The sequence below is a fragment of the Mycobacterium simulans genome (genome assembly GCF_900232995.1).
GTDB classification, from domain to species: domain Bacteria; phylum Actinomycetota; class Actinomycetes; order Mycobacteriales; family Mycobacteriaceae; genus Mycobacterium; species Mycobacterium simulans.
Genome location: NZ_OCVX01000003.1, coordinates 216,624 through 274,294, shown reverse-complemented (window position 1 = coordinate 274,294; position 57,671 = coordinate 216,624). Strand labels below are relative to the sequence as shown.

The following is a 57,671-nucleotide window of genomic DNA, read 5'->3' as shown; positions in this document are numbered from 1 at the left end:
CCTGCGTGAATTGGGAAACGTCGAGCGGGTCGTAGTTGGAGGTCACACCGCCGCCGGCCATCAGCTTGAGCTGCGAGGCGCCCCGGCGCAGCATCTCGCGCGCGCCGCGCAGCACCTCGGCTTCGCCGTCGGCGATCACGGCGGTGCCGATGATCTCGGTGTAGCTCAGGTGGCCGCATATGCCGCGCGGCACCTCGTGGGGCAGCCTGAAGTCGCCGTGTCCGCCGGTCTGGGAAATGAAGCCACCTGCCGGGTAGATCCGCGGCCCCGGGATCACGCCCTCGTCGATGGCTTGCTTCATGCCAAACACTGGTCCGCCGAGGTCGCGGACCGTCGTGAAGCCCCGCAACAACGTCTCCCGGGCGCTGACCATCGCGCGGGCATATACATAGCCGATGTCGCTGGTCTGGGCTACCGGGGCGGCGATGGTGGTGAACATGGCGTGCCAGTGCGCGTCGATCAACCCGGGTATCAATGTCTTGCCGGTCCCGTCGATCGTTAGGCCCGCCGAGCTGGGTGATCCCGTCGGGGTGAGCGATGCGATCCGGTTGTCCCGGACGGTGACGTCCATCGGTCCGGTGATCCGGGCGTTGACGCTGTCGAACACCTTCACGTTCGAGATAACCAGCTGGTGTGTTTCCATCACGGGCACCTCGCTCAGACTGTAGGAACGTAATGTCGGCGGGTTCGCCGAAGTCCAGTTTCGTCCAGGCTAGAGATCCTCGCTGTTACAGCGGCAGCTGCACGGTCATCCGAATGATGATCCCTAGCGCTGTATTGGTGCGAAGGAGCGGAAGTTAGGAACACAGATCGTCGCTGTACGCGAGCGGCATCGGTAAAACCCGTGCAGCACAGCTGCCTTAGCGGCGGGCGAGGATGTCGATAATTTCGTCGCGAATGAGCCGATTGCCCGAAGGCGAGCGAACTACGTTGTACGCCAACGATTGTCGGCGATTCTTGGTTGCATGCGAGGCATTGTCGGCGGTGGAACTGGGCCACCCCGCCTGGCTCTGGTCGAGGCCGCTCGTTTCGGTCTAGAGGTTTGTTATGGCATGGCTTTCACACCTTTTGTTTCCCTGACCAGGAGCAGAGGGCGCTGTCGCGCGCGAACAAGTAGCACGACGAGAACAAGGTCGTACCTCTCGCCGCAGCAGATCAGTCGAAGAGGTTGAGGGCGTCAGAGCGGCGTAGCTTGCCCGACGGGGTCTTTGGAATCGTTCCGGGTTTGACCACGAAGACCCGACGGGGTCGGACGTCGACTTCGCCGACGACCTCGTGAGCGACGTCATGCCGGATCCGGCGCACCTCTGCTGTGTCGTCATGTGCGGCTGACTCGACGACAACGATGAATGCCTCGCGAGTATCGACGCGGGTTCGGACGGCAACCGCGCACCCGGGCCGGACACCGCGCACCCGTCCAGCGGCGCGTTCGATGTCGGTGGGATAGATGTTGCGGCCGGCCATGATGATGACGTCTTTGGCCCGCCCGCACACCACCACCTGACCGGATTCGGTGAGATAGCCCAAATCGCCCGTGTTGTACCAGCCTTGATCGTCTTGGGCTGCAACGAAACCGGCCATTGTGGTGTACCCGCGGGTCACGGGTTCGCCCCGCACCTGAATCGCACCCACCCCGCGAACCGGCAACACGGTGCCGTCTTCGCCGGTGATTCGAATCTGTATGCCTCGCAACGGAGGACCAAGCGTTGCCAGCCGACGTGTCTTGCCCCTGGTGGTAGGCACCGCTTGATCCAAGGCCGCCAGCAGATCGGGGTCGACTTCGTCGACAACAAGTCCTGCGCCGCACTCGCTGAACGAGACGGCTACGGTGCTCTCGGCCATGCCGTACGCCGGCACTATGGCCTCGTGACGCAACCCGAATGGCGCGGCCGCCTCGCAGAAGTCCTCGACATCGGCGGGTTCGACCTGCTCGCCGCCAGATAGCGCCCAACGCAGCGTTGACAAGTCGAACTGGCCGGGGTCGGCTTGTTGGCGAAGGCGTCGAGCGAGCAGCGTGTAGGCGAAATTGGGTGCGGCCGTCAAAGTGCCCTTGTACTTGTCAATTAGCTTGGCCCACAAAAGCGTATCCCGCAGGAAATCGATCGGGGTGACCTTGACCAGTTCAGCGCCGACGTACATCGGGACAGTCAAGTAGCCGGTCATCCCCATGTCATGGAAAAGTGGCAGCCAGCTTACGATCACGTCGGTCTCGATGTCGAACTGAGCACCGATGAGCATCGACTCGGCGTTGGCCACGAAGTTGCGGTGACTGATCTGCACCGCCTTGGGCGATCCGGTGGAACCCGACGTCAGTTGCAGCAACGCAACATCATCTTCGCCGGTGTCGACTGGGTCGATCCCGTTGGCTTCGAATAGCTGCGCGACTGTCAAGACCCGGATCCCGAGCTCACCGAGTGGTGCGGCCGCTGCCATGAACGGATCGGAGACGACGACCACCGTGGCCTCGATCATCTTCACGACCGCCGCAGTCTCCTCGACCCAGCGTCGGATGTCGGTTCGCGGCGTGGGTTGATGCACCATGGTCACACTGGCGCCACGCATCCAAATTGCCTGGGCGGTCGGAGCGATTTCCACCGGGGCGCCGGCAAGCACCGCCACGGCATCGCCGCGTGCGACGCCGGCGGCGCACAGACCGCCTGCGATCCGACGGGCGCGCTGGTGCACCTCACCCCAGGTATGGCGCACCGGAGCAGCTGGCTCGCCGGTGACCATTCCCTTGAGACTTGACTGGGCTGTGGCGTACATCGTCTCGGTAAATCTGCTCACGGGCGGCCTCCGCCGGAATATTTTGTGTGGTCCGTAATCGACATGCGCCCGTGCTGTATGAAACACCGTTTAGCGGAGTACATTCGGTAATCAACGTCATAAAGACAGTTGCAATTTACCTTGATCGCAATATCAATCGCTAGTCGATCTCAATGCACTTTAATGGTCGCTCTTCACCAACTTCGGATTGGAATGCGTTTAGTGTGTCCGTTTCAGCGTCGAATACCAAGGGGAGAAATGCCCACAATTACCGGAGCCGATGGTGCACTATGTGCCGTTTACACCCATTGGACCGCCAAGCCGAACAATTTGCATCACTCTTGAGGATCCGCGGATGCGCCAATGTGCACCATCACGGCGGTGCTCGTCACCGGCGCTGCCGATTGACGCCGGATCAACTCAGCTCAAGAGTTTTTCGCAGGTGCGCGGACCGCAGGTGCTGCACGCTAGTGCAGGTCAACGCCGGGAGCTGGCCCCAGCATCTCTTGCCATCCGTCGTCTCCCGTTTTGGCCGAGTTTTCGACGGAATATTTCACTCCGTCAGGTCCGACGAGCTCACCGGTTTGGGGACTGTAGACCGCGGTGGGAGGCCCGCCCGGAGTGTAGACACAGGGGTTGGGCTGTTGTCCGCTGCACTGAACGCTGCCCGAACTCGGTCGTTGCAGCGGGTCGCTGACAGGTGGTGGCGTCCCACCGGTTGGCAGCCTGTCGGCCGGTGTCGGGTTCATGCCGTTATTCACAGACGGCGCCGGGATCACCTGGCCGGGCTTCACTGGCTGGTCGCAACGCGCTCCAGGCGCAGGGCACGTGAGGATCTGGTTCGGGTCGCCGAACCAGGGGTTGTTGCCGGCCGGAACGTACGGCTTGGGATCGCGGCATTCCCGCGGGCTGGCCGCCCGCTTGCCTGGGACATCGACGCATGGGATGTTCCGCGAACCGCGTACGTTGTTGGCGGGCGTCTCCGCCGGAATCTTGCAATAGTGTCCGCTCGGTACCGGCTGAAGGCTGGTGTCCGCCGGGGAGCGCCACTCTGATGGCGGGATGAAGCCAGTCAGACACGGCGGCGGCTGGTTGATGGATAAGGCCAGGTCTAGCGCGGCTTGGCCGGGAGACGGCACGGCGATTGTCTGGTCGATCGAGGCGCCCTGCGGCATGTACACCAGATACTGCTCGATGCCTTTGTGATAGCGCTTGAACAGCTCGAATACGACCTCAAGGTTGGCCAGCGTCTGTGGCAGTGAATCGCCCACCTGAGTGAAGACCGAGTTCACCTGATCGGCAGTCGGAGCAGCGCGGGAGAGAATGCTTTTCAGGTTCTGGTCCCGTTGTGCGGCTTGCGCAGCCAACAGGTCTAGGTTGTGCGCCCACCGCTCGATTGCGCTCGCCGATCCGACCTGACTATCCAGGATCGGTCCGGAATGCTGGATGATGTCGTTGATGTCATCGATCTGGGCGTGAAAGTCGCCGACGGTTTCCTGGGTCGAGTCGACCAGCCGTTGTAGGGCCGGGCCCAAACCTCCGACTGACTGTGCTGTCTCGTCGAGCAGCGAGCTGATCTTGTCTTTGGGCAACGCGGAAAGGCCGCGGTTGGCGGCGTCCAACGCGGGCCCGATCTCACTAGGCACCGTGCCCTTGGTGATCGTCTGCCCGGGCAAGAAGAACTTCCCCACGTTTGCGGTCGAGACCAGGTCCAGGTACTGCTCTCCGACCGCAGACACCGAGTGGACGTTGGCCACTGCGTCGATGGGGATCTGGTAGCGGTTGTCAATGCTCAACGTCGCTCGGACGCCCCCCTCGGTCGGCTCCACCTCGGTGACAGTGCCGATCGTGCTACCGCGATAAGTCACGTTGGCCGTTGGGTACAGACCGCCCGATGCGGGCAGCTCCGCGATGAGTGTGTAGCGACCGACACCCATCTTGCTTGGAATCTGGAGGTAATACACGCCCAGTACCAGCAGCGCGACCACGGTCAGGATGCCAAACACCACTAACTGGCGAATTTCAAACCGGGTTATCACCATTGCCGGCTCAATCCCCTTCCCCCGATACACTTGCTGATGGTCGCCGTATTGTCGGCGAATGCCACGAAATTGAACCGGTGTTAAGAAGCAATATCAAGTCCGAGAGCGATTAGCCCGGCTCCTTTCGGCGAGCAAGTGGCGGCGTCGCGTCGGTGGAACAACGCGCGCACAAATACGATTCTCGGTGAGCATCTCGGTGTCTTTTGCCGCTTTAACTCGCCGCGGCACCTCGGCTGCGCGGTTTAAAGCGGGGGCAGGGATCGTCGCACTCGTGCCGCAAATGTGGCGAAAATCACTGCGCTGATGCCCGCGAGAAACAGGCGACGCCATACGGCGACCGAACGGGCACGCAGGTTGGCGGCGTCACCGCTGCAACCGCATTCGCAACCCCGTCGCCCGCACCGCGCGTCGCTCGACGGCAGCGCGAACTTCGGCTTCGGAGCCGATCACGCGAACTTTGTCCTTCGCCCGGGTGACGGCGGTGTAGAACAGCTCCCGCGTCAGCAACCGCGAATCCTCCGGTGGCACAAGCACTGTCACCTCGGCGGCCTGGCTGCCCTGGCTTTTGTGGATCGTCATGGCGTGCATTGTCTCAACGTCGGCCAGCCGGCCGGTCGCGAAGTCAAGCAGCCCGGTTGCCCCGGCGATGACGGCGCGCAGACCGTCCGGGCCTGCCACCGCAACACCGGTGTCGCCGTTGTAGACCCGCAGACCGTAACCGTTCGCAGTCACCAGCAACGGCCGACCGGCGTACCACGGCGACCACGGCGGCTGTCCCGTCTCCTCGGCGAGCCAGGACTCCACCTGCCGGTTCCAGTGTTGGACACCAAAAGGCCCGCGCCGGTGCGCGCATAGCAGCCGGTGTTCGTCAAGTAGTCCCAACGCAATGTCCACGGCTCCCAGCAGCGCTGCTTCGCGTAGCCGCAACGCGTGCGGCACCAGGATCGCGCGCATCCGAGCCGTCGGGTCGTCGTCAGCCTTCCCGCGTTCGAGGTACTCGATATGGTCGTCGCCCGACCGCAACAGCGCGAGCGCGTCATCCGCGTTACCGACCCGGATCGCCTCCGCCAGGGCCGCGATCGATTTGCCGAACCGATGCGAGGTGCGCAGCGCCGCAACTCGTACGTCGCTACGCGCCGCCAAGCCGTCCACCAGATCCGCCAACACCGCACCGGCTTCCACCGATGCGAGCTGATCGGCATCGCCGACCAGAATCAGCCGCGCGCCCGGACGGACCGCTTCCAGCAGTCGGGCCATCAGCGTCAGAGACACCATCGACGTCTCGTCGACTACGATCACGTCGTGCGGCAACCGGTTTGCGCGATCGTGCCGAAACCGGGCCGAGGTGTCCGGCTTACGGCCGAGCAGACGATGCAGCGTCACCGCCTGCAGCGGTCCTAGCCGCGCGCGATCCGTGGCATCGAGTGCGGCCACTTCGTGCTGAACCGCCTCGGCCAGACGTGCCGCGGCCTTACCGGTCGGCGCTGCCAGCGCGATACGAGGCCGCGCCTTCCCGGCGAGCTCCGCCTGCTCGGCCACCAACGCCAGCAGCCGCGCGACCGTTGTCGTCTTTCCGGTCCCGGGCCCACCTGTCAGAACCGTGACGCCTTGCGAGAGAGCGATTTCCGCGGCCTCCCGCTGTTCTTCAAAGCCGAGCGGGAATAGTCGCTCGAACGCGGGCACTTCGACTGTCGGTCTGGACGACAGCAGGGCCAGCAAGTCGTCGCACACCTGCTTTTCCTCACGCCAGTACCGATCGAGGTAGAGCAGACGTTGGTCATCCAGATGCAGCACCGGCGGAGCGCCGCATAGCGGGCTTGCTCGTACGGCCGCCAGCCACTGCTCGGGATCTGGCCACGGCAGGCCGGGGGCAACCCCGGCGACCGTCGACAGATCTACACAGACCGACCCGGCCCGAAGCGCGCGCACCGCCAGCGCTGCCGCGAGCGCGACGCGGTCATCGGTCTCCCTGCCCAGTGCGCAGAGTCGTTGTGCTACATGCACATCCGAGAGATCCAGGATTTCGGCTTGATTGAATAGCTGCAACAAACCGGTTGCGACGATGGCGACCTCAACGTCTACCGTCATGCTGCCCCCGCATCGAGCAGATCCGACACGGCCGCGACCAGTGCCGATGGCGGGCCCCAACTGAACACGCCGGACGGATTGCCGTCCAGGACGGGGGTGTCGACTCCGCACATGCCCCGAACGAACAGGTACAGCACCCCGCCGAGATGCTGTTGCGGATCGTAGCCGGGCTGCCGCCATCGCAGAAATCGGTGCAGCACAACGGTATACAACAAGGCCTGTAGGGGATAGTCAGAATGCAGCATCGCCTCGGTCAAGCGCGGGAAGTTATAGTCGGCCGCGGTGGCGCCCAGATGGTTGGTCTTGTAGTCCACCACCAGGTATCGCTGAGTCGGTAGCCGCAGCACCACGTCGATCGATCCCGACAGATATCCCCGCAGCGACTGACCACCCAGGCTAGGAGAGGTAAGCCGATCGGCATATGGGGCCAGCGGGTCGTTTCCGGGCAGGTGCGACCGTAGCAGCTCACCCACGGCGGATAGTGATGCCTTCGGCGCACTGCCACGCAGATCGCCTCCGGCAAGCGGTATTTCGAAATCCAGCTCATGCAGGCGATCCCGCGGACCGATCTCCCGCAGCGTCAAGCCACGGGCCAACGGTCCCAGCGGCGTATCGTGCATAGGCAGCAGCGCTGAGGCCAGCCCTGTGGCTGGTTCTGGGGCGCCGATGTCGACCGGCCACCACGGTAGGTGCCTACGCACCTGTTCCTCGAGTTCGACGGCGAGATCAGGAGCATGAGGGTCGGTGGTCTCCAGCACCGCGTGTACCAGTGACCCGAACGTCGCACCCGAAGGCATGGCCGCCAGTGGCGACTCAACATCGGCTCCCGCACCTGACGGTGCGACCACGATTGCCTCTACCTCGTCATCGCGCAATCCGACCTCTGGTTCGCTGGCAACGCCCTTGCTTTGCGCCTCGCGCACCAGCGCCGAATACGACGTCCGTCGCCACGCCGTATCGATTCGGCGATGAAAGTGCCGCACCGCCAAGTCTTTTGGCGGCAAAGCCGGCTCGGGAGCGGCGGCGGGGGCTATCTCCGATTTCTCCACCGACGGCCCGCCCGCGGCTTCCCACCGTGCGAACAACGCCCAGGCCTCTTCATCGCTGACGCGCGGCGCACAACGGTCCGGCACCTGCGGATCGCCGACGCCGCGGCCGCGCAGCAGTCGCGACAATCCGCCATTGACTTCATCCTTGGTCGGAGCCCACCAGGTGACCACCTGTGACTGTGCTCGGGTGAGCGCGACATAGGTGAGCCGGATGTTATCGCGCGCCACCTCGACGCGGTTCAACTCCTCGATCGATTGGCGGTGCGGGCCGCGTCTTTCGCCCCCGATGTACAGACAGCGGGTGTCAGCCTCGTCGTGATACAGCAGAATGTCGTCGCTGCGGACGTGGCGGTTGAACATGAACGGCAAGTACACAATCGGAAACTGCAGGCCTTTGGCCACGAATACCGTCATGATCTGCACGGCCGCGGCGTCGCTGTCCAGGCGGCGATTGTGCTCCGTCGTGCCATTGCGGTTGTGGCACTGTCCGCGCAGCCAATCGCGCAGCGCCGGAAGACCGTAGCGCTGCCGATGCGCGGTCTCGTGCAACAGCTGCGCGATGTGCGCCAGGTCGGTCATATGTCGCTCACCGCCCCGCTGCCGCAAGACCCGACGTCCCATGCCGGCGAGCTGCGCGGCCTCGAACACCGCTGCCACCCCGCGATGCCGGGCTTGGTCGGCCCATTCCCGCAACCGGCCGGCCACCCGATCAGTGAGCGCATCACCCTCGGCGGCAAGGGTTTCCGCTGTCTCACCGAAGAACATGGTGCACGCGGCCGCGCGAACCAGCCCACTGCGCTGCGGCGCATCGAACGCCTCCAATAGGCACAGCCAGTCCTTTGCCGCCGCCGAAGCGAACACATCGGTGTCGCCGGTGTAGATCGCCGCGATGCCGGCCTCTGCCAGGGCGTCCCGACACGCTCGCGCGTCTCGGTGGTGCTCGACGATCACGGCAATGTGGCCCGCGGCAAGGGGCGCACCGTCAAATGTGGCGCCGCTGGCCAACAGCTCTGCAATATCGGCAGCCAGGTCGCGCGGGATGTGGCGCCGCAGTGCATCGATCGGCACGTTGGCGGTGCCGCTATAACCGATGGCAGGCCGCGACACGACGCGCAGCCGAAATGGTGCCTGGTGCGGCGCTGAAGCCAACCGGTGACCACCGTGATGTGCGTCGATGTCGTGAACGACGATCTCGGAGTGTCCCAGCGTGGCCCCGCGCAGCACGGTCTGCAAGCTCTCGACGAGCACGCGGTCGCTACGCCAGTTGACACCCAACGTGTAGCGGGCGTCGGCGGAGCGGGCCGCCTGCAGATAGGTGTGGATGTCGCCGCCGCGGAAACCGTAGATGGCCTGCTTCGGATCGCCGATCAGGATCAGCGTCGAACGGCGGTGGAACGCACACTGGAGCACTCGCCACTGGATCGGGTCGGTGTCCTGGAATTCGTCGACCAACACGATCCGCCAGCGTCGGCGCATCCGCTCACGGGCCGGTGAATCTTCTGCTTCAAGGGCTTTCGCCAGTCGGGTGAGCAGGTCATCGTAGCCGAGGATGCGCAGCCGCCGCTTGCGGTGTTCGAGCTCGTTGAGCAGTTCGTCGGCGAAGCGCAACCGGATCGCTGCTTCGCTGTCCGGTTCCGGATCAACCGGTCGCAGCTGTGCGCACGGGTCGCCCACGACCTCACAAGCCAGGGTGAGTGCCTGTGCATGCGTGAGCGGCGGATCGTCTTCTTGACGCCCGAAGTGCGCGAGATACAGGTCGTCCACGATCTCGGCGACCAGGTCGTCTAGGTTCTCCTGCAGGGTGAGACCGGTGTCGGTATCACCGGCCACACCAAGGGATTTGAGCACCGACCCGCAGAATTCATGCGTGGTGGCGATGGTGGCCGCGTCGAAATTCGCCAGGGCGTCGCGCAGCCGGGCGCGCCTTTCGGTGAGGTTGGCTTCGTCGCCGTGCACCACATGCTCGACGAGGTCGCTGCCGGGCCGCTCTCGACCATCCAGGGCCGCGAGCGCCTGGACGATCTGGTCGCGGACGCGTTCCCGAAGCTCGCGGCTGGCCGCACGGTTGAAGGTAATCAACAGCATCTCGTCGAGGGCGACGCCGGTCTCGGCGAGATAACGGGTCACCAGCCCGGCCAGTGCGAAAGTCTTGCCGGTGCCGGCGCTGGCTTCCAGCACCGTGGTGGTGCCTTCTTCGGGCAACGGGCCCAGTAGGTCGAAACGCTGCATCAGCCCACGGCACCGCTCGCGGCGCGTTCCGAGGCCAGTAACGGCAGCCACAACCGTCGAGCCAGCGCGCCCAGCCGCGTGTTTTCACCCGGCGTTTCTTCGTCAGCACGCGGTGGGCCCAGCAGCACATCGAATGCCGGCTTTTCGCCCCAGACCCGCACATGTGCGGGTTCGCGATCGTCGCCGTCGCGAAAGCTGTTGGACTCCCACCTATCCCGCGCGGCTTCGTATGGGTCCTCGTCGTCGCGGCGGGCTTCGGCCCACGCGCAGGACGTTTTCAGCGGCAGCGGCAGTGGCTCTAGCCGACCCGCGTCATACAGCAGCACCAGGTCGCGCAGTACGGCCACCGGGTCGGACGGCGGTGCGAATAGCCGCTCGGCGACCCGGTTTCGGCTCTTGCCCCGGCCGATGCACAGTGCCGTCCAATCACGGTCCGGCGATTGCGCCGCCAAAGCAACCAGCTCGATCCACGACGCCAGTACATGTTTGGGAGCCAGCTTCGAGTACGTCACAGACACCAGGTGTTCGCCGAACACCGGCGAGACGGTTCCGGTGAGATGGCGCCCAGCGCCGAGATCGATGTCGATATCGTGCGCCTCGCGATCAACCGCCGCCTGCTGCCGCAGCGCTGCTATTGCCAGTTCGCGCGCGCGATCGCGGATCTCCTTGGCTTGGCGAACGCCAAGGCGCCCGGGCGGGAGCGTGCCGCGACGCCACTCGGCGTTGGCGGCGGTGTCTGGATGCATGCCGCGCAACATGTCGCGCAGCATGCGGTCGCCGACGGTCCAGGCCTGCAGGGCGTCGATCTCGACGGGCATCGCGTCCGCGACGGTGTCGACGTCCCAAGGCAGGGTGAAGTCGAGTGCCCGGAAGAATCCCCTGACGGGGTCTTTGAAGAAGTCGAGCAGATCCGCCAGGGTCGCGTCGGCGGCGGGCGCCGCAGGCAGCCGATCGGTAATGAAAGCCATTGGCGTGCAGCGCGTCCCATTGGCCGATTCGGCGGCGGCAAGCGCTGCGGGGTCGAACGTGAACGGTTTTCCGGGCAACAGTTCACCGGGTGCGACGTTCCTGCGGTCGAACGGCTGCAGCGGATGTCGGGTGACGATGTGCTCGCGGATCGGCGCTGGCGTCGTCCGATCCAGCGCGTCGAGCAGCTCGGCGAGCGGTACGGCCGGCGGATGCGGGTGACCGGTGTGCTCGTCGGCGCCGCTGTAGGTGATCACCAGCGTCTCGGTGGCAGCGCCGATGGCGTCGAGCAGCAGTTGGCGGTCCTCGGCACGGATGTCACGCTCGCCGGTCATCGGTTCGCGCGCCAGCGCGTCGTCACCGTCGGGGACGTTGTGCCGTGGGAACGATCCGTCGTCCAGTCCGACCAGGCAGACCACCCGGTGGGGGACCGAGCGCATCGGCACCATCGTGCAGACCGTCAGCGTTCCGGTGCGGAAGTTGGCCCGCGTCGGGCGCCCGGCGAGATACCCGTCGAGCAGGCAAGAGACATCCGAAAGACGCAGCTGCGTCGATGCACGGGAGCCGGCCTGCCCGAGGATGTCTGCGAACTCGCGCCGCAGCTGCGCTTCCTGCCAAGCTTCGTCCGACCGGGTGAGCAGGAGCACTCCCTCGGCCAGGGCATCGAGCCAGTCGGTCAACGGCTTTGCGCCGCTGAGCCTTTCGGTCACGTGATGCAACCGCTCGACGTATTCGGCGAGGCGCCCCGCCAGCTCCACCCGGTTGCTGCCGACATCGTCGAGTGGCAGTGCGGTGTCCAGCCATGCCTGCGAATCGTCGGACATCGCCACCCCGGTCAGGATGCGGTCGAGGCCAAATCGCCAAGTGTTGTGCACGAAATGATCGAGGCCGTACGGCCGGCGGTGTTGTGGGTCAAAACCCCAGCGGATGTTGGACTGACGCACCCAGTCGGTGATCGCGTCGAGATCGTCGTCGGTGAAACCAAAGCGGGCGCGCACCGGCGCGGTCTCGGCGAGGTTGAGCACCTGGCTGGCGGTGGCGCGGGTTCCCGCAATGGCGAGCAGTTCCGCTGCGAGCCCGAGCAGCGGGTTGGTCTGGGTCAGCGCGCGGTCGGCAAGCTTGACCCGCAATCGGTGGGCGGGGTGAGTGTCACCGGCTACCTCGCCAAGCCCGAAACCGGCGACGATCAACGGCGCATAAGTCTCGATGTCAGGGCACATCACCACGATGTCGCGCGGTTCCAGCGTCGGGTCGTCCTCCAACAACCCGAGCAGAACCTCGCGGAGCACGTCGACCTGCCGGGCCGGCCCGTGACAGGCGTGGACCTGGATCGACCGGTCGCCGACGGCCAGCGCCCGGCCGGCGGATTGCACGGCATTGGCGGCGATGTCGGCCTGTAGCCAGCCGAGCAAGGTGTCGGGTTTGGTTGTGCCACCGATGAATTCATCGGTTACCCGGTCAGTCGGCAGCGCGCGCTGCAACTCACGCAGGTCGCGGCCCAGGGTTTCCAACAGCGGATGCTTGGCGGCGTGCCGGCTGGTGTCCGCACGGCGCGGGGCTGTGCCGGTAAGGCCGGCAAGCGCCCGCCACAATTCGTCGCTGGGATGTGGCAACCACAGGTGCAGGTCGTGGTGGGTGGCAAGCGCGTCCAGCAGCTCGATATCGGTGATCGGCAGCCGAGTGTGGCCAAACAGAGACAGTCGCGGAGGCAGGTCGGTGGGCGACTCGCGCAGCCTCGCGACGGTCTTCTCATGCCGGACATGCGGCGGTTCGGCGGGCACCCGCGCGACTAGCAGCCGCCACAGCGGTGGTTGCCAGGCTAGGTCGCTGTCGAGGCCACCGAGGTCGCCGTCCAACCACCCGGCGAGCAACCCCGGCCGCTGTCTGGCGTAGGAGGCGAACAATCCCGCAAGCCGGCGGGCCACCGCGTAGCGGCGACCGCTGCGCAACTGTGCCTCAGCTCCGATATCGAAGTGGCCCAAGTGTTTTGCCAGTGTCCGGCACCACGGCTCGTCGAGGCTGGCGTCGATCACCTCCAGCAGCGGCCATGTCATGGCCTCGGGAGACCAGGGGTCGTCGTCGATAGTGCCGGCGATCTCGGCGATCAGCGACCCCGGACTCCGGAACGAGATGCCCGCGCACACGCCGTCGCCACCCCCGGGCCGACACCCCAGCACGTGGGATAGCCGCTGACTTAACCAGCGTTCTACGCCGCGGGCCGGCACCAGTACTAGCTCCTCGGCGAACGGGTCGGCCAGCGGGGCGACAAGCAGCGCGCCGAGCCCATCGGCTAGTAGATCGGTGCGTTCGGCACGGTGGAGATGAAGCGCCATCGGCCGCAACCATAGACCGCCGCGCCGACGGCGGTGGCACGATGGTCGAGATGAGGGAGGGACCATGAACCGAAACGAGATCACCGAACAGATCATCGTCGCCCGCCTGGCGCGAGGCCTGAGTTGGCAGGACCTGGCCGACGCCATCGGCAGACCGCCCGTGTGGACCACGTCGGCGTTACTTGGCCAGCACCCAATTCCCGCCGAGCTCGGCAAGGTCTTGGTCGAGATGCTGGGTCTCGATGAATCGGCCGTGCCGGTGCTGGCGGCGCCGCCAATGCGCGGAGGCCTGCCCACAGCCGTCCCGACCGACCCCACCATCTACCGCTTCTACGAAGCGCTTCAGGTCTACGGCGGCGCCATCAAGGAACTGATCCACGAGCAGTTCGGCGACGGCATCATGAGCGCGATCAATTTCAGCGTCGACATGCAGAAGAAAGCGCACCCGTCCGGCGACCGTGTCGTGGTGACGTTCGACGGGAAATTCCTTCCTTATCAATGGGTTTCGGCAGACGACTGAGGGGGCGACATGGCAGACCAGCGTTCCAGTGTTCGGCGGCCCAAGCCGGTGGACCTCGTTCTCTCGGGTGGGGGTGTCAAGGGCGTCGGGCTGGTGGGAGCCGTTGTCGCCGTAATGGAAGCCGGATACTCGGTCAAGCGGGTGTCCGGCGTCTCGGCCGGATCGCTGGTCGGGTCGATCCTGGCGGCGGCATCCAACGGCAACCAATTGACCACCGCCGAGATCAAAGAACTCGCACTCACGTTGCCATATGACAAATTCCGCGATGCCGGACCCATCGGTCATGTGCCGGTCCTCGGTCAAACGTGGGGGTTGTTGCACGACAACGGAATCTACCGCGGCGACTTCGCTCACGAATGGGTCCGCAGCGAGCTGAAAAACCTGGGCGTGACCACCTTCGGCGATCTGGCCCTCAGCGACAGGCAAATTCGCGAAGAGCGCCGTTACCGATTGGCGGTCACCGTCACGGACGTAACGACCGGACAGCTGGTGCGGCTGCCCTGGGACTACCGGCGGGTCTACGGACTTGATCCTGACGAGCAATTGGTCGCCGACGCGGTGCGCGCCTCCATGTCGATCCCGTTCTACTTCCGGCCGGTCACCTTGACCAGCGCCGACGGACTCACTTCGACTCTGGTGGACGGTGGCGTGTTGTCCAACTTCCCGATCGACTCGTTCGATCGGTTCGACGGAAAACCGCCGCGCTGGCCAACTTTCGGCGTCACCGTGCTGCCGAACCTGCCCGAAGGCAATGACCAGGTCATTCCCGGGGTGGGCGCGCTGCGTCTGTTGGGCCCGCCGTCGGTGCTGCTCGAACAGCTGATCACCACCATGTTCGTCGGCCGTGACCAGACCTATCTGAACCAGCCGTGGGTGAGTGCCCGCGCGATCCGCGTCGACTCGACCGCCGTGAACTTCCTCGACTTCGGTATCTCCCGAAAGGAAGCCGAAGCGCTCTATAACAATGGCTACGAGGCGGCCGAAGCCTTCCTTTCGACCTGGAATTGGGTGAAATACCTGGAACGATTCCGGCAGTACCAGTAGCGGTTTCTACAGGCCGAACTCGGCTTCTATGCCATCGATCCCGGCACGAATGGCTTTGAGCGCCGCTTCCCGAGCCCGCAATTTGGTGGCCGCATGCGCATGCTGATGCAGACCGGCGAATTCGTGGGCCGCTTCCTCGGCACGGCTGACCACCACCTCGGGCAGCGCGATCTCGTCGATAAAGCCTGCAGCGATGGCGGTTTCGCCGAAGAACGTCTTGGCCAGCCCGGTAGCTTGCTGGTACGCAGAGCGTGTCAGCCGCAGCTTCATGATCTCTAGGGCGGCATACGGAATGGTCATGCCGATCGCGACTTCGTTTGCCTGAATGTTGTATGCGTGGGCGGCGATGCGGTGGTCGCCGGACGACAACAGGAATGCACCCATTGCGATGGCCGGACCGGTGCACGCCATCACCACCGGCTTGGGGTAGGACAGCAGTCGATATGCCAGCTCGAAGCCGCCTCGGAGCATGTCGATGGCGGGCTGTACCTCGCCGGAGGTCAGGATCTTCAGGTCGAAGCCGCCGCTGAACACCCGCTCGTTCCCGGTGATCACCAGCGCGCCGACATTGTCGCGGTCGGCGTTGTCGATCGCATCGTTGAGGGCCTGCTGCATGGTCGGGCCCAGCGCGTTGACCTTCCCGTCGTCCATCCTGATGACCGCGATGGAATCCTTGTGGCTGTAGATGACCGGACCGCTCATGGTTACTCCCCTTCGACTCCGATAGCGGAGTCGATTGAATCAGACAGGCTGACTGTGATGCTTGCCGAGTTCGGATTCGGCGTCATCCCAGCGCAGGCTGACGTCGGTGGGTTGATCGAGCTGCCGGGTGCGCCACCTGTCCTGTGTTTCGGCGATAGCTCGGTTGATTCGTTCGATCTCGCTGCGGAAAACGTCGGGTCGGGTTTCCTTGCTGGCGTAGTGGAAGTAGGTCAGCAGGCTGCGCAGCAGCTCCAGCTTCTGCTTTTCCCTTTTTGCCAGGTCATGGGTGGTCATTAGCTCGATGCGTTGAACCGGCGGCAGAGCATCCCAGTCCAGCACCACTTTGGTCTCCAGCGGACGACGACCCCGCTGCCAGAACCGCCACCCGCGCGGCTGCTCGGGGCGGTCGTAATAGGTCACCGTCCCTTCGAAGCGCGACTCGACGCCGGAACCGATCTCGGCGCGATCTATCGCCGAGTCCCACACCATCCGCCACTCCTGACCGGGCGCGAGTGTCGGCAACTCGCGAGGAAGCTGCAGTTCGACGACATCGGCGTAGCCGTCGGAGGCATTCTCGTATTCGGCGACGGTCGGGGGATTCGGGAATGAGAACCGGACGTCGTAGGCCGCGGTCCGACCGAAATTTCGAACGACAAGTTCGATCACATGCCAGTCCGCGACATGGGGTTCCATCAGCATGGCCACATAGGGCCTGGTTTCCTCTGTGGCCAGTCGACGGTTGCGCTGGATCTGGCGATTGGTGACGACGAATGCGACGACACCGAGCGCAACCGCCGCCCATACCGCCCACGCCAACCAAGTGCTGGACTCGACATCGGTGACTCCATGCCACCCCCCTTGGACCCACCCCATGGCATCCACCCTCCGCTCATACCACAGTGATCTCGGTGATCTTGCACCAAAATTTAGCTGAGTTCGTCGTGAAGGGGTTACTCGGCATATTGCTGACCGGCAAATCGCCAGCGCTCGCTGACCCTTTAGCCGCCCATCAACATTCGCCACTGATCGAGGTTGGCGGCACGATACACATAGTTGGAACGCTTGACCTCTGATAGCGATGCGCTTGGTTCGGCCGAATACCAGTGCCCCGGAAACACCGTCGGGTCACCCGGAAGTGCAGCGAGCTGCTGCAGGCTCCGGTAAATCTCGTCGGAATCGCCGCCTGGAAAGTCGGTTCGTCCGCACCCTTCCAAGAACAGCGTGTCACCGGCGACCAGCCGGCCATCGAGCAGAAAACACTGACTGCCAGGCGTGTGACCCGGGGTGTGGAGCAGCTCGATTTCGATATCGCCAACGCTGACCTTGTCGCGGTGCTCATGGGTGGTCAGGTCGCCGACGGGGATGCCGGTCACGCGCGAAACCCACAGGACCTCATGGATATTCACGTGTACCGGCACAGTTGCCCGCTCCAACAACTCGGCCAGCCCCTTGAGCTCGAATCCCATCATCGAGCCGCCGACATGGTCGGGATGGTGGTGGGTTACTAGGACCCCGGACAGATGCATGCCGTCGGCTTCAAGCGTGTCGACCAAATCCCCGGCGGCGTACGCCGGATCGACGATCACGCAGTCCCCGGTTTTGCGGTCGCCGATCAGGTAGGCGAAATTGCGCATTTGCGCCGCGATCATGTCGCCGATGGCGAAATCGCGACCGGAGAGCAGTTGGCGGAAGTACAGCCGGTCCGAATCTGACACGTCACCAGACTATGGCTCGGCCAGGAACCGTCCAACCTACCTGGCGCGCGGCACAACTGGGGGACACAACATCGCGTATCCTCGGCGCCTGTTTTTGGGCCGGTGTAGGTATTGTTGGCCCATGCTGAAGAGGGTCGAGATCCTCGTCGACGACGACCTGGTCCAAGAGGTCATACGTCGGTACCACTTGGCTGACGCGCGAGAGGCCATCCATCTCGCGCTGCGAACCCTGCTTGGCGAAGCGGACGATGCCGAGCATGACCCGCAGGATGACGAGTACGACGAGTTCAGCGATCCGAGTGCCTGGCAGCTACGCCGGAGCAGCGACACTGGCTGAGCGAGTGGCGCGCATCTGATGGCGGACGTGGTTTGGTGACGTTGTGAGCCAGGCTGTACCCTCTTTTAGGCCCGCTGGCACGACTGGTCGCTACGGGTGAGCGGCCCCCTTAGCTCAGTCGGTAGAGCGTTTCCATGGTAAGGAAAAGGTCAACGGTTCGATTCCGTTAGGGGGCTCGGGCGGACGCCGAGCAGGCGTACGGCCCCGTCCCTAAACAGGGTTGGGTCCAGAGGCGATGTAGCTCAGTCGGTTAGAGCGAACGACTCATAATCGTTAGGTCGCCGGTTCGAGTCCGGCCATCGCTACAACACAACAACGAGACGTTTGACACCTGATTTGAGAGAGAACCGTCATGGCTTCCAGTACCGATGTGCGGCCGAAGATCACTTTGGCCTGTGAGGTGTGCAAGCACCGTAACTACATCACCAAGAAGAACCGCCGCAACGACCCGGACCGGCTGGAGCTGAAGAAATTCTGCCGCAATTGCGGAAAGCACCAGGCGCACCGCGAGACGCGTTAGCTCACGACCCATGCGCAGTTACACACACTGACTAGGTAGGTTCTAGAGCCGTGGCCTTAAGCGGAAACCTCGTCGGGATGCATTATCGGTATCCCGATCACTACGCGGTGGAACGGGAAAAGATCCGCGAGTACGCAGTAGCCGTGCAAAACGACGACACCTGCTATTTCGAGGAAGACGCAGCCGCCGAACTGGGCTACAAGGGGCTCTTGGCGCCGTTGACCTTTATCTGTGTGTTCGGCTACAAGGCGCAGTCGGCATTCTTCAAGAACGCCAACATCGCGGTCCAGGATGCTCAGATCGTCCAGGTCGACCAAGTGCTCAAATTCGAACAGCCGATCGTTGCGGGCGACAAGCTGTACTGCGATGTGTACGTGGATTCGGTGCGCAGAGCACATGGCACCGAGATCATCGTGACCAAGAACATCATCACCAACGAAGCCGGTGACATTGTGCAGGAGACCTACACGACCCTGGCGGGCCGTGCTGGTGAGGACGGAGAAGAGGGATTTAGTGATGGCTCTGCGTGAGTTCAGCTCGGTGAACGTCGGGGACCAGCTTCCGGAGAAGACCTATCCACTGACCCGCCAGGATCTGGTGAATTACGCCGGGGTTTCTGGCGACTTGAACCCGATCCACTGGGACGACGAGATCGCCAAGGTCGTCGGGCTGGACACCGCGATCGCCCACGGCATGCTGACCATGGGCATCGGGGGCGGCTACGTCACGTCGTGGGTCGGTGACCCGGGTGCGGTCACCGAGTACAACGTCCGGTTCACTGCGGTGGTGCCGGTGCCCAACGACGGCAAGGGTGCCGAACTCGTGTTCAATGGCCGGGTGAAGTCGGTGGATCCCGACAGCAAGTCGGTGACCATCGCGCTCACCGCCACCACTGGTGGCAAGAAGATCTTTGGGCGGGCAGTCGCCTCGGCGAAGCTGGCGTAGCTCATGGCTTTGAAGACCGACATCCGCGGGATGAGCTGGAAATACCCGGACTACTTCGTCGTCGGCCGCGAGCAGGTCCGTGGATTCGCACGATCGATCCAGTGCGAGGATGCTGCCTGCTACGACGAGGACGCGGCCGCGCAGCTGGGCTACCACAACATCGTCGCACCGATGACGTTCGTGACAATCCTTGCCAAACTTGTCCAGTCGGATTTCTTTCGGAATGTCGACGTGGGCATGGAAACCATGCAGATTGTCCAGGTCGACCAGAGGTTTGTCTTCTACAAGCCGGTGCTGGCCGGCGACAAATTGTGGGCCCGTATGGACATCCACTCGGTGGACGAGCGTTTCGGCGCCGACATCGTCGTTACCAAGAACATCTGCACCAATGACGAAGGCGAGCTGGTCCTGGAGGCCTACACCACCTTGATGGGCCAGCAGGGTGACGGCTCCGCCAAACTCAAATGGGATAAAGAATCCGGGCAGGTAATTAGAACCGGGTAATTAGTATCTGACACCTGCGTCCATGTACACTCGGACCTCGGGGTTTTCCCAGCATCTACGCGCTTTCCGTGAGTCGAACGAGCGGAGGGCGCGTGTGTTATGTAAGCCCCGGCACATGCAGGTTGACTCGGGCCAGTCTGGGTTTGGTCTGCCAACCCGCGAAGGGGCGTAGCTCAACTGGCAGAGCAGCGGTCTCCAAAACCGCAGGTTGCAGGTTCAAGTCCTGTCGCCCCTGCTGACGGACTATAGGTATGTGACATGGTGGACACTGGGAGTGTTCCCACCACAGCGGGACGCCCCGCGGAATAGCTAGCGAACAAAGGAGCACGCGGTGAGCGACGAGGGCGACGAAGACGTCGACGCCGCACGCGACGGCGGTGACACCGAGGACAGCCGCAGGAGCGGTGGTCGGACGGCCCTGGTGACCAAACCGACGGTGCGTCCGCAGCGTCCCAGCGGCAAACGGTCCCGGCAACGCGCAGCGGACGCCGAGGGCGACGAAGTGCTCGACGTCAAGGAGCCGGCGGCAACGGCTGAGGTCTCCGAGAAAGACGCGGCCAAGAAGGGCGCCAAGGCGAAGGCGGCTCGGAAGGCCAAGGCGGCGAAGGGCGGCAAACCGGGTACCCGTGCCGTCAACCCGATCGCATTCGTCTACAACTACCTCAAGCAGGTCGTGGCCGAGATGCGCAAGGTGATCTGGCCGAACCGCAAACAGATGCTCACCTACACGTCGGTTGTGCTGGTATTTCTGGCCTTCATGGTGGCGCTGGTCGGCGGCGCCGACCTGGGTCTGAGCAAGCTCGTCCTGTTGGTGTTCGGCTGAGCTTCGAGAGTGACAGAGAGGACTGAGAACCGTGACTACCTTCGACGGTGACGCGTCCGCAGGTGAGGCGGTCGACTTACAAGAGGCCAGCACACCCCAGGACGCGGCGGCCCCCGCTGAAGAGCTCGACCCAGCGGCCGCGCTCAAGGCGGAACTGCGCAGCAAGCCCGGGGACTGGTACGTCGTGCACTCATATGCGGGTTACGAGAACAAAGTGAAAGCCAACCTCGAAACTCGTGTGCAGAACCTTGATGTCGGCGACTACATCTTCCAGGTGGAGGTGCCCACCGAAGAGGTCACCGAGATCAAGAATGGTCAGCGCAAGCAGGTCAACCGCAAGGTACTGCCCGGGTACATCCTGGTGCGTATGGATCTGACCGACGACTCGTGGGCCGCGGTGCGCAACACACCTGGGGTTACCGGCTTTGTCGGCGCGACTTCGCGCCCCTCGGCGCTCGCGCTCGACGACGTGGTGAAATTCCTGCTGCCCCCGGGGGCGACCAAGAAGGCCGCCAAGGGCGCGGCCAGCACTGCGGCCGCCGCAGAAGTTGGTGGTCTGGAACGGCCGGTTGTCGAGGTCGACTACGAGGTGGGCGAATCGGTAACGGTCATGGACGGACCTTTTGCGACGTTGCCGGCGACGATTAGCGAGGTCAACGCCGAACAGCAGAAGCTCAAGGTGCTGGTGTCCATCTTCGGCCGCGAAACACCGGTGGAACTGACCTTTAGCCAGGTCTCCAAGATCTAGCCCAGCAGGGCAAGCCACACCAGGCCAAACCAAGGAAGGACATCGACCCCTCATGGCCCCGAAGAAGAAGAAAGTCGCCGGGCTGATCAAACTGCAGATCGTGGCGGGGCAGGCTAACCCTGCGCCGCCGGTTGGCCCCGCGCTCGGCCAGCACGGCGTCAACATCATGGAGTTCTGCAAGGCGTACAACGCGGCGACGGAGAACCAGCGCGGCAACGTGATCCCGGTGGAGATCACGGTCTATGAGGACCGCAGCTTCACGTTCACGCTGAAGACGCCGCCCGCCGCCAAGCTGTTGCTTAAGGCCGCCGGCGTCGCCAAGGGTTCCTCCGAGCCGCACAAGACGAAGGTCGCCAAGGTCAGCTGGGATCAGGTTCGCGAGATCGCCGAGACCAAGAAGACCGACCTCAACGCCAACGACATCGACGCTGCCGCCAAGATCATCGCCGGCACCGCCCGGTCGATGGGTATAACTGTCGAGTAGCTCTGCATAGGTCTGCATAGCTCTGCATAGCTCGACCCAGCCGTGGGAGGGCCAGCTTCGGCCCGCTTGATAACCACAACCCAACACCAGATTGGATATCGAATGAGCAAGACCAGCAAGGTATATCGCGCCGCCGCCGAGAAGGTGGACCGCAGCAGCCTCTACACCCCCCTGCAAGCGGCCAAGCTTGCCAAAGAGACCTCGTCGACCAAGCAGGACGCGACCGTCGAGGCGGCGATCCGGCTTGGCGTCGATCCGCGTAAGGCGGACCAGATGGTTCGCGGCACAGTGAATCTGCCGCATGGCACGGGTAAGACCGCCCGGGTCGCGGTGTTCGCGGTGGGGGAAAAGGCCGATGCTGCCGTCGCCGCGGGGGCTGATGTTGTCGGCAGTGACGATCTGATCGAGAAGATCCAGGGCGGCTGGCTGGAATTTGACGCCGCGATCGCGACCCCCGACCAGATGGCCAAGGTAGGTCGTATCGCTCGGGTGCTGGGTCCGCGTGGTCTGATGCCCAACCCCAAGACCGGCACGGTCACCGCCGATGTCGCCAAGGCCGTCGCCGACATCAAGGGCGGCAAGATCAACTTCCGCGTGGACAAGCAGGCCAACCTGCACTTTGTCATCGGAAAGGCGTCGTTCGACGAGAAGAAGCTGGCAGAGAACTACGGCGCGGCGATCGATGAGGTGCTGCGGCTTAAGCCGTCGTCATCGAAGGGGCGCTACCTGAAGAAGGTCACCGTGTCTACGACGACGGGCCCGGGCATTCCGGTCGACCCGTCCATCACACGCAACTTCGCCGAGGGCTAACTTTTCCCCGCGAGCAGACGCAAAGGCCCCTCATTTCGGCACGAAATGGGCGCCTTTGCGTCTGCTCGGCGGGATTACCCGCCGCACTCTGTGATGCGGCGCCGTAGGAAGTCGCGGCCCGGCTGGGAACCGTTGGACTCCAACGCCGTTCGGTACCAGGCGACGGCCTCTCCGGGCCGTCCGGCGCGGCGCAGTAGATCGGCGCGAACCGACGTAACCAGACTCAAGCGGGCCAGCCTGGGATCGTTGGCCACCTTCTCGAGCGCGGCCAGGCCAGCGTCCCAGCCGTCGCGGAAACCGACCGCAAGCGCGCGATTAGCCTGCACCACTGGCGAGTCGGTCAACTGCAGGAGCCGGTCATATGCCGCGCAGATGGTCGTCCAGTCGGTCTGCTCCCAGGACGGCGCCGTCGCGTGCAAAGCGGCGATCACCGCCTGCGGCAGATAGGGACCGGTCGATCCCTCGGCCTGCCGCAGCCGGTCCAGGCCTCGCGTGATGCGGCCGCGGTCCCACCGGCGCCGATCCTGTTCGTCGAGCGGAACCAGGGCGCCGGCGTCGTCGACCCGGGTTGCCCGTCGTGAATCGTGCAGCAGCACAAGGGCTGCCAAGGCATGCGCCTCCGGCTCATGGGGCATCAGCGAGCATAGTTCCCCGGCCAGCCGGACCCCTTCATCGCACAGTTCGTCGCGGATCGCCGACGGGCCCGCTGTCGACCAATAGCCTTCGGTGAACACCAAGTAGATGCAGCCGAGCACGTGTGGAGTGCGTTCCGGGAGGAGCTCGGCCGGCGGTACCCGCAAGGGGATGTTGGCGTGGCGGATTTTGTTCTTGGCCCGGGTGATTCGCTGACCTACCGCGGCTTCGGTTTGCAGCAGCGCGCGGGCAATCTCGGCGACGGTCAACCCGGACACCAGTCGTAGCGTGAGCGCTAGTTGCGACTGCCGGTCCAACGCCGGGTGCGCGCAGGTGAACATCATTCGCAGCTCGTCGTCGCGAACTGGATGCGGGTCGACGCCATCAGTACGCGCCCGAATGGCCGCGATATCGCCAAGCACGGCCTTCAATTCCTTTCCAGGGCGGATAGATTCACGCCGCAGCCGATCCCGGGCGCGGTTACGCGCGACCGTCACCAGCCACCCGCCGGGACTATCCGGCAGCCCGTCGCGGGGCCAAGCGCGTAGCGCCTCGGCGCAGGCTTCCTGAACGGCGTCCTCCGCGACGGTGAGATCGCCGCACCACCGCGCGAGCGCGGCGACGGCGGGTCCCCATTCCCGGCGAAAGACGCCGTTCAGGTTGGACATTCGCGCGCTTAAAGTCCCGAGACGCCAGCCAGCTGCCGCAGTTCCACGGCGGATGCGGGAATCATCGACGCAAGCTTGACGGCCTCATCGCGGTCGTCGGCGCCCAGCACATAGAAGCCATTGGCTACTTCGGCTCCCTCCACGTATGGCCCGTCAGTGATAAGGACCTCGCCGTCGCGAACCCGAACCGTAGTCGCTGTGGACGGCGGATGCAGGGCAGCGCCGGACCTGATGTGACCGCCGGCGACTGCTTCGAATCGCTTGTGCTCGACCACCGCCGCCTCCCACTCAGCGGAACCGGGCGCCGCTGTCTCGTCGGCCGGCTCGAGCAGCAGTGCGATCCAGTTGGTGCCGTCAAGCGGCTGGGTCGCCAATCGTGGCGGGACCATAGGCCAAACTTCCACCGCGCCGAACGTGGCTACCGGCACGTCGCGCGCCAAAGCCAGCGCCTCATCAAGGTTGTCCGCTTCGAATACGTAGTAGCCGCAGGCGACCTCGGCGGACTCGGCGAAGGGACCGTCGGTGACGATCGGCGTATCCGGGCCGCCGGTGATACGGACCCCGGTCGCAGCCGGTGTGAGGGCGTCGCCGGCTCGAATCGCCGGACCGGCTTTGGCGTGGAAGCTCTCGAATGCCGCCATCGCGGCGCCCCCATCCTCGGGCGTGCGGTCTTGTTCCTTGCTGATCAACAAGGCCAGGTACTGCATTTGTCGTCACCTCCCGTAGTGAGCGGAACCTCGTGTTCCACTCTCTACTGTTTCGACGAACGACGTGCGAGCGATCCGACACTCGCCAAAAATTAGGCCGCGGCGCCAGGTTTGAGGTAGGTCACCAGGCTGCAGTCGAGCATCTCATCGGTGAAGTAGTGCTCGCAGCCGCGCAGATACTTCATGTAGCGGTTGAAGACTTCTTCAGAGGTGATCTCGATCGCCTTGTCCCGGTTGGATTCCAGCGCATCACCCCAGATGTGCAGCGTCTTGATGTAATGCGGGCGCAGCGAAAGCGGTTCGGGGACGATGAAACCCGCCTTTTCGCCATGCTCGACCATCATTTCGGTGGAAGGTAGACGGCCACCGGGAAAGATCTCGGTGATGATGAATTTGATGAAGCGCGCCGTCTCGAAGCTCAGTTTCTTGCCGCGCGCGGCCATGTCGAAAGGGTGGTAGCCGACGCTGCTTTGCACGGTCATTCGACCGTCCTCGGGCATGATGTTGAAGCACCGCTTGAAGAAGTCGTCATAATTCTCGTGTCCGAAGTGCTCGAAGGCCTCAATGGACACGATCCGGTCGACCGGGTCGGCGAAATCTTCCCAGCCTTGCAGTAGCACCCGTCGTGAGCGGTTGCTGTCGATCGAATCCAGCACCTGCTGGGAGCGGGCGTGCTGGTTTTTGGACAGCGTCAGGCCGATGACGTTGACGTCGAATCGTTCTACGGCGCGCCTCATGGTCGTGCCCCAACCACAGCCGATGTCGAGCAGTGTCATACCCGGCTTGAGATCCAGCTTGTCCAGATTGAGGTCGATCTTGGCGTACTGGGCTTCTTCGAGCGTGAGTTCCGGCGGCTCGAAGTAGGCGCAGCTGTAGGTGCGCGTCGGGTCCTGGAACAGGGCGAAGAAATCGTCGGAGACGTCGTAGTGCGCCTGGATGTCTTCGGAGCGCGTCCGCGTCGCCGTTTGAGTATTCGGTTTCTCAGCCATGTTCGTCTTGTTTCTCCTGGATAGTGTTCACTGCTTAGCCACAGTTGCGGAGAGCTCACTTATCGGCGCGCAAGGTCGTGCACCCGTACTCGCATGTGGCACGAAAGTCTACTTTGCCAGGGTGAACTGGTTGCAGTCGATGTAGCCGACCCGGAATGCCTTGGCGCAGCCGGTCAAGTACTTCATGTACCGGTCGTAGACCTCTTGGGACTGAATCGCGATGGCCTCGTCCCGGTGTGCCTCAAGGGCCTCGGCCCAAAAATCAAGCGTCCTCGCGAAGTCCAACTGCAGCGACTGGATGCGGGTCACGTTGAAACCCACCTTCGCCGAGTGTTCTTCGACGGTCTCGATCATCGGTAGCCGTCCGCCGGGGAAAATTTCGGTCACGATGAACCTGATGAACTTCGCCATCTCCATCGTCAACGGTATGCCGCGTTCCATGACCTGCTTTACATGTAACCCGGTGATCGCATGCAGCAGCATCACCCCGTCGGCGGGCATGGCCTCGTAGACGAATTTGAAGAAGTCGTCGTAGCGGTGGAAGCCAAAGTGCTCCAACGCTTCGATGGTGACGATCCGGTCGACGGGCTCGTTGAAATCTGCCCAGTCAGATAGCAGGACCCGGGCCGAACGGTTGGTGTCGACCCGGTCAAGCAGTTGCTGGCAGTAGGTGTGCTGGTTCTTCGACAGTGTCAAGCCAACGACGTTGACGTCGTATCTCTCGACGGCGCGCTTCATGATCGAGCCCCAGCCGCAGCCGATGTCGAGCAGGGTCATCCCCGGCTCGAGCCCCAGCTTGCCCAGCGTCAGATCCAGCTTGGCGATCTGCGCTTCTTCCAGGGTCATGTCGTCGCGCTCGAAGTACGCACAGCTGTAGGTGCGTGTCGGATCTACGAACAGCCCGAAGAATTCGTCGGAAAGGTCGTAATGGGCCTGGACGTCGTCCGAATTTGACCTCAGGCGCCCGGCGCGAGTTGAGGTATCAGCCATATGCCCTCCCGATCCGACCGGCACCCGCACGGGGTGACCATCCCCGGCACCCTACACGGGGCGGGGGATATCCCCCGCATTTGCACTCAAGGAGACCGGTATTTCTCGGCGCGATCACGACTACTTCTCGAGCGTGAACTGGTTGACGTCGATGTATCCGATGCGGAATGCGTTGGCACAGCCCGTCAGATACTTCATGTAACGCTCGTAGACCTCTTCGGACTGAATCTCGATGGCATCGTCCTTGCGGGCCTCCAGGGCCTCGGCCCACAGGTCGAGGGTCCGGGCATAGTGCGGCTGCAGCGACTGCCGGCGGGTCAGGGTGAACCCCGCCTTCGCGGAGTGCTCCTCGACCTTCTCGATCGACGGCAACCGCCCGCCAGGGAAGATTTCGGTAACGATGAACTTGATGAAGCGGGCCATCTCGAAGGTCATGGGCATGCCGCGCTCGACGATCTGCGGTCCGGTCAAGCCGGTGATCGTGTGCAGCAGCATCACCCCGTCAGCGGGCAAGATCTTGTGGGCGAGCGCGAAGAAGTCGTCGTAGCGATCGTGGCCGAAGTGCTCGAACGCCCCGATTGACACGATGCGGTCGACGGACTCGTCGAACTGTTCCCAACCTTTGAGCTCGACCCGTCTGGTTCGCGGCGTGTCCATCTCGTCGAACGTCTTTTGCGCGTGGGCGGCCTGGTTCTTGGACAGCGTCAGGCCGATTACGTTGACGTCATACTTCTCGATTGCCCGGCGCATGGTGGCGCCCCAGCCGCAGCCCACGTCGAGCAGTGTCATGCCGGGCTGCAGGCCCAGCTTGCCCAGCGCCAGGTCGATCTTGGCGATCTGGGCCTCTTCCAGAGTCATGTCGTCGCGCTCGAAGTACGCGCAACTATAGGTCTGGGTCGGGTCCAGAAACAGCCGGAAGAAGTCGTCGGACAAGTCGTAGTGCGCCTGCACGTCATCGAAGTGTGGAGTTAATTCTTCAGCCATGAGTTGTGATGCCCTTCCGAACTTCAAAGTGCGCCGGTGCACGACACCCAAATCCCCCATGCGATGCCCGGGCATGCTATCCGATTCAGCGGCTCACCACTAAGCCGCGACCGGGTTTGACCAGTTCAGGACCCTATAACGCTACTTCGTCAGGGTGAACTGAGCAACATTTATGAGGCCCCTGCGAAAGCGGTCGGCACACCCGGTCAGGTAGTGCATGAAGTTGTTGTAGATGTCTTCGGACTGCAGCGCGATCGCGCGTTCCCGCGCGGCCTCCAAGTTGGCGGCCCACATGTCCAGCGTCCGGGCGTAATGCTGCTGCAGTATCTGGGTCTGCTGCACCGAGAAGCCCGCGGCCTGAGCGTTGTCGACAATGTCGGGTTCGGAAGGCAACTCGCCGCCCGGGAAAATCGATTCCCGGAGGAACTTGAGGAACCGGATGTCGCTCATCGTCAGCGCAATGCCCTGCTCGTGTAACCACCGGCGGTCATAGGTGAACAAGCTGTGCAACAGCATCCGGCCGTCATCGGGGAGGATGTCGTACGAGCGCTCGAAGAATGCGGGGTACCGCTCCTTCTTGAACGCGTCGAACGCCTCGAAGCTGGCGATCCGGTCTACCTTCTCGTCGAACTCTTCCCAACCTTGCAGGCGTGCCTCGGCGCGCCGCTGTGTCGGGATCGCCGCCAACCGGTCTTTGCTGCGCTGGTAGTGATTTTTGCTAAGGGTAATGCCGATGACGTTGACGTCGTACTTCTCAACGGCCCGGACCACCGCCCCGCCCCATCCACAACCGACGTCGAGCAGTGTCATCCCCGGCTCTAGGTTGAGCTTGTCCAACGCCAAGTCCAACTTGGCGAGTTGCGCCTCCTCGAGGGTCATGTCGTCACGCTCGAAGTAGGCGCAGGTGTAAACCCAAGTGGGGTCGAGGAATAAGCCGAAGAAGTCGTCTGAAATGTCGTATGCCGATTGCGACTCTTCGTAATACGGTCTCAGTTCGGCCACTTGCCAACCTCCCACGTAGTACTTGTGCATAAGTCCTTGGCTCGCCTGGCCACAGGCTCAGCCCGCTTCGGCGAAATTGCTGTTCAGCTCGCCGATCACCCGATCCCAAACCTGACTGGGCAGATCATGACCCATACCGTCGACCAGAACCAATCGTGCGTTGTTGATGGCGCGGGCGACGGCGCGGCCCCCGAACGGACGCATCAACTTGTCGGCCCGCCCGTGGATCACCACAGTCGGGGCGACGATGCGCCGATCGTAGTGCAGCAGGCTGCCACTGCCCAAAATCGCGCTGAACTGCCGGGCCATCCCCCAAGGGTCGAAATTGCGGTCGTAGCACTCGGCGGCGTCGGCGCGGACTTGTTCGTCGGGTATCCGATAGCGCGGACTGCCGATGATCTTGTTGACGCGGACGGCGTTGTCGAGGATGACGTCGCGTGGTGAATCCGGCGGTGGGCCTTTGATGAGCGCCAACAGGGCACGTGGAGCCGGCGGCGGCAGGAACCTGTGATTGTTGCTGGAGAAGATGACGGCCAACGTTTTGGTCCGCTCGGCGAACTGCGCGGCGAAGATTTGGGCGATCATGCCGCCCATCGATGCCCCAACGATATGTGCCTGCTTGATTTCCAGGTGATCGAGCAGAGCCGCGGCGTCGTTGGCCATGTCTTCCAGCGTGTATGCCGCCTTACTGGGCAGACCGAGCCAGGAGCGGGCCAGCCGGGTGATCAGCGGCTGTCCAGAGCCCCGATGCTCAGTCTTGGTGGACAGGCCGACATCGCGGTTGTCGTAGCGGATGACACGCAGGCCCTCGCCGACCAGCTTTTTACAGAAGTCGGTCCGCCATAGCAGCATCTGGGCGCCCAGACCCATGATCAGCAGCACGGGCGGGTCGTCGAGGTCGCCCATGTCCTCGTAATACAGCTTGACCTGCCCAGATGGGCCTGATGCCGCCATGCCGCTGCGAATTTCCACCTAACCCTCTTTAGACTTCGATGTCTTCTTGATGCTCGCGGCTGACTTCGACCATGAAGTTGGCAAAGTACCCGGTCAGCTGTGGGTCGGACATCATCTGCCACTTCGGTGCCAGCAGTTTCATATACCGCTCGACGTAAAGGAATTGCTTGCCGATCAGCACCAGCTCGCGGGGCAGCTTGACGTCGTAGGCGTCGGCCAGCGCCGAGAGCTGACGACCGATGTCGGCGTAGGACATATCACCCAGCGTCTGCATGGTCAGCGGCGTGGCGAACTTCTCCAGGTCCTGGGCGGCCTGAGCCTCGGGCTTCATGGTCCCGACGGCGCCCATCAGCACGACGATCTTGCCCGCCGCGGCGTGGTCCTTCTTCACCAGCAGCGCGTAGACCAGCTCGCGCAGCAGCCAGCGGGTGCGGGGATCGATGCGGCCCATAATCCCGAAGTCGAAGAACACGATGCGGCCCTGGTCGTCGACGTAGAGGTTGCCCGCGTGTAGGTCGCCATGGAACAGCCCGTGCCGCAGACCGCCCTCGAACACCGAGAACAGCAGCGCCTTCACCAGCTCGACACCGTCGAAGCCGGCCTTGCGGATCGCGGCGGCATTGTCGATACGGATGCCGTGCACCCGTTCCATCGTCAGCACCCGCTCGGTGGTGAATTCCCAGTGCACGTCCGGAACCCGGATGTTCTTGCCCAACGGCGAGGCGTGCAGGTGCGACACCCAGGCCTCCATCGACTGCGCCTCGAGCCGGAAGTCCAGTTCCTCGGCGAGGTTGTCGGAGAAGTCGGCAACCACGTCTTGTGCAGACAGCCGGCGACCCAGCTTGGCCAGCTCGACGGCTTGGGCGAATCGCTTCAGGATCTGCAAGTCGGCGGCAACCCGACGACGGATGCCGGGCCGCTGGATCTTGACCACAACATCCTCGCCGCTGTGCAGGGTCGCGTAGTGCACCTGAGCAATGGACGCCGACGCGAACGGCTCCTCCTCGAACGAGGCGAACAATTTGGACGGCTCGTCGCCGAGTTCCTCGACGAAAAGCTTGTGTACCTCGTTGGTGTTGGCGGGTGGTACCCGGTCGAGCAGGCCGCGGAATTCGCGGGACAGCGCCTCGCCGAATGCGCCGGGGCTGGATGCGATGATCTGCCCGAACTTGACGTAGGTCGGCCCCAGGTCGGCAAAGGCCTGCGGGATTTCCTTGATCACTTTCTGCTGCCAAGGACCCTTCGACGGCAGCTTGGTGACGACGCGGCCGGTGGCGCGGGTGGCCTGCCAACCGGTGGCCACTACCCGGGCCGCTTCGACCGGCAACGGCACCCGGTCCAGCCTGGCCACGTCGCGGTGTTTGGTGGAACTCATCTGAGCAGTGTGCCAAATTGGGGCAGGCAATTCCCAATTCGCGTGAGCCCGCTCACGCGCTGCGTAATGGCGCCCGAACGCGCCGCGAACGTGCAACCACTGCGAAAATCCGCCCCGAATTTCGCGCTGATTACACGTTCGGCGGTGCGGCCAAACTAATTATTCAAGCCGCCCGGCTATGCAGGTAAAGGTCGCGCAGGCAAGCGATTTCGGCGCCGTGGTGGATCGCTTCTCGATTGATATGCAGTACCAGCGCGCTAAGCGGGTGCTCGGCGTAGGGCCCTTCGGACGGGCCGCAAGGGCGGTTCAGGTCGTCGGCGGACAGCGATCGCACACCGGCGATCCACGCCGCGTACGTCTCGTCGAGTTGTCTTAGCGCGGTGGCCGCGTCGGTGGCGTACTGCCAATTGAGGTAATCGGCGGGCGGTCCGCCGAAGTGGTGGTGGTTGCGCATCGCGAATACCCCGACGATGACGTGGGCCATGCGCCAGGCGATGGTGGTGAACGGCGCCGGGCTGGGCTCTGGAAATGCGAAGTCAACTGAGCCGTCCAAATGCACGGTCCAGCAGTTCGGCACTGGTTGCCAGAAGTATTCGTCGTCGGTCAGGCCGTTCAGGCGAGGGCGCAGATACTCGCTCCAGTGCCAGTCGAGCTGGTCGGCCATTTGTGTGGTGAAGTCCGCCATAATTCCGAGCGTAAGGTTCTGGCATGCAAGTGGCTTCGGTCGAGTCGACCGAACTGTTTGTTGGTCCGCCGGAGGCGCCAGTGCAGCTGGCGCGTGTCACCGTCGCCGCGTGCACCGAGCCCACGCCCATCCGCATCGACGGTGACGGCCTGCGCGGTGAGGCGATGGCCCTAGGGGAACACGCCGGCGACGAGATCGTCGAGGTTCCGGTCCGGGTCGACCACCCGAAGGTCTACCAGCGACGGGCTGCGCGGGTGCACGCCGGAGGCGGCAGCCTGCCGTTCGAGTTCACCGTGGCCGAGCCCGGGTGGACGATGTTCATGGTCAGCCACTTCCACTACGACCCGGTGTGGTGGAACACCCAGGGCGGCTACACCAGCCTGTGGACCGAAGATCCGCCGGGCCGAGCCCGGCAGGCCAACGGCTTCGCATTGGTGCACGCCCATCTGGAAATGGCACGCCGCGAACCCGAGTACAAGTTCGTGCTGGCCGAGGTGGATTACCTCAAGCCGTACTGGGACACCCACCCGCAGGACCGCGCCGACCTGCGCCGGTTTCTCGCCGAGGGCCGCGTCGAGGTGATGGGCGGCACTTACAACGAACCCAACACCAACCTCACCGGCCCGGAGACAACTATCCGAAACCTGGTGCACGGCATAGGGTTTCAGCGTCACGTGTTGGGCGCCGATCCGGCCACCGCATGGCAGCTCGACGTGTTCGGTCACGACCCGCAGTTTCCCGGGATGGCCGCCGACGCCGGCCTGACGTCGAGTTCCTGGGCACGCGGACCGCACCACCAATGGGGCCCAGGCCAAGGTGGTGATCTCGACCGCATGCAGTTCTGCAGCGAGTTCGAGTGGATTGCGCCGTCGGGCCGCGGCCTGCTCACCCACTACATGCCGGCGCATTATTCGGCGGGCTGGTGGATGGACTCGTCGACCTCGCTGCGGGAGGCGGAGGAGGCCACCTATGCGCTGTTCGATCAGCTCAAAAAGGTCGCGTTGACCCGCAATGTGCTGCTGCCGGTCGGCACCGACTACACGCCGCCGAACAAGTGGGTCACCGCGATCCACCGGGACTGGGGCGCGCGTTACACCTGGCCGAGATTCGTCTGCGGGCTGCCTCGGGAATTCTTCGCCGCGGTGCGTGCCGAATTGGCGCAGCGAGGCCAAGCGCCGTCGCCGCAGACGCGCGACATGAACCCGATCTACACCGGCAAGGACGTGTCCTACATCGACACCAAGCAAGCGAACCGGGCGGCCGAGAACGCCGTCCTGGACGCGGAGCGCTTCGCCGTGTTCGCCGCGCTGATGACCGGCGCCGACTATCCGCAGGCGGCGCTGGCCAAGGCGTGGGTGCAGCTGGCATACGGCGCACACCATGACGCCATCACCGGGTCGGAATCCGACCAGGTCTACCTCGATCTGCTGACCGGTTGGCGCGACGCGTGGGAGCTGGGCGGCGCGGTCCGCGACAACTCCCTGGCGTTGCTTTCCCGCGCGATCGGTGGCGACTTGGTGGTGTGGAATCCGCTGACACACCAGCGCAGCGATGTCGTCACCGCACGGCTTGACCCGCCGCTGACAGCCGGCGTCCGGGTGCTTGACCACGATGGCACCGAGATGCCGGCCCTCGTCGAACACGACGGGCGGTCGGTCACTTGGCTGGCGCGCGACGTGCCGTCGCTGGGCTGGCGCGCCTACCGGTTGGTCCCGGGTGGCGAATCGGCCTGCTGGGAGCCGATGCCTGGTTCGCGAATCGCCAACGACCACTACCGGCTGACCGTCGATCCGGCGCGCGGGGGAGCGGTGGCGTCGTTGATTCGGGACGGTCGCGAGCTGATCGCCGACGGCCGGGTGGGCAACGAGCTTGCGGTGTACGAGGAGTATCCCGCGCACCCGTCTCAGGGTGAAGGCCCGTGGCACCTACTGCCCAAGGGGCCGGTGGTCTGCTCATCGGAATCGCCGGCGCAGGTGCGGGCTTACCACGGCCCGCTCGGTCAGCGACTCGTGGTGCAGGGCCGGATCGGCATGTTGCTGCGCTACACCCAGAGCCTCACGCTGTGGCGCGGTATTGCACGGATGGACTGCCGCACGACTATCGACGAGTTCACTGGGGAAGACCGCCTATTGCGGCTGCGCTGGCCGTGTCCGGTGCCGGGGGCCATGCCGGTAAGTCAAGTGGGCGACGCCGTCATCGGGCGCGGTTTCGCGTTGCTGCACGACGGACTTGAATCGGTCGATACCGCGCAGCACCTGTGGACCTTGGATAACCCGGCCTACAGCTGGTTCGGGCTGTCCTCGGCCGCACGGGTGCGGGTTGGGGGCACGAGCGTGCGAGCTGTGTCTGTCGCGGAGGTGGTGTCGCCGGCCGAGGCGATGTCCGGCCCGCTGGCGCGCGACCTGATGGTCGCGCTGGTTCGCGCTGGCGTCACGGCCACCTGCAGCGGTGCCGACAAGCCGCGTTACGGCAACCTCGACGTCGACTCCAATCTGCCGGACATCCGGATCGCGCTGGGCGGGCCGACCCGCAACGCCTTCACCAAAGCGGTGCTGGCCGACGCGGACCCCGCGTACACGAACGAACTCGAGCGCCAGCTTGCCAAGACCGGCGCGGCCCGGGTCTGGGTGCCCGCGGCGAAGCCCTTGGCGCAGGCATGGGTACCCAGCGCGGACCTGCGTGCGCTGCGGGCACTGCCGGTCCTGGTGATCGACGGCCGGGACGACGAAGGCCTGCGCGCTGCCATCGCGGCGGTGGCCAAAGACCTAGGCGACGCCGAGATCGTCGTCACCCAGGCCGCCCAGCAGGCGCCGCCAGAGATGGAGCCTTTCGAAGCCCGCACGGTCGCGCTCCTCAACCGCGGGGTGCCCAGCTTCGCCGTCGACGTCGAGGGCACCCTGCACACCGCGCTGATGCGATCCTGCACCGGCTGGCCATCCGGCGTCTGGATCGACCAACCGCGCCGCACCGCGCCCGACGGCTCGAACTTCCAACTTCAGCACTGGACACACGTTTTCGATTACGCACTGGTCTGCGGCGACGGCGACTGGCGAGATGCCCAGATCTCGTCGCGCAGTGCCCAGTTCTCCCACCCGCTGATAGCGACGACTTCCCAGCCGTCAGAGGGCCTGCTGCCGCCGATTGGCTCGCTGTTGCATCTCGACCCCGTCGACGTGCACCTGGGCGCCCTCAAGGCGGCTGGCAACCCGCTAACGGCAGGCAGCGCACAGCCGGTCGACCCCGGCGCGGTGGCCCTGAGGTTGGTGGAAACCGTCGGGAACAGCGTCCGCGTCAACGTCGGTTCCGGGCTGGGCAAGCTGCGCGCAATCCGACTTGCCGACCTGCTGGAAAAGCCGGAACAGCGCAAACGAAAGGTCGACCTGCACGGCTACCAAGTAGCAACTGTGTTCGCCCGCCTCGAGATGCCCAAGGTGTTGGCCGCTGATGGCGCCGTGCTGGCCCCGGACGCCGAGACCGTTCAGCCGCTGTACGCGCGTTATTGGCTGCACAACCGCGGCCCCGCGCCGCTTGGTGGGCTGCCGGCCGTCGCCCACTTGCACCCCCAGCAGGCGCGTGCCGAGCCGGGTGCCGAGGTGATGTTGCGCCTCACCGCCGCAAGCGACTGCACCGATGCCGAGCTGGGAGGAACGGTCGAATTGGTGTGTCCCGACGGCTGGACGGTGGCCACCAGCGAATGGCCGTTCTCGCTGTGCACCGGTGAATACCTGGAAACCGACGTGTTGCTGGCGATTCCGGCCGACGTAGCAGTGGGGCTGTATCCGGTCCGCGCCCAGTTGCGGATCACCGACGGGTCGGTGCCGGCCGCCTGGCGACAGGTCGTCGAGGACGTGTGCGTGGTGGCGGTGGGGCCCGACCCCACCGAGCTCGTCTACCTCGTCGCCGGGCCCGCCGATATTGAGGTCAGGGCCGGCGACTCGGCCCGCCTGACCGCGACCATAGGCAGCCGCGCCCGGTCCGACCTTGCGCTGGAGGCGCACCTGATCAGCCCGTGGGGTACCTGGGAGTGGATCGGCCCGGCGGCGCTTGGCGCCGTCCTGCCCGCGCGCGGTACGGCCGAACTCGTCTTCGACGTGTCGCCCCCGCTGTGGCTGGAGCCCGGCCAGTGGTGGGCCCTGATACGGGTCGGCTGCGCCGGTCGGCTGGTCTACTCGCCGGCGGTGACGGTGGCCGTGACATGAGCCCGCACCTGGTTGCGACCGTGGCCGGCACCCCGATTGCCGTCGACGAGGTCGACGCGCTGGAAGCGCGGTTGCGCAGCGGCCCGCGAGCGGCCGCCCTGCCGGCAAGCGGCACCAGTGAGGGCCGACAACTGCGGCGCTGGCTCACGCAACTGATCGTGACCGAGCAGCTGGTCTCAGCCGAGGCGGCCGCACGCGGCCTCAACGCGTTTGACGCCCCGACCGAGGCCGAGCTGCTGCCCGACATGACGGCCCGGTTGGAGATCGGCAGCATCGCCGCGGCGGCGCTGGCCGATCCGTGCGCGCGGGCCCTATTTGCCGACGTCACCGCCGCGGTTCAGGTCTCCGACGAGGAGGTGACCGATTTCCACGCCCGTAACCCGCTGCGGTTCGCCGTGCCGCGTGCCGGCGGCCACGGATGGCGGGTGTCTGCCGACGTCGGTCCGCCGCTGGACCAGGTGCGGTTGGCGATCATCGAGCATCTGCGTGGTGCCGCGCGCCGGCGTACGTTTCGGACGTGGCTGGATGCGCGCCGGGCCGAATTGGTGCAACTAGCTCCGGGCTACGAGCACCCCGGCGACCCGCGTCAACCCGACAACACCCACCGGCACTGATGCTGACCCTCGGCATCGACATCGGCGGGACCAAGATCGCCGCCGGACTGATCGATCACGACGGCGCGCTGGTCTATAAGGCCACTCACCCCACCCCGGCAAGCAGCCGAGCCGAACAGGTCTGGGCGGCTGTCGCCGCAACGATCGCCGACGCGTTGCGCGCGGCAGATGGCGTGGTGCGTGCGGTGGGTATCGCTTCAGCCGGACCCGTCGATTTGGATAGCGGCACCGTCAGCCCAATCAACATCGGATGCTGGCACGGTTTTCCGCTGCGTGACAGGGTTGCTGCCGCGGTACCCGGCGTGCCGGTACGCCTGGGCGGTGACGGCGTGTGCATGGCACTCGGTGAGCACTGGACTGGGGCCGGACGGGGTGCGCGATTTCTGCTGGGCATGGTGGTGTCTACGGGGGTAGGCGGCGGATTGGTGCTCGACGGCACTCCGTATGACGGCCGCACCGGAAACGCTGGCCATGTCGGTCACGTGGTCGTTGACGCCGATGGCGATCGCTGCTCGTGCGGTGGCCGCGGCTGTGTCGAGACCGTCGCGGCCGGGCCGTCGATGGGGCGTTGGGCGCGGGCCAACGGTTGGACCGCGCCGACGGGCGCGGGCGCCAAGGAGCTGGCCGACGCGGCGGCCGGCGGGGATGCGTTGGCGCTGGCCGCGTTTCGCCGTGGGGCCAGCGCGTTGGCGGCGATGATCGCGTCGGTGGCCGCGGTGTGCGACCTCGACCTTGTCGTCGTCGGCGGGGGAGTGGCCATGTCCGGACCCCTGCTCTTCGATCCGCTGCGTGCCGCGCTGGCTGACTACGCCCGGCTGGACTTCCTGGCCGGCCTACGCGTGGTGCCGGCCGAGCTCGGCGGCGAGGCGGGTATGGTCGGCGCGGCCAAGCTCGCGGGCTGAATCGTTAGCGGGCCGGTTACGGCAGCCGCGGAGCCGTTTTGGCCGTGCGACGTGCCCAGGCTATTGTGGTTGCCGATCCACCGAAGACCGTCGGTCACCGAGCAATCGGTTGAAGGTCCGGGAGCATCCCGGCGGCCCACGCAGGAGGACGAGGCATTACCTGCCGACGCGCGCGTCGGCCCATGTGTTACGCCCCGGCCGCTTCCTGCGCCGGGGCGTACTTCGTTCTTGGGGTGGTTCACGGACGATAAGTCGGACTTGCACCGAGGAGGCATGCATGGCCAAGGCTGACAAGGCCACCGCCGTCGCAGACATCGCAGAGCATTTCAAGGCTTCGACCGCGACCGTCATCACCGATTACCGCGGTCTGACGGTCGCCAACCTGGCAGAGTTGCGGCGCTCGCTGGGGGCGTCGGCCACCTACGCCGTAGCCAAGAACACGCTGATCAAGAGGGCGGCGTCGGAAGCCGGCGTCGAGGGGCTCGACGAACTGTTCGCCGGTCCCACGGCGATCGCGTTCGTCACCGGCGAACCGGTCGATGCGGCCAAGGCCCTCAAGACCTTCGCCAAGGAGCACAAGGCGCTGGTCATCAAGGGCGGCTACATGGACGGCCATCCGTTGACCGTCGCCGAGGTCGAGCGCATCGCCGACCTGGAGTCCCGCGAGGTGCTGCTGGCCAAGCTGGCCGGCGCGATGAAGGGCAACCTGGCCAAGGCGGCCGGGCTGTTCAATGCGCCGGCATCGCAGATGGCCCGGTTGGCGGCCGCACTGCAGGAAAAGAAAGCCTCCGAATAACACCAGCACCCGAGAAACCCCTGCAAACCGTAAACCCCAAAAGACCAGGAAGGACCACACCATGCCGAAGCTCTCAACCGACGAATTGCTTGACGCGTTCAAGGAAATGACCCTGTTGGAGCTCTCCGACTTCGTCAAGAAGTTCGAGGAGACTTTCGAGGTCACGGCGGCCGCTCCGGTCGCTGTCGCCGCCGCGGGTGCCGCCCCGGCCGCCGGTGCCGCTGAGGCCGCCGAGGAGCAGTCCGAGTTCGACGTGATCCTCGAGGCCGCCGGCGACAAGAAGATCGGCGTCATCAAGGTTGTCCGTGAGATTGTCTCCGGCCTCGGCCTCAAGGAGGCCAAGGACCTGGTCGACGGCGCTCCGAAGCCGCTGCTGGAGAAGGTCGCCAAGGAAGCCGCCGACGAGGCCAAGACCAAGCTCGAGGCCGCCGGCGCCACCGTCACCGTCAAGTAGCTCTGCTAAGCAGACGCAAAAGCCCCCTTTGCATCAATGTCTTGGGGGCTTTTGTGTCTGTTCGGCCCGCAGCGACCGTTGCGACTGTTTCACCTGCTCGGGTGAGTCTCCCAGAGCGACAAGCAAGTTCGTCGTCATCGAGGCGAGCACCGGTTCGATGGCCGCGCCCTCGTCGCCGTAGAAACCGGCCAGCTCCAGCATCACGAAGCCGTGGATCGACGACCAGAACTGCGCCGCTGTGCTGACTATTGCTTGGTCCGATGCATTGTCGGAGCCCGTGGCCGTCAACCGGCCGGCCAACATGCAACGGTGCACTCCGCGCACCACGTGCGCAAAGCTGGGGTGCTGCTCCTCGATCTCTGCGACCGTGAGCGTCAAGACGTTGCGCGCCGGGGCGTTGATGCCATGGGCGCTGGTGCTGCCGAACATCAGCCGATACATGTGTGGCCGCTCGATGGCGTAGCGGCGGTAGGCAGCGCCGATGGCCAGCAAGTCGCCGACCGGATCGGCTGTTCTCGGGACCGTCAGGGCGGCATCGAATTGGCGTAACCCCTCATCGGTCACCGCGGCGATGAGTCCGCGCATTCCTCCGAAATGGGTGTAGACCGCCATGGTGGAGGTGCCGGCGGCACTGGCCACCTTGCGGGTCTGCAGCGCGTCGGGCCCGTGTTCGTTCAGCAGTCCAACGGCAGCGTGCAGCAACTCGTCGCGAACACTGCGTTGCGTCTGCGAAGTCATCTCGTCAAACATCCGCCAAACATCATTGCCATGTTTCCATCGGGAGCGTACCGTTCCAATAACGTCGAAATAACAATGTTATAGGAGCTCGGCTATGACGGCCACGCGAACCGCCACACAGCAGAACCCGTATCTCGACGGCTTTCTGGCGCCGGTCGCCGTCGAAGTAACCGCAACCGACCTGCCGGTCACGGGGAGCATCCCCGACCACCTTGATGGGCGCTACCTGCGCAACGGACCCAACCCGGCCGCGGAGGTCGACCCAGCCATCTACCACTGGTTCAGTGGTGACGGCATGGTTCACGGGGTCGCGCTGTGCGGCGGGCAGGCTCGCTGGTACCGCAACCGCTGGGTGCGCAGCAAGCCGGTATGCGCCGCCCTCGGCGAGCCGGCGCCCAGCCGTCTGGATCCACGGGCGGGCATGCTGGCTCTCGGTGCCAACACGAATGTGCTGGCCCACGCCGGACGGACCCTTGCCCTCGTCGAGGCCGGCGTCGCCAACTATGAGCTCACCGACGAGCTCGACACCATCGGGACATGCGACTTCGACGGCACCCTGGCCGGGGGTTACACGGCCCATCCGCACCGGGATCCGCGTACCGGCGAACTGCACGCAGTTTCCTATTCATTCGTCCGCGGGCGTACCGTGCAGTACTCGGTCATCGACACCCAGGGACATGCCCGTCGCACCGTTGACATTGAGGTGTCCGGGTCGCCGGCGATGCATGACTTTTCACTGACCGACAAATACGTGGTGATCTACGACCTGCCGGTGACGTTCGACCCGGTGCAAGTGCTGCCGGTGAAGATGCCGCGCTGGCTGGGATTGCCGGCGCGGTTGGTAATGCAGTCACTGATCGGACGGGTCCGGGTGCCGAGCCCGATTGCCGCGATGGTCAACCGCAACCCGAAGCCGTCTGACCGCATGCCGTACGCCTGGAACCCTAACTATCCGGCGCGAATCGGCGTAATGCCCCGTGAGGGTACGAATCGAGACGTGCGTTGGTTCGACATCGAACCCTGCTACGTTTACCACCCGCTCAACGCGTATTCCGAGATGCGGAACGGATCTGAGGTGCTGGTGCTCGACGTGGTGCGTTACTCGCGGATGTTCGACCGCGACCGGCACGGGCCCGGCGAGACCCGACCGTCGCTGGACCGCTGGTCCATCAACCTTGCCACCGGTGCGGTCGCCACCGAGTGCCACGACGATCGGTCGCAGGAATTCCCGCGGATTAACGAAACCCTGTTGGGCGGCGAACATCGCTACGGCTACACGCTCGGCGTCGACGGTGGCTTCCTGTCCGGCGGCACGTCGGCCCCGATGTCTACCTCGCTGTATAAGTACGACTACGCGACCGGATCCAGCGAAGTCGCCCCGCTCGATCCCGACCTTTTGATCGGCGAGATGTCTTTTGTGCCGAATCCCGAAAGTAGAGCCGAAGACGACGGAGTCCTCATGGGCTACGGCTATCACCGCGGCCGCGACGAAGGCCAACTGCTGCTATTGGATGCCCAGACCCTTGCGTTGATGGCGACGGTGCACCTGCCGCAACGGGTACCGATGGGCTTCCACGGCAACTGGGCGCCGACTGCATAACCTCTCCTGACCCTATCCTGATTAGGCCCGACCAGGATCGTTATCGGTGCAACCCTGATGTCGCGCCCCAGCCGTGCGCTACAGTGACTCAAGCCACAAAAAAGGGGCGGGTGGCGTATAAGCGCGTTGACGGAAGGATTTCCCATGGGCGTCAGCATCGAGGTCAACGGACTCACAAAGTCCTTCGGATCCTCGAGGATCTGGGAAGACGTCACGCTAGAAATTCCCGCCGGGGAGGTCAGCGTGTTGCTGGGGCCGTCCGGTACCGGCAAATCGGTCTTCCTGAAATCACTCATCGGCCTGCTGCGGCCGGAACGCGGCTCGATCATCATCGATGGCACAGACATCATCGAATGCTCGGCCAAGGAGCTGTACGAGATCCGCACCTTGTTCGGCGTGCTGTTCCAGGACGGCGCGCTGTTCGGTTCGATGAATCTCTACGACAACACCGCGTTCCCGCTGCGTGAGCACACCAAGAAAAAGGAAAGCGAAATCCGTGACATCGTCATGGAGAAGCTGCAGATGGTCGGCCTGGGTGGGGACGAGAAGAAGTTCCCCGGCGAGATCTCCGGCGGTATGCGCAAGCGAGCCGGCCTGGCTCGTGCTCTGGTCCTCGACCCGCAGATCATTCTCTGCGACGAGCCCGACTCGGGTCTGGACCCGGTCCGTACCGCCTACCTGAGCCAGCTGATCATGGACATCAACGCCCAGATCGACGCGACCATCCTGATCGTGACCCACAACATCAACATCGCCCGCACGGTGCCGGACAACATGGGCATGTTGTTCCGCAAGCATCTGGTGATGTTCGGGCCGCGCGAAGTCTTGCTGACCAGCGACGAGCCCGTGGTGCGACAGTTCCTCAACGGCCGCCGCATCGGGCCGATCGGCATGTCCGAAGAGAAGGACGAGGCCACCATGGCCGAAGAGCAGGCCCTGCTCGATGCTGGTCACCACGCGGGTGGTGTCGAGGAGATCGAGGGCGTTCCGCCGCAGATCACCGCGACGCCGGGCATGCCGGAGCGCAAAGCGGTCGCTCGTCGTCAGGCCCGGGTGCGTGCGATGTTGCACACACTGCCCAAGAATGCTCAGGCCGCGATCCTCGATGACCTTGAGGGCACGCATAAGTACCAGGTCCACGAGTTATAGAAGGCATTTGCCTGCTGTTGAGCCGTGCGCCGTTGTCGGCGCGGCTTGGATGACTCGCTCGGTGTGATCGCGTCGGTTGCTGCCGTCCAACGTGCGGTTAGCGCAGGATTTCGGGATAACTCGCCGCCCGCCCTCTTGACGGCGAGGCCTAAACGGGTCAATCTGTTGGGCAGCATGTATCAGACCTGTTCGGGGAGAGTCGAGCCAGCGCTGATGTTCCCGTGGATAGGTATTTGAGGAATGCGCGCGTCTGCGCTATTGTTGGACGTTGCGCTGGCTACTTCCTGCCCACCTCACCCGCCACTTGACACCGTGGTCTTAGCCTGAGCCGTTTTCCGTGGCTCAGCTATGTAGTTGCGTGCGTGAGATCCGGACAGATCGTTCGCCGGCCGAACCGACACAACTATCTGCGGCGAACAGGCCCGGTGGGCTGGCCTTTCCAAGGCTCTGCCAAGGCTCTCGTTAGTCGCACGAGGTGCTGGAAGGACGCATCTTGGCTGATTTCCGCCAGAGCAAGACAGACGCCAGTCCCCATCAGGGCCGCCCTAGTTCTTCAAACAACTCCGTACCGGGAGCGCCCAACCGAGTTTCCTTCGCCAAGCTCCGAGAACCGCTTGAGGTTCCGGGGCTGCTCGACGTGCAGACCGACTCGTTCGAGTGGCTGATCGGCTCGCAGCGCTGGCGCGAATCCGCGGTCGCCCGCGGTGACGTTGACCCGGTCGGCGGCCTCGAGGAGGTGCTCTACGAGCTGTCGCCGATCGAGGACTTCTCGGGCTCGATGTCGCTGTCTTTCTCCGACCCCCGCTTCGACGAAGTCAAGGCGCCCGTCGACGAGTGCAAAGACAAGGACATGACGTACGCGGCCCCGCTGTTCGTCACGGCCGAGTTCATCAACAACAACACCGGCGAGATCAAGAGCCAGACGGTGTTCATGGGCGACTTCCCGATGATGACCGAGAAGGGCACGTTCATCATCAACGGGACCGAGCGTGTGGTCGTGAGCCAGCTGGTCCGGTCGCCCGGTGTGTACTTCGACGAGACCATCGACAAGTCCACCGAGAAGACGCTGCACAGCGTCAAGGTGATTCCAAGCCGCGGCGCCTGGCTGGAGTTCGACGTCGACAAGCGCGACACCGTGGGTGTGCGAATCGACCGCAAGCGCCGCCAGCCGGTCACCGTGCTGCTCAAGGCACTGGGCTGGACCGGCGAGCAGATCACCGAGCGGTTCGGTTTCTCCGAGATCATGATGTCGACGCTGGAGAAGGACAACACCATCGGCACCGATGAGGCGCTGCTGGACATCTACCGCAAGCTGCGTCCGGGCGAGCCGCCGACCAAGGAGTCCGCGCAGACGCTGCTGGAGAACCTGTTCTTCAAGGAGAAGCGGTACGACCTGGCCCGCGTTGGCCGCTACAAGGTCAACAAGAAGCTCGGGCTGCACGCCGGTGAGCCGATCACGTCGTCGACACTGACCGAAGAAGACGTCGTCGCCACGATCGAATACCTGGTTCGCCTGCACGAGGGTCAGCCCACGATGACTGTCCCGGGCGGCGTCGAGGTTCCGGTGGAAACCGACGACATCGACCACTTCGGCAACCGCCGGTTGCGCACGGTCGGTGAGCTGATCCAGAACCAGATCCGGGTCGGCATGTCGCGGATGGAGCGCGTCGTCCGGGAACGGATGACCACGCAGGACGTCGAGGCCATCACGCCCCAGACGCTGATCAACATCCGTCCGGTGGTCGCCGCGATCAAGGAGTTCTTCGGCACCAGCCAGCTGTCGCAGTTCATGGACCAGAACAACCCGTTGTCGGGTCTGACCCACAAGCGCCGGCTGTCGGCCTTGGGGCCGGGCGGTCTGTCGCGTGAGCGCGCCGGGCTGGAGGTCCGTGACGTGCACCCGTCGCACTACGGCCGGATGTGCCCGATCGAGACTCCGGAGGGTCCGAACATCGGCCTGATCGGCTCGTTGTCGGTGTACGCGCGGGTCAACCCGTTCGGGTTCATCGAGACGCCGTATCGGAAGGTTGTGGACGGGGTCGTCTCTGACGAGATCGAATACCTGACCGCTGACGAGGAGGACCGTCACGTCGTGGCGCAGGCCAACTCGCCGCTAAAGATCAATGAGGCCGGTGCTTCCCTCTTTGCTGAGCCGCGGGTTCTGGTCCGCCGCAAGGCGGGCGAGGTCGAGTATGTTCCCTCGTCCGAGGTGGACTACATGGACGTCTCGCCGCGCCAGATGGTGTCAGTGGCAACGGCCATGATCCCGTTCCTCGAGCACGACGACGCCAACCGCGCCCTGATGGGTGCCAACATGCAGCGCCAGGCGGTTCCGTTGGTGCGCAGCGAGGCGCCGCTGGTGGGGACCGGCATGGAGTTGCGTGCGGCGATCGACGCCGGCGACGTCGTCGTCGCGGAGAAGTCCGGGGTGATCGAGGAGGTCTCCGCCGACTACATCACCGTGATGGCCGACGACGGCACCCGGCACACCTACCGGATGCGCAAGTTCGCCCGTTCCAACCACGGCACCTGCGCCAACCAGTCGCCGATCGTGGACGCTGGAGATCGAGTCGAGGCAGGCCAGGTGATCGCCGACGGTCCCTGCACCGAGAACGGTGAGATGGCGCTGGGCAAGAACCTGCTGGTGGCGATCATGCCGTGGGAGGGCCACAACTACGAGGACGCGATCATCCTGTCCAACCGCCTCGTCGAAGAGGACGTGCTCACCTCGATCCACATCGAGGAGCACGAGATCGACGCTCGTGACACCAAGCTGGGCGCCGAGGAGATCACCCGGGACATCCCGAACGTCTCCGACGAGGTGCTGGCCGACCTCGACGAGCGCGGTATCGTGCGCATCGGTGCCGAGGTTCGCGACGGCGACATCCTGGTCGGCAAGGTCACCCCGAAGGGCGAGACCGAGCTGACGCCGGAGGAGCGGCTGTTGCGGGCGATCTTCGGCGAGAAGGCCCGGGAGGTCCGCGACACCTCGCTGAAGGTGCCGCACGGTGAATCCGGCAAGGTGATCGGCATCCGGGTGTTCTCCCGCGAGGACGACGACGAGCTGCCGGCCGGTGTAAACGAGCTGGTCAGGGTGTACGTGGCCCAGAAGCGCAAGATCTCCGACGGCGACAAGCTGGCCGGACGCCACGGCAACAAGGGCGTCATCGGCAAGATCCTGCCGGTCGAGGACATGCCGTTCCTACCGGACGGCACCCCCGTCGACATCATCCTGAACACGCACGGTGTGCCGCGACGGATGAACATCGGCCAGATCCTGGAAACTCACCTTGGTTGGGTGGCCAAGTCCGGGTGGAAGGTCGACGCCGGCAACGGGGTTCCGGACTGGGCCGCCCGGCTGCCCGACGACCTGCTGCACGCGGAGCCGAACGCCATCGTGTCGACGCCGGTGTTCGACGGTGCCCAGGAGGCCGAGCTGCAGGGGCTGCTGTCGGCCACGCTGCCCAACCGCGACGGCGAGGTGCTGGTGGACGGCGACGGCAAGGCGGTGCTGTTCGACGGGCGCAGCGGCGAGCCGTTCCCGTATCCGGTGACGGTTGGCTACATGTACATCATGAAGCTGCACCACCTGGTGGACGACAAGATCCACGCCCGCTCGACTGGCCCGTACTCGATGATCACCCAGCAGCCGCTGGGTGGTAAGGCGCAGTTCGGTGGTCAGCGGTTCGGCGAGATGGAGTGCTGGGCCATGCAGGCCTACGGTGCCGCGTACACGCTGCAGGAGCTGTTGACCATCAAGTCCGACGACACCGTCGGCCGGGTCAAGGTGTACGAGGCGATCGTCAAGGGCGAGAACATCCCAGAACCGGGAATTCCCGAGTCGTTCAAGGTTCTCCTCAAGGAGCTGCAGTCGCTTTGCCTCAACGTTGAAGTGCTGTCGTCCGACGGTGCGGCGATCGAGCTGCGCGAAGGCGAGGACGAAGACCTTGAACGGGCCGCGGCCAACCTGGGAATCAACTTGTCCCGCAACGAATCCGCGTCCGTTGAGGACCTGGCGTAAATCTTTTGGAAAGCTATTCAACCCGTTAGGGGAAAGGGAGTTACGTGCTCGACGTCAACTTCTTCGATGAACTTCGCATTGGTCTGGCTACCGCGGAGGACATCAGGCAATGGTCTTACGGCGAAGTCAAGAAGCCGGAGACGATCAACTACCGCACGCTGAAGCCGGAGAAGGACGGCCTGTTCTGCGAGAAGATCTTCGGACCGACTCGCGACTGGGAGTGCTACTGCGGCAAGTACAAGCGGGTGCGCTTCAAGGGCATCATCTGTGAGCGCTGTGGCGTGGAGGTTACTCGCGCCAAGGTGCGTCGCGAGCGGATGGGCCACATTGAGCTGGCCGCGCCGGTCACACACATCTGGTACTTCAAGGGTGTGCCCTCGCGTCTGGGGTACCTGCTGGACCTGGCGCCCAAGGACCTCGAGAAGATCATCTACTTCGCCGCGTATGTGATCACCGCGGTCGATGAGGAGATGCGCCACAACGAGCTCTCGACGCTCGAGGCCGAAATGGCGGTGGAGCGCAAGGGCGTTGAGGATCAGCGCGATGCCGACCTGGAGGCTCGTGCGCAGAAGCTGGAGGCCGACCTGGCCGAGCTGGAAGCCGAGGGTGCCAAAGCGGACGCCAAGCGCAAGGTTCGTGACGGCGGCGAGCGCGAGATGCGCCAGCTCCGCGACCGCGCGCAGCGCGAGTTGGACCGGCTGGAGGACATCTGGAACACCTTCACCAAGCTGGCTCCCAAGCAGCTGATCGTCGACGAGAACCTCTACCGCGAGCTCGTCGACCGCTACGGTGAATACTTCACCGGTGCCATGGGCGCAGAGTCGATCCAGAAGCTGATCGAGAACTTCGACATCGACGCCGAGGCTGAGTCACTGCGCGATGTCATCCGAAACGGCAAGGGGCAGAAGAAGCTTCGCGCTTTGAAGCGGCTCAAGGTGGTCGCGGCGTTCCAGCAGTCTGGCAACTCACCGATGGGCATGGTGCTCGACGCGGTGCCGGTCATCCCGCCGGAACTGCGGCCGATGGTGCAGCTCGACGGTGGGCGGTTCGCCACGTCTGACTTGAATGACCTGTACCGCCGCGTGATCAACCGCAACAACCGGCTCAAGAGGCTCATCGACCTGGGCGCGCCGGAGATCATCGTCAACAACGAGAAGCGGATGCTGCAGGAGTCCGTCGACGCGCTGTTCGACAACGGCCGTCGCGGCCGGCCGGTTACCGGTCCGGGCAACCGTCCGCTGAAGTCTTTGAGCGACCTGCTCAAGGGCAAGCAGGGCCGGTTCCGGCAGAACCTGCTCGGTAAGCGTGTCGACTACTCGGGCCGTTCGGTCATCGTGGTCGGCCCGCAGCTCAAGCTGCACCAGTGCGGTTTGCCTAAGCTGATGGCGCTGGAGCTGTTCAAGCCGTTCGTGATGAAGCGGCTCGTCGACCTCAACCACGCGCAGAACATCAAGAGCGCCAAGCGCATGGTGGAGCGGCAGCGTCCTCAGGTGTGGGACGTGCTCGAGGAAGTAATTGCAGAGCATCCTGTTTTGCTGAACCGCGCGCCCACCCTGCACCGCCTGGGTATCCAAGCCTTCGAGCCAATGCTGGTGGAAGGCAAGGCGATTCAGCTGCACCCGTTGGTGTGTGAGGCGTTCAACGCCGACTTCGACGGTGACCAGATGGCCGTTCACCTGCCGTTGAGCGCCGAGGCGCAGGCCGAGGCACGCATTCTGATGTTGTCCTCCAACAACATCCTGTCGCCCGCATCCGGCCGTCCGCTGGCCATGCCGCGACTGGACATGGTGACCGGGTTGTACTACCTGACCACCGAGGTCGAGGGCGACAACGGCGAATACCAGACGGCCAACGGCGACCGTCCGGAGTCGGGTGTGTACTCCTCGCCGGCCGAAGCGATCATGGCGGCCGACCGCGGTGTATTGAGCGTGCGGGCCAAGATCAAGGTGCGGCTGACCCAGCTGCGTCCGCCCGCCGAGATCGAGGCCGAGCTGTTCGGCGGCAACGGGTGGCAGCCGGGCGATCCTTGGATGGCCGAGACCACATTGGGCCGGGTGATGTTCAACGAGCTGCTGCCGCTTGGGTATCCGTTCGTGAACAAGCAGATGCACAAGAAGGTGCAGGCTTCGATCATCAACGACCTGGCCGAGCGCTACCCGATGATCGTGGTCGCGCAGACCGTCGACAAGCTCAAGGACGCCGGCTTCTACTGGGCGACCCGAAGCGGTGTGACGGTCTCGATGGCCGACGTGCTGGTGCCGCCGCGCAAGAAGGAGATCCTCGACCAATACGAGGAGCGTGCCGACAAGGTCGAAAAGCAGTTCCAGCGTGGCGCTTTGAACCATGACGAGCGCAACGAGGCACTGGTGGAGATCTGGAAGGAAGCCACCGACGAGGTCGGTCAGGCGCTGCGGGAGCACTACCCCAGCGACAACCCGATCATCACGATCGTCGACTCGGGTGCCACGGGTAACTTCACTCAGACCCGGACGCTGGCCGGCATGAAGGGTCTGGTGACCAACCCCAAGGGCGAGTTCATCCCGCGCCCGGTCAAGTCGTCGTTCCGTGAGGGACTGACCGTGCTGGAGTACTTCATCAACACCCACGGTGCCCGAAAGGGCCTGGCGGACACGGCCTTACGTACCGCCGACTCGGGCTACCTGACCCGTCGTCTGGTGGACGTTTCGCAGGACGTGATCGTGCGTGAGCACGACTGCCAGACCGAGCGCGGCATCGTCGTGGAGCTGGCCGAGCGTCAGCCTGACGGTGCCCTCATCCGCGACCCGTACATCGAAACCTCGGCGTACGCGCGGACTTTGGGCACCGACGCGGTCGACGAGGCCGGCAACGTCGTCGTCGCGCGCGGCGAGGACCTGGGTGACCCGGAGATCGACGCCTTGCTCGCCGCGGGCATCACGTCTGTGAAGGTGCGTTCGGTGCTGACCTGCACCACCGGCACCGGCGTGTGCGCGACCTGCTACGGGCGGTCGATGGCCACCGGCAAGCTGGTCGACATCGGCGAGGCCGTCGGTATCGTCGCCGCTCAGTCCATTGGCGAGCCCGGCACGCAGCTGACCATGCGTACCTTCCACCAGGGTGGTGTCGGTGAGGACATCACCGGCGGTCTGCCCCGGGTTCAGGAGCTGTTCGAGGCCCGCGTGCCGCGAGGCAAGGCGCCCATCGCCGACGTCACCGGCCGGGTTCGTCTCGAGGACGGGGAGCGCTTCTACAAGATCACCATCGTTCCCGACGACGGTGGCGAGGAAGTCGTCTACGACAAGCTCTCCAAGAGGCAGCGGCTGCGGGTGTTCAAGCACGAGGACGGCTCCGAGCGGGTGCTGTCCGACGGCGACCACGTCGAGGTTGGTCAGCAGCTGATGGAAGGCTCGGCCGACCCGCACGAGGTGCTGCGGGTGCAGGGTCCGCGCGAGGTGCAGATCCACCTGGTGCGCGAGGTTCAGGAGGTCTACCGGGCCCAAGGTGTGTCGATCCACGACAAGCACATCGAGGTGATCGTGCGCCAGATGCTGCGCCGGGTCACCATCATCGACTCGGGCTCGACGGAGTTCCTGCCCGGCTCGCTGATCGATCGTGCGGAGTTCGAGGCGGAGAACCGTCGGGTGGTGGCCGAGGGCGGCGAGCCCGCCGCCGGACGTCCGGTGCTGATGGGTATCACGAAGGCGTCGCTGGCCACCGACTCGTGGCTGAGTGCGGCGTCGTTCCAGGAGACCACGCGAGTGTTGACCGATGCGGCGATCAACTGCCGCAGCGACAAGCTCAACGGTCTGAAGGAGAACGTGATCATCGGCAAGCTGATCCCGGCCGGTACCGGAATCAACCGTTACCGCAACATCCAGGTGCAGCCCACCGAAGAGGCCCGCGCCGCGGCGTACACGATCCCGTCCTACGAGGACCAGTACTACAGCCCGGACTTCGGCCAGGCCACCGGTGCTGCCGTTCCGCTGGACGACTACGGCTACTCCGACTACCGCTAGTAGCGCGAGCAGACGCAGAATCGCACGCGAGAGGCCCTCGCGATGCGATTCTGCGTCTGCTCGCCGGGTTCAGCCAACCATGAATTCGCGAGTCGTAGCGGTGAACGCCTTGAGCGTGCCGTTGGCCTCGCGTGCGGTGCCGGAGTGGACGATGCGGTAGCGCCCGGGCGTGGCATCGCCGGGAATGGTCCAGCGGATGGTGACGCGCGAGCCGTCCCGCCCTTGCCGCTGCCAGCGAAAGGTCGTTGACCAGTCACCGTCGTCGGCGATACGCACCCAATGCTCCTCCTCGTGACGGACCACTTCGAGGTAGCTGCCGTTGCGGTGTAGATCGTTGTTGGGCAGCGCGCTGACGAACACGGCCTCTACGACCTGGCCTGGTTGGTAGGTCGCGGACGGCTCAGTGACAACCGTTCCGAATGAACCGGTGTCGGGAGGGGCGGCGCGCAGCCAGCTGAGTGGTTTGTTGGGCCGTGGGCGGCTGCTCGGCATCGCGGGACGGCGATCTCGCATCGCCTCGGCGAGTCCAGCCACCGTCTGCATGAGCGCCGGCAATTCCCATCGACCGAACAGGGTGCTGCCGCCCTCGTAGCGCTGTTCCAGATACTCCTCGGGCGTAGTCACGTAGTGGATGTAGGCATTGCTGTAGCCCACGCAGAGCACGTCAGCTAGTTCGGCACCAACAATCGAAGCCACCGTGCGACGCAGCCGCAGGCCCGCGACAATCGTCGGTTCGCCCGGGATGCCAATCAGATAGAGGCGTCCGATCCGTACCAGGTGAACGGGAACGATTTCCTGGACGAAGGGCGACAGCCGGTTTACCAGGTGCGCGGGTATCACCATGGCTTTGGGGGCGTGTATGGCCCGCAACGGGGTGGCGAGTCGGTAGATGGTGCTGGATACCCTGTCCCAGAATGGGTTTCGGCCTTGGTGAAAGCCGGGGAACCCCCTGCCCTCGGCGGTTCCCGCCATGGTCGCGGCGGCAATCATCGGGCGCCCGGTGCGGTGGTCCTGACCATCAGGCGTGTACTCGCCACGCACCAAGACCGAACTGAGATCGACGTAGGTGAACCGGGCGTCGATGCCAGCACCGATCGGCGTCGCGTTGCTCAGCTGCGTGGCAGCGTCCTCGAATTGGGACATCCCAATTCGGCGGGTGTTCTCCAACTCCAGCTCCGATAGAGACGGACCGGTGATCGGCCCGTCGACGTGCGGGCTCATGTCGCCCGGGTTGGTTTGCGCGAAGGCGGCGATGAAGTCGGGCTGACCGGCGAGGTAATCCGCGCCCTCGACCGTCCGCTCCCAGTGGTAGGCGGCGAAACCCTTGTTGTCTCCGGAGATGAGACGGTTGCGATTGGTCATGCTCGTGCCGTGGGTGGCGAAGAAATGGATTGCTCCCACGGTCTGCTCGCCCCGATCGATACGAATCAGCGTGGTATGCGGGTCGATGCGGTTGGGGAAGAATGCCTTGTCCGACGCCGGGTTCCGGTCGAATGACGCGGGTGACCGATTGATGCTCGCGTTGTGTAACTCGCCGTGCGACAACGTCACCTCGGCGGGCGCCACATCGTGGTGGGCGTGTTGCACCGATTCGACGATTCCATCGACGATCGCTCCGAATGTCGCCGGCCGGAAACCGCTCGTCGACAGGTTGTACAGCAGGTGCCCGCAGTAGCCACCGGGCCCGGCGTGCGTATGTGTCGCCGTGATCAGCGTGTTCTGCTCCGAGTAGGTGCCGCCAAACGAATCCGCCAACCGGCGTAGCACCTCATCGGTCAGGTATTGCGTGGACATCGGCAGGTCGACCACCACCAGCAGCAGCCGCGCATGTCCGTCTCCGGAATCCTCCTCGAAGACGAAGGCCCGTGAGCGAAGCCGCATATGAATGCCGGCGGTGCGTTGGTCGGTTTTGCCGTAGCCGAGCATGCCGCACTCCGCCGACTCACCGGTGATGTCGGCGATGCCGCGTCCAACAGAAAGCATTGCCTAATCCTCCACAACAGCCGCCCGCGGGAAAGCTATCACCACAGACACGTCGTATGCGCAGAGGTTTCGCTGCGCCGCGAGTGCCGAATGTGAAGCTGGCGTCACGCTCGTGTCCGTCCTCTTCACTAAACTGGCCTACGTGCTTATTGGTTCGCACGTCCACAACGACGATCCGCTGGCCGCCGCCCAAGCCGACGGCGCCGATGCCGTGCAGTTTTTCCTCGGCAACCCGCAGAGCTGGAAGAAGCCTAAGCCGCGTGACGACGCCGAGACGCTGAAGGCGTCGCCCATACCTCTGTACGTGCACGCGCCGTACCTCATCAATGTGGCATCGGCGAACAACCGCATCCGTATCCCGTCGCGCAAGATCCTGCAGGACACGTGTGACGCGGCGTCGGAAATCGACGCGACGGCGGTGATCGTGCACGGCGGCCACGCCGACGACAACGACATGGAGGCCGGCTTCGAGCGGTGGGTCAAGGCGCTCAAGTACCTGGAAACCGACGTGCAGCTCTACCTCGAGAACACCGCGGGCGGGGATCACGCGATGGCGCGCTACTTCGACACCATCGGTAGGCTCTGGGACCACATCGGCGACAGCGGCATCGGCTTCTGCCTGGATACTTGCCACGCGTGGGCTGCCGGGGAAAAGCTGATCGACGCAGTCGACCGCGTTAAGGCCTTGACCGGCCGCATTGATCTAGTGCACTGCAACGACTCGAGGGACGCGGCCGGCTCCGGTGCCGACCGGCACGCCAACTTCGGCACCGGTCAAATCGACCCCGAGTTGCTCGTTGCCGTCGTCGACGCCGCCGGTGCGCCGGTTATCTGTGAAACCGCCGACGAGGGGCGCAAGGATGACATTGCGTTTCTACGGGAGAAAACGGGCGGCTGACTTCGCCGCTTCTGGCGCCTACGGTTAACCCATGGTTCATCGAGGCGTCGCGCTGCTAAGCGTCGTGCTCGTGCTCGCGGGATGCGCGCACCGGGCAGCGCCGCCCCCGTTGGGCTTCGGTGAGGGCACTAGCTCCCACACCATCAATGTCGGCGGAGTCGACCGAACCTACCGGCTCTACAAGCCGGCAGGATTGCCCGCGGCGGCCCCACTGGTTGTCATGCTGCACGGTGGTTTCGGCAGTGCCAAGCAGGCCGAAAGGTCTTACGACTGGGACGAATTGGCCGATTCAGAGAAGTTCGTCGTGGCCTATCCGGACGGCCTCAGCAGGGCGTGGAACGCCAATGGCGGGGGCTGCTGCGGCCGGTCCGCGCGACAAGGCGTCGACGATGTTGCCTTCATCAGCGCCGCCGTCGCTGACATTTCGCACAACGTCCGCATCAACCCCGCCAGGGTCTACGCCACCGGCATGAGCAACGGCGGCATCATGTCCTACACGCTGGCGTGCAACACCGGCTTGTTCGCCGCGATCGGCCCCGTTTCGGGGACGCAACTGGACCCCTGCCGGTCCCCGCATCCAACATCGGTGATGCACATTCATGGCACCGGCGATCCGCTGGTCCGCTACTACGGCGGGCCCGGCGCCGGCATCGCCCGCATCAACGGTCCGCCGGTAGAGCAACTGAACGCGTTCTGGCGCAATGTAGACCAGTGCGGCCCCCCGACCGCAATGACCCGCGGTCAGGTCACGACTTCGACCGCCGGATGCGCGGACAACCGCAGCGTCGTGCTGGTCACCGTCGATGAAGGCGGCCATGAGTGGCCCTCAGTGGCTACCGAGATGCTGTGGGAATTCTTCGCCGCCCATCCTCGCTAGCATTACAACTCTTGTGCGGCTGTCGCAAAAATGTAACATTGTTGTCATGCCAGACACCCATGTCGTGACCAACCAGGTTCCGCCCCTGGAGAACTACAACCCGGCGTCATTCGCGGTGCTCACCGAGGCCCTGATTCGCGAGGGCGGGCAGTGGGGCCTGGAAGAGGTAAACGCGGTTGGGGTGTTGTCCGGATCCACCGAAGGCATCCGTTGGGGTGAGCTCGCGGACCGCAACAGGCCGATCCTGCACACGCACGACCGGTATGGGCACCGTGTCGACGAGGTGGAATACGACCCGGCATACCACGAGCTGATGCGCGCGGCGATCGCGCACGGCCTGCACGCCGCGCCGTGGGCCGATGACCGGCCGGGTAGCCATGTGGTGCGTGCCGCCAAGATGTCGGCGTGGAACTGCGAGCCGGGCCACGTGTGCCCGATCTCGATGACGTATGCTGTCGTCCCCGCGCTGCGTTACAACCCCGAGCTCGCGGCCGTGTATGAGCCGCTGCTGACCAGTCGTGAGTACGCCCCAGAGCTGAAGCTGGCGACGACGAAAGCCGGCATCACCGCGGGCATGTCGATGACCGAGAAGCAGGGCGGTTCCGACGTGCGCGCCGGCACCACCGCGGCGACCCCCAACGCCGACGGCACCTATAGCCTGACTGGCCACAAGTGGTTCACCTCGGCACCGATGTGCGACATCTTCCTGGTGCTCGCGCAGGCCCCAAATGGGCTGTCTTGCTTCATGGTGCCGCGAATCCTTCCCGACGGCACCCGCAACCGCATGTTCTTGCAGCGGCTCAAGGACAAGCTCGGCAACCACGCCAACGCCTCAAGCGAGGTCGAATACGACAGCGCCACAGCGTGGTTGGTCGGTGAGGAAGGGCGCGGCGTCCCGACCATCATCGAGATGGTCAACCTCACCCGGCTGGATTGCACCCTGGGCAGCGCGACCAGCATGCGCACCGGTTTGACCCGTGCCGTCCACCACGCCCAGCACCGAAAGGCCTTTGGTGCCTACCTGATCGACCAGCCGCTGATGCGCAACGTGCTGGCTGATTTGGCGGTGGAAGCCGAGGCCGCCACGATCGTGGCCATGCGGATGGCCGGTGCCACCGATAAGGCGGTGCGAGGCAACAAGACCGAGGCGCTATTGCGCCGTATCGGCTTGGCGGCCAGCAAGTACTGGGTGTGCAAGCGCTCGACCCCGCACGCCGCCGAAGCCCTGGAATGCCTGGGCGGCAATGGCTATGTCGAAGATTCCGGCATGCCGCGGCTGTACCGCGAGGCGCCACTGATGGGCATCTGGGAGGGCTCTGGCAACGTCAGCGCACTGGATACGCTGCGCGCCATGGCAACTCGACCCGAGTGTGTCGAGGTGCTGTTTGGCGAACTGGCCACCAGTGCGGGTCAGGATCCGCGGCTGGACACGCACGTCGAAAACCTGAAGACCCAGCTGGACGACCTTGACACCATTCAGTACCGCGCCCGCAAGGTCGCCGAGGACATCTGCCTGGCGCTGCAGGGGTCACTTCTGGTACGTCACGGGCATCCCGCCGTCGCCGAGGCCTTCCTGGCCACCCGGCTCGGTGGCCAGTGGGGCGGTGCGTTCGGCACCATGCCGACCGGGCTGGATCTGGCGCCCATCCTCGAACGTGCTCTAGTAAAGGGATGACGCAAGGGCGGCACCCATGACCCACGCCATCAGGCAGGTCGACTTCGACAACCTGAAAACGATGACCTACGAGGTCACCGACCGTGTCGCCCGTATCACCTTCAATCGGCCGGAAAAAGGTAACGCGATCGTCGCCGACACCCCGCTCGAGCTCTCGGCATTGGTGGAACGCGCCGACCTGGACCCCAATGTGCACGTCATTCTCGTGTCCGGGCGCGGTGAAGGTTTCTGCGCCGGCTTCGATTTGTCCGCCTACGCCGAACAGTCATCGTCGGCGGGCGGCGACGGTGGATACCGCGGCACGGTCCTGGACGGCAAGACCCAGGCCGTCAACCACCTGCCGAATCAGCCGTGGGACCCGATGATCGACTACCAGATGATGAGCCGCTTCGTGCGTGGCTTCTCCAGCCTGATGCACGCCGACAAGCCCACGGTGGTCAAGATCCACGGCTACTGCGTCGCCGGCGGCACCGACATCGCGCTGCACGCCGACCAGGTGATCGCCGCCGCCGACGCCAAGATCGGCTACCCGCCGACGCGGGTGTGGGGTGTCCCGGCCGCGGGCCTGTGGGCGCACCGGCTCGGCGACCAGCGCGCCAAGAGACTGTTGTTCACCGGCGATTGCATCACCGGAGCGCAAGCCGCCGAGTGGGGCCTGGCGGTGGAGGCGCCGGATCCGAAGGACCTCGATGAGCGCACCGAGCGACTGGTGGAGCGAATCGCCGCGCTGCCGGTCAACCAGCTGATCATGATCAAGCTCGCGCTCAATTCCGCTCTGCTGCAGCAAGGTGTCGCCACCAGCCGGATGGTCAGCACCGTGTTCGACGGTGTTGCCCGGCATACTCCCGAGGGGCACGCTTTCGTCGCCGACGCGGTCGCGCATGGCTTTCGGGATGCGGTCAAGCACCGCGATGAGCCGTTCGGTGACTACGGCCGTCGGGCTTCGCAGGTTTGACGATGTCGAACATGACGGCTCGCTCGGTAGTGTTGAGCGTGCTGCTCGGCGCTCATCCGGCGTGCGCAACCGCAAGCGAATTGATCAGGCTGACAGTCGATTTCGGCATCAAGGAGACGGCGTTGCGAGTAGCGCTGACCCGCATGGTCAGCGCCGGCGACCTGATCCGGTCCGCCGACGGGTATCGGCTGTCGGATCGGTTGCTGGCTCGGCAGCGGCGTCAGGACGAGGCCATGCGCCCCCGGACCCGGTCCTGGCGAGGATATTGGCACTCCGTCATCGTCACCAGCGTCGGCACCGATGCCCGCACCCGCGCTGCATTGCGAACTGCCATGCACGACAAGCGGTTCGGTGAATTGCGCGAAGGCGTGTGGATGCGGCCGGACAATCTTGATCTGGAGCTGGACCCCGAAGTCAGGGCGCGGGTGCGGGTGCTCAAGGCGCGCGACGACGCGCCTGCCGAACTAGCCGGGCAACTCTGGGATCTACCCGGATGGTCCGGCGCCGGACACCGGCTGCTTGATGACATGGCCCAGTTCTCCGACATTCCCAGGAGATTCGTGGTGGCCGCGGCGATGGTGCGGCACCTACTAGCCGACCCGATGTTGCCGGCTGAACTGCTTCCCGACGACTGGCCGGGAGCGCGGTTGCGTGCGGCCTACCAAGAATTCGCAACTGATCTGGCGCAACGCCGTAATACAAGCCAACTCCCGGGAGGCGTGAGGCCGACCCGGATGACGCCGGTGCCGTAGCGACTCTAGCCCTGCACCACAGGGGATTACGTGCGTCGAACCGACAACCACAGCTGCGGGTCGGCGAAGCTGCCGGCAGCCCATCCAGCGCCGGGATCATGAATCTGGTAGCGCGATGTTCCCGGGCCAGGCTGGTTCTTGCCTGACGCGTCGACCGTTGTCAGTGTTTGCCCGCAGGGGGTCCAATGTCCGCCAATCGGGGGACATCGGAATCCTACGGTCGGGGGTACGGATTTGGTTCGAGCCAGTGGATCATGGACCGGCACGCAACGTCGCGAGGTAGGTAGGAGGTGACCCTATGTCCCACGAACTGCTCTTCTGTGAAACCGAGACCGAGTACTCGGCGCCCAGATTCTGCGTCGACAGCATCACCGCGTAGTTAGAACCTCATGGGCAGATACCGGTAGGGATCCAGTAGATCCTGCACTTGGATCCCCGCCGAACCCCAGAC

At 64.6% G+C, this 57,671-nt stretch carries 45 protein-coding genes and 3 tRNA genes (1 of these 48 only partly in view); 28 read left to right on the top strand and 20 right to left on the bottom strand.

Going from position 1 to position 57,671, the window contains the following annotated elements; all coding sequences use genetic code 11:
* The 6 genes from MSIMFI_RS01945 to recC all read right to left on the bottom strand — a co-directional run.
* On the bottom strand, nucleotides 1-643 hold the beginning of the coding sequence (locus MSIMFI_RS01945) for a metal-dependent hydrolase family protein (protein WP_191495928.1). Its footprint begins 644 nt before the window's first position; 643 of the gene's 1,287 nt are visible here — the first part of the coding sequence; its start codon is at nucleotides 641-643; the stop codon falls past the left edge of the window.
* 512 nt (nucleotides 644-1,155) lie between these two features.
* Complete coding sequence (locus tag MSIMFI_RS01940; RefSeq protein ID WP_191495927.1) at nucleotides 1,156-2,787, bottom strand: fatty acyl-AMP ligase; 1,632 nt, start codon at nucleotides 2,785-2,787, stop codon at nucleotides 1,156-1,158.
* 446 nt (nucleotides 2,788-3,233) lie between these two features.
* A complete protein-coding gene (locus MSIMFI_RS01935; RefSeq protein WP_396819298.1) occupies nucleotides 3,234-4,808 on the bottom strand; it encodes an MCE family protein in 1,575 nt (524 codons plus the stop codon).
* Nucleotides 4,809-5,171: 363 nt separating this feature from the next.
* Nucleotides 5,172-6,896, bottom strand: coding sequence for an exodeoxyribonuclease V subunit alpha (recD, locus tag MSIMFI_RS01930; protein WP_191495926.1), 1,725 nt, complete (start codon nucleotides 6,894-6,896; stop codon nucleotides 5,172-5,174).
* A complete protein-coding gene (gene recB / locus MSIMFI_RS01925) occupies nucleotides 6,893-10,174 on the bottom strand; it encodes an exodeoxyribonuclease V subunit beta (RefSeq protein WP_191495925.1) in 3,282 nt (1,093 codons plus the stop codon). The genes recD and recB overlap by 4 nt, the downstream gene beginning before the upstream one ends.
* Complete coding sequence (gene recC, locus MSIMFI_RS01920) at nucleotides 10,174-13,473, bottom strand: exodeoxyribonuclease V subunit gamma (RefSeq protein WP_191495924.1); 3,300 nt, start codon at nucleotides 13,471-13,473, stop codon at nucleotides 10,174-10,176. Before recC ends, recB begins: the two co-directional genes overlap by 1 nt.
* Nucleotides 13,474-13,537: 64 nt before the next feature.
* On the opposite strand from recC, the gene cynS reads away from it, so the two are divergent.
* Both cynS and MSIMFI_RS01910 read left to right on the top strand, forming a co-directional pair.
* Complete coding sequence (cynS, locus tag MSIMFI_RS01915; RefSeq protein ID WP_191495923.1) at nucleotides 13,538-13,993, top strand: cyanase; 456 nt, start codon at nucleotides 13,538-13,540, stop codon at nucleotides 13,991-13,993.
* Nucleotides 13,994-14,002: 9 nt separating this feature from the next.
* Nucleotides 14,003-15,037: a patatin-like phospholipase family protein gene (locus MSIMFI_RS01910; RefSeq protein WP_191495922.1), complete on the top strand. Its 1,035-nt coding sequence runs from the start codon at nucleotides 14,003-14,005 to the stop codon at nucleotides 15,035-15,037.
* Nucleotides 15,038-15,043: 6 nt separating this feature from the next.
* Here the strand turns inward: MSIMFI_RS01910 and MSIMFI_RS01905 are convergent, their stop codons facing one another.
* From MSIMFI_RS01905 to MSIMFI_RS01895, 3 genes are all read right to left on the bottom strand, one after another.
* Complete coding sequence (locus MSIMFI_RS01905) at nucleotides 15,044-15,739, bottom strand: crotonase/enoyl-CoA hydratase family protein (RefSeq protein ID WP_186241630.1); 696 nt, start codon at nucleotides 15,737-15,739, stop codon at nucleotides 15,044-15,046.
* A gap of 39 nt (nucleotides 15,740-15,778) precedes the next feature.
* Nucleotides 15,779-16,612: a hypothetical protein gene (locus MSIMFI_RS01900; RefSeq protein ID WP_186241631.1), complete on the bottom strand. Its 834-nt coding sequence runs from the start codon at nucleotides 16,610-16,612 to the stop codon at nucleotides 15,779-15,781.
* Nucleotides 16,613-16,737: 125 nt separating this feature from the next.
* Nucleotides 16,738-17,454: an MBL fold metallo-hydrolase gene (locus MSIMFI_RS01895; protein WP_191495921.1), complete on the bottom strand. Its 717-nt coding sequence runs from the start codon at nucleotides 17,452-17,454 to the stop codon at nucleotides 16,738-16,740.
* 121 nt (nucleotides 17,455-17,575) lie between these two features.
* Between MSIMFI_RS01895 and MSIMFI_RS01890 the strand changes: the two genes are divergently transcribed.
* The 12 genes from MSIMFI_RS01890 (at nucleotide 17,576) to rplA (ending at nucleotide 22,625) form a co-directional block, all read left to right on the top strand.
* Nucleotides 17,576-17,791 carry a type II toxin-antitoxin system VapB family antitoxin gene (locus tag MSIMFI_RS01890; protein WP_186241633.1) on the top strand — a complete coding sequence of 72 codons (216 nt, stop codon included), beginning with the start codon at nucleotides 17,576-17,578 and terminating at the stop codon, nucleotides 17,789-17,791.
* Nucleotides 17,792-17,894: 103 nt separating this feature from the next.
* A tRNA-Thr gene (locus tag MSIMFI_RS01885) sits at nucleotides 17,895-17,967 on the top strand.
* Between the two features lie 55 nt (nucleotides 17,968-18,022).
* Nucleotides 18,023-18,096 (top strand) — tRNA-Met (locus MSIMFI_RS01880).
* A 47-nt stretch (nucleotides 18,097-18,143) separates the two neighbouring features.
* On the top strand, nucleotides 18,144-18,311 hold the full coding sequence (gene rpmG, locus MSIMFI_RS01875) for a 50S ribosomal protein L33 (protein WP_083112891.1): 168 nt from the start codon (nucleotides 18,144-18,146) through the stop codon (nucleotides 18,309-18,311).
* A 50-nt stretch (nucleotides 18,312-18,361) separates the two neighbouring features.
* On the top strand, nucleotides 18,362-18,841 hold the full coding sequence (gene hadA / locus MSIMFI_RS01870) for a (3R)-hydroxyacyl-ACP dehydratase subunit HadA (RefSeq protein WP_191495920.1): 480 nt from the start codon (nucleotides 18,362-18,364) through the stop codon (nucleotides 18,839-18,841).
* Nucleotides 18,828-19,256: a (3R)-hydroxyacyl-ACP dehydratase subunit HadB gene (gene hadB, locus MSIMFI_RS01865; protein WP_191495919.1), complete on the top strand. Its 429-nt coding sequence runs from the start codon at nucleotides 18,828-18,830 to the stop codon at nucleotides 19,254-19,256. Before hadA ends, hadB begins: the two co-directional genes overlap by 14 nt.
* A 3-nt stretch (nucleotides 19,257-19,259) precedes the next feature.
* Nucleotides 19,260-19,760 (top strand): (3R)-hydroxyacyl-ACP dehydratase subunit HadC, encoded by a 501-nt coding sequence (hadC, locus tag MSIMFI_RS01860; RefSeq protein ID WP_186241636.1) that lies wholly within the window; start codon nucleotides 19,260-19,262, stop codon nucleotides 19,758-19,760.
* Between the two features lie 162 nt (nucleotides 19,761-19,922).
* Nucleotides 19,923-19,995, top strand: a tRNA-Trp gene (locus MSIMFI_RS01855).
* A gap of 96 nt (nucleotides 19,996-20,091) precedes the next feature.
* Complete coding sequence (gene secE / locus MSIMFI_RS01850) at nucleotides 20,092-20,583, top strand: preprotein translocase subunit SecE (RefSeq protein ID WP_186241637.1); 492 nt, start codon at nucleotides 20,092-20,094, stop codon at nucleotides 20,581-20,583.
* A gap of 31 nt (nucleotides 20,584-20,614) precedes the next feature.
* Nucleotides 20,615-21,331, top strand: a complete 717-nt coding sequence (nusG, locus tag MSIMFI_RS01845; RefSeq protein ID WP_186241638.1) for a transcription termination/antitermination protein NusG — start codon at nucleotides 20,615-20,617, stop codon at nucleotides 21,329-21,331.
* 52 nt (nucleotides 21,332-21,383) lie between these two features.
* Nucleotides 21,384-21,815, top strand: coding sequence for a 50S ribosomal protein L11 (gene rplK, locus MSIMFI_RS01840; RefSeq protein ID WP_085249163.1), 432 nt, complete (start codon nucleotides 21,384-21,386; stop codon nucleotides 21,813-21,815).
* A 102-nt stretch (nucleotides 21,816-21,917) separates the two neighbouring features.
* Nucleotides 21,918-22,625 (top strand): 50S ribosomal protein L1, encoded by a 708-nt coding sequence (gene rplA / locus MSIMFI_RS01835; protein WP_191495918.1) that lies wholly within the window; start codon nucleotides 21,918-21,920, stop codon nucleotides 22,623-22,625.
* 74 nt (nucleotides 22,626-22,699) lie between these two features.
* Here the strand turns inward: rplA and MSIMFI_RS01830 are convergent, their stop codons facing one another.
* From MSIMFI_RS01830 to MSIMFI_RS01790, 9 genes are all read right to left on the bottom strand, one after another.
* Nucleotides 22,700-23,926 (bottom strand): RNA polymerase sigma factor, encoded by a 1,227-nt coding sequence (locus MSIMFI_RS01830; protein WP_191495917.1) that lies wholly within the window; start codon nucleotides 23,924-23,926, stop codon nucleotides 22,700-22,702.
* 8 nt (nucleotides 23,927-23,934) lie between these two features.
* Nucleotides 23,935-24,633 carry a YciI family protein gene (locus tag MSIMFI_RS01825; protein WP_191495916.1) on the bottom strand — a complete coding sequence of 233 codons (699 nt, stop codon included), beginning with the start codon at nucleotides 24,631-24,633 and terminating at the stop codon, nucleotides 23,935-23,937.
* A 92-nt stretch (nucleotides 24,634-24,725) separates the two neighbouring features.
* Nucleotides 24,726-25,622, bottom strand: a complete 897-nt coding sequence (gene mmaA4, locus MSIMFI_RS01820) for a hydroxymycolate synthase MmaA4 (protein ID WP_191495915.1) — start codon at nucleotides 25,620-25,622, stop codon at nucleotides 24,726-24,728.
* Between the two features lie 108 nt (nucleotides 25,623-25,730).
* Nucleotides 25,731-26,612, bottom strand: a complete 882-nt coding sequence (gene mmaA3 / locus MSIMFI_RS01815; RefSeq protein ID WP_191495914.1) for a methoxy mycolic acid synthase MmaA3 — start codon at nucleotides 26,610-26,612, stop codon at nucleotides 25,731-25,733.
* 120 nt (nucleotides 26,613-26,732) lie between these two features.
* Entirely contained in the window at nucleotides 26,733-27,596 is an 864-nt protein-coding gene (gene mmaA2 / locus MSIMFI_RS01810) for a cyclopropane mycolic acid synthase MmaA2 (protein ID WP_191495913.1), read from the bottom strand.
* 141 nt (nucleotides 27,597-27,737) lie between these two features.
* Nucleotides 27,738-28,598 (bottom strand): mycolic acid methyltransferase MmaA1, encoded by an 861-nt coding sequence (gene mmaA1 / locus MSIMFI_RS01805; protein ID WP_191495912.1) that lies wholly within the window; start codon nucleotides 28,596-28,598, stop codon nucleotides 27,738-27,740.
* A gap of 57 nt (nucleotides 28,599-28,655) precedes the next feature.
* Nucleotides 28,656-29,570 carry an alpha/beta fold hydrolase gene (locus MSIMFI_RS01800; protein WP_191495911.1) on the bottom strand — a complete coding sequence of 305 codons (915 nt, stop codon included), beginning with the start codon at nucleotides 29,568-29,570 and terminating at the stop codon, nucleotides 28,656-28,658.
* A gap of 10 nt (nucleotides 29,571-29,580) precedes the next feature.
* Nucleotides 29,581-30,927: an ABC1 kinase family protein gene (locus MSIMFI_RS01795; protein WP_191495910.1), complete on the bottom strand. Its 1,347-nt coding sequence runs from the start codon at nucleotides 30,925-30,927 to the stop codon at nucleotides 29,581-29,583.
* Nucleotides 30,928-31,090: 163 nt separating this feature from the next.
* Nucleotides 31,091-31,612 (bottom strand): DinB family protein, encoded by a 522-nt coding sequence (locus tag MSIMFI_RS01790; RefSeq protein WP_191495909.1) that lies wholly within the window; start codon nucleotides 31,610-31,612, stop codon nucleotides 31,091-31,093.
* Between the two features lie 23 nt (nucleotides 31,613-31,635).
* Here MSIMFI_RS01790 and MSIMFI_RS01785 point away from each other — a divergent pair, with 23 nt between their 5' ends.
* The 5 genes from MSIMFI_RS01785 to rplL all read left to right on the top strand — a co-directional run bounded on the left by MSIMFI_RS01785 (nucleotide 31,636) and on the right by rplL (nucleotide 38,577).
* Nucleotides 31,636-35,811 carry a glycoside hydrolase family 38 N-terminal domain-containing protein gene (locus MSIMFI_RS01785; protein WP_191495908.1) on the top strand — a complete coding sequence of 1,392 codons (4,176 nt, stop codon included), beginning with the start codon at nucleotides 31,636-31,638 and terminating at the stop codon, nucleotides 35,809-35,811.
* On the top strand, nucleotides 35,808-36,425 hold the full coding sequence (locus tag MSIMFI_RS01780) for a DUF7158 domain-containing protein (RefSeq protein ID WP_191495907.1): 618 nt from the start codon (nucleotides 35,808-35,810) through the stop codon (nucleotides 36,423-36,425). Before MSIMFI_RS01785 ends, MSIMFI_RS01780 begins: the two co-directional genes overlap by 4 nt.
* Nucleotides 36,425-37,327: an ROK family protein gene (locus MSIMFI_RS01775; RefSeq protein WP_191495906.1), complete on the top strand. Its 903-nt coding sequence runs from the start codon at nucleotides 36,425-36,427 to the stop codon at nucleotides 37,325-37,327. Before MSIMFI_RS01780 ends, MSIMFI_RS01775 begins: the two co-directional genes overlap by 1 nt.
* Before the next feature lie 277 nt (nucleotides 37,328-37,604).
* A complete protein-coding gene (gene rplJ / locus MSIMFI_RS01770; protein ID WP_191495905.1) occupies nucleotides 37,605-38,123 on the top strand; it encodes a 50S ribosomal protein L10 in 519 nt (172 codons plus the stop codon).
* Nucleotides 38,124-38,184: 61 nt separating this feature from the next.
* Nucleotides 38,185-38,577, top strand: coding sequence for a 50S ribosomal protein L7/L12 (gene rplL / locus MSIMFI_RS01765; protein ID WP_186241653.1), 393 nt, complete (start codon nucleotides 38,185-38,187; stop codon nucleotides 38,575-38,577).
* Between the two features lie 33 nt (nucleotides 38,578-38,610).
* Here the strand turns inward: rplL and MSIMFI_RS01760 are convergent, their stop codons facing one another.
* Nucleotides 38,611-39,315: a TetR/AcrR family transcriptional regulator gene (locus MSIMFI_RS01760; protein WP_191497969.1), complete on the bottom strand. Its 705-nt coding sequence runs from the start codon at nucleotides 39,313-39,315 to the stop codon at nucleotides 38,611-38,613.
* A gap of 94 nt (nucleotides 39,316-39,409) precedes the next feature.
* Between MSIMFI_RS01760 and MSIMFI_RS01755 the strand changes: the two genes are divergently transcribed.
* The 4 genes from MSIMFI_RS01755 to MSIMFI_RS01740 all read left to right on the top strand — a co-directional run bounded on the left by MSIMFI_RS01755 (nucleotide 39,410) and on the right by MSIMFI_RS01740 (nucleotide 50,080).
* Complete coding sequence (locus tag MSIMFI_RS01755) at nucleotides 39,410-40,915, top strand: carotenoid oxygenase family protein (RefSeq protein ID WP_191495904.1); 1,506 nt, start codon at nucleotides 39,410-39,412, stop codon at nucleotides 40,913-40,915.
* A 144-nt stretch (nucleotides 40,916-41,059) separates the two neighbouring features.
* Nucleotides 41,060-42,064, top strand: coding sequence for an ABC transporter ATP-binding protein (locus MSIMFI_RS01750; protein WP_186241656.1), 1,005 nt, complete (start codon nucleotides 41,060-41,062; stop codon nucleotides 42,062-42,064).
* Nucleotides 42,065-42,557: 493 nt separating this feature from the next.
* A complete protein-coding gene (rpoB, locus tag MSIMFI_RS01745; protein ID WP_191495903.1) occupies nucleotides 42,558-46,085 on the top strand; it encodes a DNA-directed RNA polymerase subunit beta in 3,528 nt (1,175 codons plus the stop codon).
* A gap of 44 nt (nucleotides 46,086-46,129) precedes the next feature.
* A complete protein-coding gene (locus MSIMFI_RS01740; protein ID WP_191495902.1) occupies nucleotides 46,130-50,080 on the top strand; it encodes a DNA-directed RNA polymerase subunit beta' in 3,951 nt (1,316 codons plus the stop codon).
* A 69-nt stretch (nucleotides 50,081-50,149) separates the two neighbouring features.
* Here the strand turns inward: MSIMFI_RS01740 and MSIMFI_RS01735 are convergent, their stop codons facing one another.
* Nucleotides 50,150-52,063, bottom strand: coding sequence for a neutral ceramidase (locus MSIMFI_RS01735; protein WP_191495901.1), 1,914 nt, complete (start codon nucleotides 52,061-52,063; stop codon nucleotides 50,150-50,152).
* A gap of 142 nt (nucleotides 52,064-52,205) precedes the next feature.
* Between MSIMFI_RS01735 and MSIMFI_RS01730 the strand changes: the two genes are divergently transcribed.
* From MSIMFI_RS01730 to MSIMFI_RS01710, 5 genes are read left to right on the top strand one after another with little or no spacing between them, the layout of a single operon-like run.
* On the top strand, nucleotides 52,206-52,961 hold the full coding sequence (locus MSIMFI_RS01730; protein WP_191495900.1) for a deoxyribonuclease IV: 756 nt from the start codon (nucleotides 52,206-52,208) through the stop codon (nucleotides 52,959-52,961).
* A gap of 31 nt (nucleotides 52,962-52,992) precedes the next feature.
* Nucleotides 52,993-53,838, top strand: a complete 846-nt coding sequence (locus MSIMFI_RS01725) for an alpha/beta hydrolase family esterase (RefSeq protein ID WP_186241661.1) — start codon at nucleotides 52,993-52,995, stop codon at nucleotides 53,836-53,838.
* A 46-nt stretch (nucleotides 53,839-53,884) separates the two neighbouring features.
* Nucleotides 53,885-55,513, top strand: coding sequence for an acyl-CoA dehydrogenase family protein (locus tag MSIMFI_RS01720; protein ID WP_191495899.1), 1,629 nt, complete (start codon nucleotides 53,885-53,887; stop codon nucleotides 55,511-55,513).
* A 16-nt stretch (nucleotides 55,514-55,529) separates the two neighbouring features.
* A complete protein-coding gene (locus MSIMFI_RS01715; RefSeq protein ID WP_191495898.1) occupies nucleotides 55,530-56,468 on the top strand; it encodes a crotonase/enoyl-CoA hydratase family protein in 939 nt (312 codons plus the stop codon).
* 2 nt (nucleotides 56,469-56,470) lie between these two features.
* Complete coding sequence (locus tag MSIMFI_RS01710) at nucleotides 56,471-57,220, top strand: PaaX family transcriptional regulator C-terminal domain-containing protein (protein WP_191495897.1); 750 nt, start codon at nucleotides 56,471-56,473, stop codon at nucleotides 57,218-57,220.
* Nucleotides 57,221-57,671 lie beyond the last annotated feature (451 nt).

Bases quoted from the DNA above. Each gene is read 5' to 3' on its own strand.
- MSIMFI_RS01935 (WP_396819298.1), bottom strand. From the start codon at position 4,808: ATGGTGATAACCCGGTTTGAAATTCGCCAGTTAGTGGTGTTTGGCATC.
- recD (WP_191495926.1), bottom strand. From the start codon at position 6,896: ATGACGGTAGACGTTGAGGTCGCCATCGTCGCAACCGGTTTGTTGCAG.
- recB (WP_191495925.1), bottom strand. From the start codon at position 10,174: ATGCAGCGTTTCGACCTACTGGGCCCGTTGCCCGAAGAAGGCACCACC.
- recC (WP_191495924.1), bottom strand. From the start codon at position 13,473: ATGGCGCTTCATCTCCACCGTGCCGAACGCACCGATCTACTAGCCGAT.
- cynS (WP_191495923.1), top strand. From the start codon at position 13,538: ATGAACCGAAACGAGATCACCGAACAGATCATCGTCGCCCGCCTGGCG.
- MSIMFI_RS01910 (WP_191495922.1), top strand. From the start codon at position 14,003: ATGGCAGACCAGCGTTCCAGTGTTCGGCGGCCCAAGCCGGTGGACCTC.
- MSIMFI_RS01905 (WP_186241630.1), bottom strand. From the start codon at position 15,739: ATGAGCGGTCCGGTCATCTACAGCCACAAGGATTCCATCGCGGTCATC.
- MSIMFI_RS01900 (WP_186241631.1), bottom strand. From the start codon at position 16,612: ATGGGGTGGGTCCAAGGGGGGTGGCATGGAGTCACCGATGTCGAGTCC.
- MSIMFI_RS01890 (WP_186241633.1), top strand. From the start codon at position 17,576: ATGCTGAAGAGGGTCGAGATCCTCGTCGACGACGACCTGGTCCAAGAG.
- rpmG (WP_083112891.1), top strand. From the start codon at position 18,144: ATGGCTTCCAGTACCGATGTGCGGCCGAAGATCACTTTGGCCTGTGAG.
- hadB (WP_191495919.1), top strand. From the start codon at position 18,828: ATGGCTCTGCGTGAGTTCAGCTCGGTGAACGTCGGGGACCAGCTTCCG.
- hadC (WP_186241636.1), top strand. From the start codon at position 19,260: ATGGCTTTGAAGACCGACATCCGCGGGATGAGCTGGAAATACCCGGAC.
- rplK (WP_085249163.1), top strand. From the start codon at position 21,384: ATGGCCCCGAAGAAGAAGAAAGTCGCCGGGCTGATCAAACTGCAGATC.
- rplA (WP_191495918.1), top strand. From the start codon at position 21,918: ATGAGCAAGACCAGCAAGGTATATCGCGCCGCCGCCGAGAAGGTGGAC.
- MSIMFI_RS01830 (WP_191495917.1), bottom strand. From the start codon at position 23,926: ATGTCCAACCTGAACGGCGTCTTTCGCCGGGAATGGGGACCCGCCGTC.
- MSIMFI_RS01825 (WP_191495916.1), bottom strand. From the start codon at position 24,633: ATGCAGTACCTGGCCTTGTTGATCAGCAAGGAACAAGACCGCACGCCC.
- mmaA4 (WP_191495915.1), bottom strand. From the start codon at position 25,622: ATGGCTGAGAAACCGAATACTCAAACGGCGACGCGGACGCGCTCCGAA.
- mmaA3 (WP_191495914.1), bottom strand. From the start codon at position 26,612: ATGGCTGATACCTCAACTCGCGCCGGGCGCCTGAGGTCAAATTCGGAC.
- mmaA2 (WP_191495913.1), bottom strand. From the start codon at position 27,596: ATGGCTGAAGAATTAACTCCACACTTCGATGACGTGCAGGCGCACTAC.
- MSIMFI_RS01795 (WP_191495910.1), bottom strand. From the start codon at position 30,927: ATGAGTTCCACCAAACACCGCGACGTGGCCAGGCTGGACCGGGTGCCG.
- MSIMFI_RS01790 (WP_191495909.1), bottom strand. From the start codon at position 31,612: ATGGCGGACTTCACCACACAAATGGCCGACCAGCTCGACTGGCACTGG.
- MSIMFI_RS01785 (WP_191495908.1), top strand. From the start codon at position 31,636: ATGCAAGTGGCTTCGGTCGAGTCGACCGAACTGTTTGTTGGTCCGCCG.
- MSIMFI_RS01780 (WP_191495907.1), top strand. From the start codon at position 35,808: ATGAGCCCGCACCTGGTTGCGACCGTGGCCGGCACCCCGATTGCCGTC.
- MSIMFI_RS01775 (WP_191495906.1), top strand. From the start codon at position 36,425: ATGCTGACCCTCGGCATCGACATCGGCGGGACCAAGATCGCCGCCGGA.
- rplJ (WP_191495905.1), top strand. From the start codon at position 37,605: ATGGCCAAGGCTGACAAGGCCACCGCCGTCGCAGACATCGCAGAGCAT.
- rplL (WP_186241653.1), top strand. From the start codon at position 38,185: ATGCCGAAGCTCTCAACCGACGAATTGCTTGACGCGTTCAAGGAAATG.
- MSIMFI_RS01760 (WP_191497969.1), bottom strand. From the start codon at position 39,315: ATGACTTCGCAGACGCAACGCAGTGTTCGCGACGAGTTGCTGCACGCT.
- MSIMFI_RS01755 (WP_191495904.1), top strand. From the start codon at position 39,410: ATGACGGCCACGCGAACCGCCACACAGCAGAACCCGTATCTCGACGGC.
- MSIMFI_RS01750 (WP_186241656.1), top strand. From the start codon at position 41,060: ATGGGCGTCAGCATCGAGGTCAACGGACTCACAAAGTCCTTCGGATCC.
- MSIMFI_RS01735 (WP_191495901.1), bottom strand. From the start codon at position 52,063: ATGCTTTCTGTTGGACGCGGCATCGCCGACATCACCGGTGAGTCGGCG.
- MSIMFI_RS01725 (WP_186241661.1), top strand. From the start codon at position 52,993: ATGGTTCATCGAGGCGTCGCGCTGCTAAGCGTCGTGCTCGTGCTCGCG.
- MSIMFI_RS01720 (WP_191495899.1), top strand. From the start codon at position 53,885: ATGCCAGACACCCATGTCGTGACCAACCAGGTTCCGCCCCTGGAGAAC.
- MSIMFI_RS01715 (WP_191495898.1), top strand. From the start codon at position 55,530: ATGACCCACGCCATCAGGCAGGTCGACTTCGACAACCTGAAAACGATG.
- MSIMFI_RS01710 (WP_191495897.1), top strand. From the start codon at position 56,471: ATGTCGAACATGACGGCTCGCTCGGTAGTGTTGAGCGTGCTGCTCGGC.